Source organism: Lawsonibacter sp. OA9 (genome assembly GCF_022440585.1).
In genome coordinates, this window is record NZ_JAKNTI010000022.1 from 2452924 (window position 1) to 2509331 (window position 56408).

The 56408-nt window shown below is 59.3% G+C and carries 56 protein-coding genes and 1 pseudogene (2 of these 57 only partly in view); 32 read left to right on the forward strand and 25 right to left on the reverse strand.

Annotation, left to right across the window (positions count from 1 at the left end; translation table 11 throughout):
* From MCG44_RS13130 to ftsH, 6 genes are all read left to right on the forward strand, one after another.
* A protein-coding gene (locus MCG44_RS13130; RefSeq protein WP_186852298.1) for a DHH family phosphoesterase crosses the window boundary here: on the forward strand, positions 1-296 show its 3' end. It extends 1693 nt beyond the left edge of the window; 296 of the gene's 1989 nt are visible here — the last part of the coding sequence; its start codon lies beyond the left edge, outside the window; it ends in the stop codon at positions 294-296.
* 51 nt (positions 297-347) lie between these two features.
* Complete coding sequence (gene rplI / locus MCG44_RS13135) at positions 348-794, forward strand: 50S ribosomal protein L9 (RefSeq protein ID WP_147572704.1); 447 nt, start codon at positions 348-350, stop codon at positions 792-794.
* Positions 795-999: 205 nt separating this feature from the next.
* Positions 1000-2352, forward strand: coding sequence for a replicative DNA helicase (gene dnaB, locus MCG44_RS13140; protein ID WP_240288641.1), 1353 nt, complete (start codon positions 1000-1002; stop codon positions 2350-2352).
* A 25-nt stretch (positions 2353-2377) separates the two neighbouring features.
* Positions 2378-3778 carry a tRNA lysidine(34) synthetase TilS gene (gene tilS, locus MCG44_RS13145; RefSeq protein ID WP_240288643.1) on the forward strand — a complete coding sequence of 467 codons (1401 nt, stop codon included), beginning with the start codon at positions 2378-2380 and terminating at the stop codon, positions 3776-3778.
* Positions 3779-3800: 22 nt separating this feature from the next.
* Positions 3801-4343 carry a hypoxanthine phosphoribosyltransferase gene (hpt, locus tag MCG44_RS13150; protein ID WP_147572708.1) on the forward strand — a complete coding sequence of 181 codons (543 nt, stop codon included), beginning with the start codon at positions 3801-3803 and terminating at the stop codon, positions 4341-4343.
* A gap of 92 nt (positions 4344-4435) precedes the next feature.
* The gene (gene ftsH, locus MCG44_RS13155) at positions 4436-6289 is read left to right on the forward strand and encodes an ATP-dependent zinc metalloprotease FtsH (protein WP_240288645.1); all 1854 of its coding nucleotides are present in this window, start codon (positions 4436-4438) and stop codon (positions 6287-6289) included.
* Positions 6290-6390: 101 nt separating this feature from the next.
* On the opposite strand, the gene MCG44_RS13160 is transcribed toward ftsH, so the two are convergent.
* The 3 genes from MCG44_RS13160 to MCG44_RS13170 form a co-directional block, all read right to left on the reverse strand.
* Positions 6391-7068, reverse strand: a complete 678-nt coding sequence (locus tag MCG44_RS13160) for an RraA family protein (protein WP_147572710.1) — start codon at positions 7066-7068, stop codon at positions 6391-6393.
* Entirely contained in the window at positions 7065-8249 is a 1185-nt protein-coding gene (locus tag MCG44_RS13165) for a pyridoxal phosphate-dependent aminotransferase (RefSeq protein ID WP_147572712.1), read from the reverse strand. Before MCG44_RS13165 ends, MCG44_RS13160 begins: the two co-directional genes overlap by 4 nt.
* 109 nt (positions 8250-8358) lie before the next feature.
* Positions 8359-9573, reverse strand: coding sequence for a dicarboxylate/amino acid:cation symporter (locus tag MCG44_RS13170; protein ID WP_147572714.1), 1215 nt, complete (start codon positions 9571-9573; stop codon positions 8359-8361).
* A 247-nt stretch (positions 9574-9820) separates the two neighbouring features.
* Here MCG44_RS13170 and MCG44_RS13175 point away from each other — a divergent pair, with 247 nt between their 5' ends.
* Complete coding sequence (locus MCG44_RS13175) at positions 9821-10795, forward strand: LysR family transcriptional regulator (RefSeq protein WP_186852302.1); 975 nt, start codon at positions 9821-9823, stop codon at positions 10793-10795.
* 225 nt (positions 10796-11020) lie between these two features.
* Here the strand turns inward: MCG44_RS13175 and MCG44_RS13180 are convergent, their stop codons facing one another.
* From MCG44_RS13180 to MCG44_RS13205, 7 genes and pseudogenes are all read right to left on the reverse strand, one after another.
* Positions 11021-12013, reverse strand: coding sequence for a biotin--[acetyl-CoA-carboxylase] ligase (locus tag MCG44_RS13180; protein ID WP_240288647.1), 993 nt, complete (start codon positions 12011-12013; stop codon positions 11021-11023).
* Between the two features lie 132 nt (positions 12014-12145).
* Entirely contained in the window at positions 12146-12697 is a 552-nt protein-coding gene (gene hpf / locus MCG44_RS13185; RefSeq protein ID WP_147572720.1) for a ribosome hibernation-promoting factor, HPF/YfiA family, read from the reverse strand.
* A 157-nt stretch (positions 12698-12854) separates the two neighbouring features.
* Complete coding sequence (locus MCG44_RS13190) at positions 12855-14015, reverse strand: amidohydrolase (protein WP_186852304.1); 1161 nt, start codon at positions 14013-14015, stop codon at positions 12855-12857.
* A gap of 194 nt (positions 14016-14209) precedes the next feature.
* A complete protein-coding gene (locus tag MCG44_RS13195) occupies positions 14210-14653 on the reverse strand; it encodes a S1 RNA-binding domain-containing protein (RefSeq protein ID WP_186852305.1) in 444 nt (147 codons plus the stop codon).
* A gap of 85 nt (positions 14654-14738) precedes the next feature.
* Positions 14739-15014: an FtsB family cell division protein gene (locus tag MCG44_RS13200; protein ID WP_147572725.1), complete on the reverse strand. Its 276-nt coding sequence runs from the start codon at positions 15012-15014 to the stop codon at positions 14739-14741.
* Positions 15015-15249: 235 nt separating this feature from the next.
* Positions 15250-15507, reverse strand: a pseudogene (gene yabQ / locus MCG44_RS15185) (spore cortex biosynthesis protein YabQ); the annotation flags it as partial.
* Entirely contained in the window at positions 15504-15794 is a 291-nt protein-coding gene (locus MCG44_RS13205; RefSeq protein WP_147572728.1) for a YabP/YqfC family sporulation protein, read from the reverse strand. The gene MCG44_RS13205 and the pseudogene yabQ, both read right to left, overlap by 4 nt.
* A 165-nt stretch (positions 15795-15959) precedes the next feature.
* Here MCG44_RS13205 and MCG44_RS13210 point away from each other — a divergent pair, with 165 nt between their 5' ends.
* The 15 genes from MCG44_RS13210 (at position 15960) to gdhA (ending at position 30249) form a co-directional block, all read left to right on the forward strand.
* Positions 15960-16733, forward strand: coding sequence for a Cof-type HAD-IIB family hydrolase (locus MCG44_RS13210; protein WP_186852306.1), 774 nt, complete (start codon positions 15960-15962; stop codon positions 16731-16733).
* 99 nt (positions 16734-16832) lie between these two features.
* Positions 16833-18428: an MBL fold metallo-hydrolase RNA specificity domain-containing protein gene (locus MCG44_RS13215; protein WP_147572730.1), complete on the forward strand. Its 1596-nt coding sequence runs from the start codon at positions 16833-16835 to the stop codon at positions 18426-18428.
* 108 nt (positions 18429-18536) lie between these two features.
* A complete protein-coding gene (locus MCG44_RS13220; protein WP_240288649.1) occupies positions 18537-19421 on the forward strand; it encodes a DUF975 family protein in 885 nt (294 codons plus the stop codon).
* Between the two features lie 159 nt (positions 19422-19580).
* A complete protein-coding gene (gene lexA, locus MCG44_RS13225) occupies positions 19581-20198 on the forward strand; it encodes a transcriptional repressor LexA (RefSeq protein WP_147572734.1) in 618 nt (205 codons plus the stop codon).
* Positions 20199-20308: 110 nt separating this feature from the next.
* Complete coding sequence (locus MCG44_RS13230) at positions 20309-21109, forward strand: RNA-binding protein (protein WP_147572735.1); 801 nt, start codon at positions 20309-20311, stop codon at positions 21107-21109.
* Between the two features lie 24 nt (positions 21110-21133).
* Positions 21134-21355 carry a DUF4177 domain-containing protein gene (locus MCG44_RS13235; protein ID WP_147572737.1) on the forward strand — a complete coding sequence of 74 codons (222 nt, stop codon included), beginning with the start codon at positions 21134-21136 and terminating at the stop codon, positions 21353-21355.
* 13 nt (positions 21356-21368) lie between these two features.
* Positions 21369-21572, forward strand: a complete 204-nt coding sequence (locus MCG44_RS13240; RefSeq protein WP_147572738.1) for a DUF896 domain-containing protein — start codon at positions 21369-21371, stop codon at positions 21570-21572.
* Positions 21573-21686: 114 nt separating this feature from the next.
* The gene (locus MCG44_RS13245; protein ID WP_186852312.1) at positions 21687-22550 is read left to right on the forward strand and encodes a DegV family protein; all 864 of its coding nucleotides are present in this window, start codon (positions 21687-21689) and stop codon (positions 22548-22550) included.
* Between the two features lie 145 nt (positions 22551-22695).
* A complete protein-coding gene (ytvI, locus tag MCG44_RS13250) occupies positions 22696-23853 on the forward strand; it encodes a sporulation integral membrane protein YtvI (RefSeq protein WP_186852313.1) in 1158 nt (385 codons plus the stop codon).
* A 138-nt stretch (positions 23854-23991) separates the two neighbouring features.
* A complete protein-coding gene (locus MCG44_RS13255; RefSeq protein ID WP_240288651.1) occupies positions 23992-25365 on the forward strand; it encodes a S1C family serine protease in 1374 nt (457 codons plus the stop codon).
* Positions 25366-25609: 244 nt separating this feature from the next.
* Positions 25610-26791, forward strand: a complete 1182-nt coding sequence (locus tag MCG44_RS13260; protein ID WP_147572744.1) for a DEAD/DEAH box helicase — start codon at positions 25610-25612, stop codon at positions 26789-26791.
* The gene (locus tag MCG44_RS13265) at positions 26788-27366 is read left to right on the forward strand and encodes a hypothetical protein (RefSeq protein ID WP_147572745.1); all 579 of its coding nucleotides are present in this window, start codon (positions 26788-26790) and stop codon (positions 27364-27366) included. The genes MCG44_RS13260 and MCG44_RS13265 overlap by 4 nt, the downstream gene beginning before the upstream one ends.
* Before the next feature lie 126 nt (positions 27367-27492).
* On the forward strand, positions 27493-27702 hold the full coding sequence (locus tag MCG44_RS13270; RefSeq protein WP_147572747.1) for a PspC domain-containing protein: 210 nt from the start codon (positions 27493-27495) through the stop codon (positions 27700-27702).
* 58 nt (positions 27703-27760) lie between these two features.
* Positions 27761-28636, forward strand: coding sequence for a GNAT family N-acetyltransferase (locus MCG44_RS13275; RefSeq protein ID WP_147572748.1), 876 nt, complete (start codon positions 27761-27763; stop codon positions 28634-28636).
* 260 nt (positions 28637-28896) lie between these two features.
* On the forward strand, positions 28897-30249 hold the full coding sequence (gdhA, locus tag MCG44_RS13280) for an NADP-specific glutamate dehydrogenase (RefSeq protein ID WP_147572750.1): 1353 nt from the start codon (positions 28897-28899) through the stop codon (positions 30247-30249).
* 258 nt (positions 30250-30507) lie between these two features.
* Here the strand turns inward: gdhA and MCG44_RS13285 are convergent, their stop codons facing one another.
* The 5 genes from MCG44_RS13285 to MCG44_RS13305 all read right to left on the reverse strand — a co-directional run bounded on the left by MCG44_RS13285 (position 30508) and on the right by MCG44_RS13305 (position 32141).
* Positions 30508-30831 (reverse strand): helix-turn-helix domain-containing protein, encoded by a 324-nt coding sequence (locus MCG44_RS13285; protein ID WP_240288653.1) that lies wholly within the window; start codon positions 30829-30831, stop codon positions 30508-30510.
* Between the two features lie 36 nt (positions 30832-30867).
* Complete coding sequence (locus MCG44_RS13290; protein ID WP_240288655.1) at positions 30868-31197, reverse strand: helix-turn-helix domain-containing protein; 330 nt, start codon at positions 31195-31197, stop codon at positions 30868-30870.
* Entirely contained in the window at positions 31169-31384 is a 216-nt protein-coding gene (locus tag MCG44_RS15035; protein WP_318653907.1) for a helix-turn-helix domain-containing protein, read from the reverse strand. Before MCG44_RS15035 ends, MCG44_RS13290 begins: the two co-directional genes overlap by 29 nt.
* A gap of 32 nt (positions 31385-31416) precedes the next feature.
* The gene (locus MCG44_RS13300; protein ID WP_186852332.1) at positions 31417-31755 is read right to left on the reverse strand and encodes a helix-turn-helix domain-containing protein; all 339 of its coding nucleotides are present in this window, start codon (positions 31753-31755) and stop codon (positions 31417-31419) included.
* Positions 31756-31907: 152 nt separating this feature from the next.
* Positions 31908-32141, reverse strand: coding sequence for a helix-turn-helix domain-containing protein (locus MCG44_RS13305; RefSeq protein WP_207721903.1), 234 nt, complete (start codon positions 32139-32141; stop codon positions 31908-31910).
* A gap of 177 nt (positions 32142-32318) precedes the next feature.
* Here MCG44_RS13305 and MCG44_RS13310 point away from each other — a divergent pair, with 177 nt between their 5' ends.
* Complete coding sequence (locus tag MCG44_RS13310; RefSeq protein WP_240288660.1) at positions 32319-33122, forward strand: hypothetical protein; 804 nt, start codon at positions 32319-32321, stop codon at positions 33120-33122.
* Between the two features lie 120 nt (positions 33123-33242).
* Here MCG44_RS13310 and MCG44_RS13315 read toward each other — a convergent pair whose 3' ends face one another.
* The 4 genes from MCG44_RS13315 to MCG44_RS13330 form a co-directional block, all read right to left on the reverse strand.
* Complete coding sequence (locus MCG44_RS13315; protein ID WP_240288662.1) at positions 33243-34988, reverse strand: NADH-dependent [FeFe] hydrogenase, group A6; 1746 nt, start codon at positions 34986-34988, stop codon at positions 33243-33245.
* A complete protein-coding gene (locus MCG44_RS13320; RefSeq protein WP_240288664.1) occupies positions 34982-36817 on the reverse strand; it encodes an NAD(P)-binding protein in 1836 nt (611 codons plus the stop codon). Before MCG44_RS13320 ends, MCG44_RS13315 begins: the two co-directional genes overlap by 7 nt.
* Before the next feature lie 308 nt (positions 36818-37125).
* The gene (locus tag MCG44_RS13325; RefSeq protein ID WP_240288666.1) at positions 37126-38037 is read right to left on the reverse strand and encodes a phosphate acyltransferase; all 912 of its coding nucleotides are present in this window, start codon (positions 38035-38037) and stop codon (positions 37126-37128) included.
* 166 nt (positions 38038-38203) lie between these two features.
* Entirely contained in the window at positions 38204-39166 is a 963-nt protein-coding gene (locus MCG44_RS13330; protein ID WP_147572762.1) for a LysR family transcriptional regulator, read from the reverse strand.
* A 161-nt stretch (positions 39167-39327) separates the two neighbouring features.
* On the opposite strand from MCG44_RS13330, the gene MCG44_RS13335 reads away from it, so the two are divergent.
* From MCG44_RS13335 to MCG44_RS13370, 8 genes are all read left to right on the forward strand, one after another.
* Positions 39328-40506, forward strand: a complete 1179-nt coding sequence (locus MCG44_RS13335; RefSeq protein ID WP_147572764.1) for a pyridoxal phosphate-dependent aminotransferase — start codon at positions 39328-39330, stop codon at positions 40504-40506.
* Between the two features lie 180 nt (positions 40507-40686).
* Positions 40687-43089, forward strand: a complete 2403-nt coding sequence (gene feoB, locus MCG44_RS13340; protein ID WP_240288668.1) for a ferrous iron transport protein B — start codon at positions 40687-40689, stop codon at positions 43087-43089.
* A 54-nt stretch (positions 43090-43143) separates the two neighbouring features.
* Positions 43144-43962: a Cof-type HAD-IIB family hydrolase gene (locus tag MCG44_RS13345; protein WP_240288670.1), complete on the forward strand. Its 819-nt coding sequence runs from the start codon at positions 43144-43146 to the stop codon at positions 43960-43962.
* Positions 43963-44118: 156 nt separating this feature from the next.
* Complete coding sequence (locus MCG44_RS13350) at positions 44119-44289, forward strand: hypothetical protein (RefSeq protein WP_240288672.1); 171 nt, start codon at positions 44119-44121, stop codon at positions 44287-44289.
* Positions 44290-44535: 246 nt separating this feature from the next.
* Positions 44536-46167: an efflux RND transporter periplasmic adaptor subunit gene (locus MCG44_RS13355; RefSeq protein ID WP_186852340.1), complete on the forward strand. Its 1632-nt coding sequence runs from the start codon at positions 44536-44538 to the stop codon at positions 46165-46167.
* A 5-nt stretch (positions 46168-46172) separates the two neighbouring features.
* Positions 46173-46913: an ABC transporter ATP-binding protein gene (locus MCG44_RS13360; protein WP_147572772.1), complete on the forward strand. Its 741-nt coding sequence runs from the start codon at positions 46173-46175 to the stop codon at positions 46911-46913.
* Positions 46910-48151 carry an ABC transporter permease gene (locus tag MCG44_RS13365; RefSeq protein ID WP_240288674.1) on the forward strand — a complete coding sequence of 414 codons (1242 nt, stop codon included), beginning with the start codon at positions 46910-46912 and terminating at the stop codon, positions 48149-48151. The genes MCG44_RS13360 and MCG44_RS13365 overlap by 4 nt, the downstream gene beginning before the upstream one ends.
* A gap of 111 nt (positions 48152-48262) precedes the next feature.
* Positions 48263-50128 (forward strand): S-layer homology domain-containing protein, encoded by a 1866-nt coding sequence (locus MCG44_RS13370; protein WP_186852341.1) that lies wholly within the window; start codon positions 48263-48265, stop codon positions 50126-50128.
* 55 nt (positions 50129-50183) lie between these two features.
* Here MCG44_RS13370 and MCG44_RS13375 read toward each other — a convergent pair whose 3' ends face one another.
* The 3 genes from MCG44_RS13375 to MCG44_RS13385 form a co-directional block, all read right to left on the reverse strand.
* Positions 50184-51524, reverse strand: coding sequence for a D-alanyl-D-alanine carboxypeptidase family protein (locus MCG44_RS13375; RefSeq protein ID WP_240288676.1), 1341 nt, complete (start codon positions 51522-51524; stop codon positions 50184-50186).
* Positions 51525-51587: 63 nt separating this feature from the next.
* Positions 51588-52250, reverse strand: a complete 663-nt coding sequence (locus MCG44_RS13380; RefSeq protein ID WP_240288678.1) for a gamma-glutamyl-gamma-aminobutyrate hydrolase family protein — start codon at positions 52248-52250, stop codon at positions 51588-51590.
* Positions 52251-52276: 26 nt separating this feature from the next.
* Entirely contained in the window at positions 52277-52909 is a 633-nt protein-coding gene (locus MCG44_RS13385) for an AAA family ATPase (RefSeq protein ID WP_240288680.1), read from the reverse strand.
* 260 nt (positions 52910-53169) lie between these two features.
* On the opposite strand from MCG44_RS13385, the gene malQ reads away from it, so the two are divergent.
* A complete protein-coding gene (malQ, locus tag MCG44_RS13390; RefSeq protein ID WP_240288682.1) occupies positions 53170-54678 on the forward strand; it encodes a 4-alpha-glucanotransferase in 1509 nt (502 codons plus the stop codon).
* Between the two features lie 87 nt (positions 54679-54765).
* Here the strand turns inward: malQ and MCG44_RS13395 are convergent, their stop codons facing one another.
* From MCG44_RS13395 to MCG44_RS13405, 3 genes are all read right to left on the reverse strand, one after another.
* Positions 54766-55824: a flavodoxin family protein gene (locus MCG44_RS13395; protein ID WP_240288684.1), complete on the reverse strand. Its 1059-nt coding sequence runs from the start codon at positions 55822-55824 to the stop codon at positions 54766-54768.
* Positions 55825-55868: 44 nt separating this feature from the next.
* Positions 55869-56276, reverse strand: a complete 408-nt coding sequence (locus MCG44_RS13400; RefSeq protein ID WP_240288686.1) for a hypothetical protein — start codon at positions 56274-56276, stop codon at positions 55869-55871.
* 98 nt (positions 56277-56374) lie between these two features.
* Positions 56375-56408 carry the end of a hypothetical protein gene (locus tag MCG44_RS13405; protein WP_186852348.1) on the reverse strand. Its footprint extends 197 nt past the window's final position, so only the last 34 of its 231 coding nucleotides appear in the window; its start codon lies beyond the right edge, outside the window — the gene reads right to left on this strand; the stop codon is at positions 56375-56377.

A 56408-nucleotide genomic window follows, 5' to 3' on the forward strand; every position in this document is an offset into this window, starting at 1 on the left:
GGGACCATATCGCCGTCGCCGTCTCCTCCGCCCCTGTGAACCGGGTGGTGGCGGCCCAGGCGGCGGACGAGCTGCTGAATATCATCGGCATCGACACCTCCTTTGTGCTCTCCAAGGATGGGGAGCAGGTGAACATCTCGGGCCGCTCTATGGGAGAAACCAATGTCCAGGTCATTCTGGAACAACTGGGTGGGGGCGGAAACGCCGCCGCCGCGGGCGGCCAGGTCACCGGCAAATCCCTGGAGGAAGTGGCGGCCGAGCTGGCCCAGGCCATCGACCGGTATCTGGACTCGTAAACAACCACTCCCGCCCCACCGGGGCGGACTCACAGAAAGGATATGAACCGTATGAAAGTTATTCTTCAGCAGGACGTGAAGGGCCAGGGCAAGAAAGGCCAGCTAGTGGATGTGTCCGACGGCTACGCGCGCAATTTTCTGCTCCCCAAAAAGCTGGCGGTCATCGCCACCGCCGAAAATCTGAACACCATGAAGCAGCAGGAGAAGGCTAGGAAGGCCCAGGAGGCCGCTGAAAAGGCGGAGGCCGAGGCCACGGCTAAAAAGCTGGAGGGGCTGACTGTCAAAATCGCCGCCAAGGCCGGCGAGGGCGGACGGCTCTTCGGCGCCGTCACCGCCAAGGAGGTCTCCGAGGCCCTGGCAGACCAGCATGGCATCACCATTGCCAAGGCCAAGCTGGTTCTGGACGAGCCCATCAAGGCATGCGGCGGCTATCAGATTCGGGCCAAGCTGGGCTATGAGGTCAACGGCACGGTCAATGTGGCAGTCAGTGAGGCGTAACCCCCTTTTCCCCTCTCCTCTGCGGCTGTGGCCATAGCGCGACAGTGGTCGGAGGACAGGGTCAATCTAAAATTTTTCCTGCGCCGGTCGATGAAAGGGCCGGCCAGAGGTCTGTAAAAGGAGATTTTCAAGGGCCTTGGCTCTTACGCGGCGGGATGTCCAACTCCCGCCCATAGACTGTCCCAATGAAAGGTGGTGGAGTCCTTTGGCTCTGGATGACAACGAGCTTCTGATAAAGCAACTGCCCCACTCGGTGGAGGCGGAGCAGGCTGTGCTGGGCTCTATCCTGTTTGATCCCCAGTGCGTGCCTGAGGTCATCGACAAGCTGCGGCCCGACGACTTCTACCTCCGTCAGAACCGTGAAATTTACGAGACCATCTACTCCATGTTCAACTACTCCCTCACCATTGATCCGGTGACGGTGCTGGAGAACATGAAGCAGCACGGCTACTATACCGACCAGTCCCGGAGCTATCTGCTTCAGCTCATCGACATCACTCCCACGGCGGCCAATGTCAAAGAGTACATCGATATCATCAAGGATAAGACGCTGCTCCGCAGGGTGGCCGAAACCGCAGGCGACCTGACGGAGATGATCCACCAGGGCACTGACACCGGGCAGGATATCCTGGAGGCGGCGGAACAACGTATCTACGCCATCCGCCAGGGCCGCTCCTCCCGTGGGCTCACCCCCATCTCCGACGTGCTGTTCGATGTCTACGACCGGTTAAGCGAGTTAGCCGCCAGCGACAGCGCCGTTCCCGGCCTGTCCACCGGTTTGAAGGATTTGGACCGGGCCATCTCCGGACTGAACAAATCCGACCTCATCCTGTTGGCCGCCCGGCCCGGCATGGGCAAGACCTCCATGGCCCTGAATATTCTGCTGGACGCGGGCAAAAAATCGGGAAAAAAAGTGGCCTTCTTCTCCCTTGAAATGAGCCGGGAACAGCTGGCCCTCCGCCTCATCGCCAGCGAGTGCTTTATTGACAACAAGAAGCTGGTCACCGGGAAGCTGACAGAGGAGGACTGGGAGAGCGTGGCAGCCGCCGCTGACTCCCTCAGCCGGTCCACCATTCTGATTGACGACGACTCCACTGTCACCGTGGCCGATATCAATGCCAAGTGCCGTCGGGTGGAGGACCTGGGCCTGGTGGTCATCGACTACCTTCAATTGATGCAGTCCGCCGGAGGCAAGAGCCGTTCTGGGGACAACCGGCAGCAGATCGTGTCCGACATCTCCCGCTCCTTAAAGATCATGGCCAAGGAGCTGAATGTGCCCGTCCTGTGCCTGTCCCAGCTCTCCCGCGCCAACGAGGGCCGCACCGACAAGCGGCCCATGCTGTCCGACCTCCGGGAATCGGGCGCCATCGAGCAGGACGCTGACATCGTACTGTTCCTCTACCGGGACGGCTACTACAACAAGGACTCAGAAAATCCCAATGAGGCCGAGTGCATCATCGCCAAGAACCGCCACGGGGAGACGGGCACCGTCTATCTCCAGTGGCAGCCCCAGTTCACTACTTTCAGCGACATGGAGTGGCAGCACTCAGAATATTGAGCCGCCGCCAGGAGGATCAGCTTTGATGGAGTCCATGGAAAAATTCATTGCCCACCTGGGCCTGATCCCCCCCGGCAGCCATGTGCTGTGCGCGGTCTCCGGCGGGGCCGACTCCGTCTGCCTGCTCCACGCCCTGTATCATCTTCGGGCGGAGCTGGACTTCACCCTGTCCGCCGCCCACTTTGACCACCAGCTTCGGGGGGAGGAGTCCCGCCGGGACGCCGATTTCGTGGCCCAGTTCGTAGCCCTCTGCTGCGGTCCTCAGCGCCTGCCCGACGGCTCTCAGCTCCCCGCTGTCCCCCTGTTTTCCGGCTCCGGCGACGTGTCTGCCCAGGCCGCACAAATGGGAATTGGGACGGAGGAGGCCGCCCGTCAGATGCGTTACGCCTTTCTCCACCGGGCCGCTCAACAGGCAGGCGCCACCCTGATCGCTACCGCCCACACCGCCGACGACAACGGGGAGACCATCCTGTTTCACCTGGCCAGGGGCACCGGGCTTCGGGGACTGGGCGGCATCCCACCGGCACGGGACGGCGTGATCCGCCCCCTGCTCACCACCACCCGGCGGCAGGTGGAAAACTATCTGGCCTACTACGGCCTGCCCCATGTGGAGGACTCCTCCAACCAGGATGACAGTTATAGCCGCAACCGAATCCGGCACCAGATAATGCCTGTGCTGGAGGGGCTGTTCCCCAATTTTGCCGCTCGGCTGGCGGACAACGCCGCCCTTCTTCGGGCGGATGAGGACTATCTCACCTCCCTGGCCCGGGACCAGGCCGGTCAGGCCCAACAGAGTGGGGACTGCCTGTCCATCCCTGTACAGACACTGTTAGACCTGCCGGATCCCGTGGCCGCCCGGACTATTAGAGTCCTGTTGGGCCAGCTCAACGGGGGCGACCAGGACTGTGGGGCTGTCCATCTCCACGCCCTGTTGGACCTGTGCCGTTCGCCCCGCCCCTCCGCCCGGCTGGACCTGCCCTGGGGCCTTACCGCACGGAGGGAGTATGGATTGCTGGTCCTCGCCCGTCGGAGCAGCCCTCCGTCGATGGAGCCAATCCATCTGCCCCTTCCCGGCGAGATCCGGGTCGGGGACTGGCAGGTGGTCTGTGGGGCGGAGCGGTATATCGGCCAGCCCCAGGGTCCCCTGGAGTTCTATTTAAGCCAGGAGGCTGTGTCCTCCCTTACTGTCCGCCCCCGCCAGACAGGGGACCGGCTGACTCTCCTGGGGCGGCCGGGCAAATCCATCAAAAAATGGTTTGTGGACGAAAAGGTGCCCCGGCACCTTCGGAACCAGGTGCCGGTCTTTGCCCAGAACGGGGTTGTAGCCGCCGTGGCCGGGCTCGGTCCTGATGCCGCCTGCCTTCCCCAGCCGGGGGAGCAGGCGTGGCACATCTCCCTGACCCGGCTGCGCCGTCCGGAGGAATAAACTGGAAAGGAAGAATTACCTTATGCTAGAGAAAGATATCCAGGAAGTTTTGTTCAGCGAGGAGCAGCTGAAAACTCGGGTCAACGAGATCGCCCAGGAAATCGAGCGGGACTACGCTGGCAAGGAGATCATGCTCATCAGTGTGCTCCGAGGCTCCTTTATTTTTATGGCTGACCTATGCCGGGCCATCGATCTGGACTGCACCCTGGACTTCATGTCCGTTTCCTCCTACGGCAAGGGCACCTCCTCCAGCGGACAGGTGCAGATTACCAAGGACCTGTCTGAAGACATCTCCGGCCGCCACATCATTGTAGTGGAGGATATTCTGGACAGCGGCAACACCTTAAGCTACCTGCTAAAAATATTGGAACACCGGCATCCCGCCTCCATTCGTCTATGCACCCTGCTGGATAAACCAGATCGCCGGGTAAAGCCTGTGGAGGTCCACTACTCCGGTTTCACCATCCCAGATGCCTTTGTGGTGGGCTATGGGCTGGATTATGCGGAAAAATACCGCAATCTGCCTTATATCGGCATTCTGAAACCGGAGGTATATGGTGGATAGCCCCCTGTTCCCCCACCTCCGCGCAGCCAAGGGGAGTGTTTTGGCGGACCCTCCCTGTGGATCTCTGCCGCCGGAAAGGACATGATCCCATTATGAAACGAATGAGCTCCCGCGACCTGACCCTCTATCTGCTGGTCATCCTGTTGATGGTCTTCGCTGTCACCAGCCTTCAGCAGATGAACCGGACGGAGGCCCCTACCTACAGTCAGATCCGGTCCTACTTCCTCCAGGAGCAGGTCCAGTCCTTCACCCTGAAGGACAACACCCTGCGCCTGACGCTTCGAGGCGAGGGTGACCAGACCACCACGGTCACCTATGAGATGTCCGACCAGGCCCTCACCTACTTCTATATGGATATGCGTGAGCTCATTGACGACCAACTGGCCGCCGGCATCCTGGAGAGCTATGACTATCCCCCTGGACTGGCCAACTCCTGGTGGTACAACTGGCTGCCCTCCCTCATCGTCCTGCTCTCTGTGGGCTTTCTGCTGTTTGTCCTCTACCGCCAGCGGATGGCCAGCATGGGGGGCGGAGGAGGCGCACCTGGCGCCTCCCGCTTTGGCCATGCCCGGACCAAGACTTTGTCGGACCAGGGGAAGAAGGTCACCTTTGACGACGTGGCCGGGGCCGAGGAGGAGAAGGAGGAACTCCAGGAGATTGTGGAGTTCCTCCGTGACCCCCAGAAATTCACCGCTCTGGGGGCCCGCATCCCCAAGGGCGTACTGCTGGTGGGCCCTCCGGGCACCGGCAAGACTTTGATTGCCAAAGCTGTGGCCGGCGAGGCGGGAGTCCACTTCCTGTCCATCTCCGGCTCCGACTTTGTAGAGCTGTATGTGGGTGTGGGCGCCAGCCGGGTCCGGGACCTGTTCGATCAGGCAAAGAAAGACGCCCCCGCCATCGTCTTTATTGATGAGATCGACGCTGTGGGCCGCCAGCGCGGCGCCGGCCTGGGGGGCGGCCACGACGAACGGGAGCAGACCTTGAACCAGCTGCTTGTGGAAATGGACGGCTTTGGCTCTAACGAGGGGGTCATCGTCATGGCGGCCACCAACCGCCAGGATATCCTGGACCCCGCCCTCCTCCGCCCCGGCCGGTTCGACCGGCAGATCTATGTGGGTCTGCCTGATATCAAGGGCAGGGAGGAGATCCTGAAGGTCCACGCCAAGAAGAAACCCTTGGCAGAGGACGTATCTCTCAACCAGATTGCCCGGTCCACTGCCGGTTTTACTGGCGCCGACCTGGAAAACCTGCTCAACGAGGCGGCGCTGCTGGCCGCTCGGGAGGACAAGCGGTTCATCACCATGTCCGACCTCCATGAGGCCATGTTGAAGGTCATCGCCGGACCCGAAAAGAAGAGCCGGGTGGTCACGGAGCACGCCCGGAAGCTCACCGCCTATCACGAGGCGGGCCACGCGGTGGTCATTCATGACCTGGACAGCCAGGACCCAGTCCATCAAATCACCATCGTCCCCCGTGGTCCCGCCGGCGGCATGACCATCTCCCTGCCTAGCGAGGACAAGGCCTATCTGTCCCGCCGTGAGCTGGAGGAGCGCATCGCCGTCTGCCTGGGCGGCCGGGTGGCCGAGCAGTTGGTGCTGGGAGATATCTCCACCGGCGCCTCCAGCGACATCCAGAAAGCCTCCCAGACCGCCCGGGCCATGGTCACCAAGTACGGCATGAGCGACAAGCTGGGGACCATCGCCTATGGCAACGAGAGTGACGAGATCTTTATCGGCCGCTCTATGGCCCAGGCCCGCACCTACTCGGAGGAGGTGGCCGGTCAGATTGACCAGGAGGTCAAAGCCATTGTGGACCGGGCCTACACCCGGTGCGAGGATATCCTCACCCGGCGCCGGAAGGAACTGGACACGATTGCCCAGTACCTGCTGGAGCACGAGACCATGGACGGACAGGAGTTCGCTAAAGTCTTTGAAGCGCAGGCATGAAAAAGAAGGCCGCCCCGCGCTATGAACGGGGTGGCCTTTTCTCATCCAATATCGCTTGCGAAAAGGGAGCGGGTCCACATGGCCCGCTCCCTTTCTTATGCTCAAATCATGTCGCAGCCGATCTCGTTCAGCTTCTCATCCACCCATGGGCGGATGTAGGTGCCCTTGGTCAAAATATCCTCCATGATTTTGGCCTCCTTCTCCATGGTGGCGCGGGTCTTTTCCAGCACCTCCTGGGCCTGCTCAGGCGGAATGACGATCAGGCCGTCCTGGTCCCCCACTAGAATGTCGCCGGGGCGGACCACCCGGCCGCCGATGACCACTGGGACATTGATCTCACCAGGCCCATTTTTATAGGGGCCGTTGGGGGTAGTGCTTTTGGCGTAGATGGGCATATCCATTTCACACAGAGCCTCCTGGTCCCGGATGGCTCCATCCACCACCAGGCCGGCTACCCCCCGCACCTTGCAGTAGGTGGCCATCAGTTCGCCAAAGATAGACCGGTCATCAAAGCCGCCAGCGTCGATAACAATGACGTCGCCCGGCTTGGCCAGATCCATGGCCTTGTGGAACATCAGGTTATCCCCCTGGGGCACCTTGATGGTAAAGGCAACCCCTACCAGGGGAACCTTGTTCAGCGGCCGGATGCTCTGATGGACAGCGGCAGTGCGGCCCATGTTGTCGTCAATGTTGGCCACCGGCATTCCCCGGAAGGCCTCTACCAGCTTCGGATCAGGGCGGACAAAATCCGTCACTACTTTACAGCCAATGTTGCTCATACTTTCTCTCCTATCTGTGCCATCGCCGCGGCGATGTTTTTCACTGCCTGGGCCAGCTGGTCATCCGCCGCCGCGAAGGAGAAGCGGATGCGGCTGCCCGTCTTGTCCCCATAGGACACGCCGGGCACACCTACTACCTTGGCCTTTTCCATAATAAACTCGCACACCTGATTGGAGTCCATACCGGGAATCTCAAAATTAGTCCAGGCGTAGAAGGCCCCCTCTGGCATCTCACAGTGGACGCCAGGGATCTGGTTCAGCCCGTTGACGAAAAGGTCGCGGCGCTGCTGATAGCGGCGGCGCATTTCCTCAATCTCCTCGCCGCAGTCAAAGGCCACGGCGGCAGCCTTCTGGATAAACCCGCTGGTACAGCTGATGGTGTGGGAGAAGAGCATCGCCGCCATAGAGGCGATCTTGGGGTCAGCGGCCAGGTAGCCGATCCGCCAGCCTGTCATGGCCACGCTCTTGGAGAAGCCGTTGACTGTGATGACACGGTCGGCAATGTCGGGGAAGGAGGCGGGGCTCACGTTTTCCTGGCCGTCAAAGAGGATGCGCTCGTACATCTCGTCGGAGAGCAGCACCAGGTCGGGGTGATTGAGCATGAATTGGCGCAGCACCTGGGCCTCTTTCTGGGTAAGCACCCGGCCAGTGGGGTTGTTGGGGTAGTTGATAATGAGCATCCGGGTCTTGGCGCTCACCTTCTCCTCCAGCAGCTCCAGGGTAATGCGGTAGCGATCCTCATAGGCAAGGTCCACCTCCACCGGAACGCCGCCGGATGCCTGGATGATGGAGGGATAGGACACCCAGCCCGGAGTCAGGTACATCACCTCATCCCCGGCGTTTACCAGGGCCCGGACGGCGATATAGATGGCGTACTTTCCGCCGGGGGTGACTACCACGCCGCTGGGGTCGTAGTGGCAGCCGTTCTCCCGCTCCAGCTTGTCAGCGATGCGCTGGCGCAGCTCCGGCAGGCCGGGACCTACGGTATAGTGGGTAAAACCCGCATTGATCTGGCGGAACAGCTCGTCACAGATCTTCTTGGGGGTGTCAAAGTCAGGCTCCCCGCCGGCCAGGTCGATGATTTCCGGGTCCTGGGCCTTCAGCTTTTTAGCCTTTGCCATGGTTTCCATGGAGGCGGAGGGCTTCATCTGCAAAATATACTTGTTGAATTGCAGTGCCATAGCTCTATTTCTTTTCCTTTCTGCCCATTGGGGCGGTCAGTAGGCAACAAGGACCCCGGCTCTGGACAGCCGGAGCCCCTGTTCACTCATCTGGGTTGTTTACGGGAGCTCAGTCGGCGTCAAAAACCTTCTTGTCCAGCTCGCCCAGGGAGTTGGACACCACCACAGTGCCTACCAGGTCATCAATATTGTTGGCAGTGGTGTGGAAGGGATCAATCACAGGCCAGATGGCGGCCAGGATGGGGATCAGAGTCAAGGGCATCCCCAGGGTCTGGAGCAGCACAGTAGACATGACCACGCCAGCCCCCTTGACGCCGGCGGCGCCGATGGAGATAATCAGACCCAGGAATACAAACTGGATCAGGCTTCCCAAGGTAATCTCATAGCCGTACAGATTGGAAGCAAAGACGCTGATGACGCCCACAGCCACAGCCATTCCGTTCATATTACAGGTGTTGCCCAGAGGAAGGGTAAAACCGTAAATCTTCTCCGGTACGCCCAGCTTGCTGTCGGCAATCTTCATGGAAACGGGCAGGGTAGCGGCGCTGGAGGAGGTAGAGGCGGCTACGATGATGGCCGGCGCGATCTTCTTGAACAGGCGCATAGGATTGACCCGGCCCAGGACAGCGGCGATAATGGGCTCCATCAGGAACATGACCAGCAGGCAGCACACCCAGTCAGTAGTGATGAAAACGATGACCTGCTTCATCATGTTGGCGCTGATCGTAGTGACCATGTCGGCAATCAGGGCCATGATGCCGATGGGAGAGAAGGCCATGACATACTCGGTCATCTTCAGCATAGCCTCGGCCCCCTGGTCGACGAGATCCACCAGGCGCTTCACCCGGTCGCCCAGTACCAGTAAGACGCAGCCCATAAAGATGGCGAAGAAGATGATCTGAAGGGTATTGCCCTCGGATAGGGAAGTAAAGATATTTTCCGGGATCCACGACACCATGTTGTCGATGAAGTTGTACTCAACAGCCTCACCAGCCTCGGAGGTCAGCAGGTCGGTAACTCCCTTGCCGGGCTGGGTGATCACGCCTCCAATCACGCCCACAGCGGACGCCAGGGTAGAGGTAATCATGTAATAGATCACGATACGGACGCCCACCTTGCGGAGCATTCCCACATCGCCCATCTTACACACGCCATTGATCAGGGTAAGCAGAACCAGGGGCGCTATGAGCATCTTCAGCAGACGCAGGAAGATATCGCCGAGGAAGCTGATGTAGGGTACGATATCTGGCACTGCCACACCAATAATAGCGCCTATGGCAATGCCTATCAGGATCTGGACCCAAAGGGGTATTTTTTTTAGCATTTCTCTCTTCTCCTTTTTCATATGATGGGTACTCGCCCCTGACCAGCCGCCGCTCAATTTTCCGCTCTTTTGCCGGCCTGGGGTCCGGCTCTCTCTGACACCACCGTCCAGAGGCGGAGACGGAAAGAGCAGTTCCACTATGCACATAATAGATGAGAGTTTCGTTCTATTTCAAATATTTTTTGTATTATTGCTCTATAATTTTAAAGTTATATATGCTATAATATTTAGTGTGGAGGTGACCCCAATGGAAAAAAACATGGAGTATATCTACCAGATCTATTTGGACGGCAGCTTCAGCCAAGCCGCCAAGAATCTATATATTTCCCAGCCAGCTCTCAGCGCGATCGTAGCTCGGACCGAGCGCAGCCTGCACGCCACTCTGTTTGACCGCTCTCAGAAGCCCATCCGCCCCACTCAGGCTGGGGAATACTATATCAGCTGCATCAAGCGATTTCAGGCCATCGAGCAGGAGATGTCAGAGTATTTCGATAATTTAAGCCAGGGAGAGCACGGCTCCCTGGCGATTGGGAGCGGCACGTTTTACTGCACCTATGTACTGCCTGAACTAATCCAGCAGTTCCAATCCCTGCACCCTGCCGTCCAGGTCAATCCTGTGGAAACCAGCAGTAACCGGGGCCTGCAGATGTTGACCCGGGGCCAGTTGGACTTTAGTTTAGATGTAAATGAAATTCACGACTGTGCTTTGGAGAGCACAGTCGTGGCCCAGGAGCATATGGTCCTGGCTGTCCCGGCCCAGCTGCCCTGCAACGAAAAGCTTCGGCGCTACCGGCTCACCTTTGACGAGGTGCGCCGGCGGCTCCATTTAGATGATCATGTCCCCCCTGTGGATATGGCCGCCTTTCGGGACGAACCTTTTATCTCTCTCAAACCGGGCAATCACAGCCACGACCTGCTGCAAAAGCTGTGTGAGTCAGCCGGTTTTACTCCCAAAGTAATCCACTACATGGACCAGTTGCTCACAGCCTACTATCTGTCTAATGAGGGGTCTGGCATCACCGTTATTCGGGATTCTTCCCTCTACCGGGTCGCTCCCTCTTCTAACCACTTTTTTTACCGCCTCCCGCCGGAGCTGTCTACCAGAAACATCTATCTCACTTACCGCAAACAGGAAGGCAGCCGGGCTCTGATTCAGCTGTTTGTGGACTACATGATTACTCAGTCAGACCGCTTTTTCCCCTCAGAACGCGACAGCGGATGAATTTTCTTTTCCTTATAAATTTCATATTATAGGAATATAACATAATTAGTATTATTTTTGTGGGAATTATCCAGCTACTCCTTCTTCATTTTTGCAATTTCTTAACGATAAGGATTCACTTTTAACTTGACTCCGCTTTTCTTTGTATTGAACTCTTCGATTGGGCGGACACCGTCAAAATAAAGGGCGGGGGACTGTCAAAGTCCTCCGCCCTTTATTGCTTAATCACACATATCCATACATTCCCCGGACGGACACCTCCCCGGAGGAAAATGCCTCCTCTGTTCCGTCCGGAAACTGGACCAGAAGGTCAAAGCCGTCGTCCACCGCGACGGCGAATCCCTCTCGCCGGGAGATGGGCGTGATGACCTGGACCTGCCTGCCAATGGTGATGCAGTCGGCCCTGTACTTCTCCAAATATTCGCTCTGGTTTTGCGGAAAACCGGCATAGGCTCGGTCCAGGGCCCGGATAATCTGAACCGCCAGCTCCGACCGGCGTACCGGCCGCCCCAGAGCCAGGGCCAAAGAAGTGGCCATATCCCGGATCTCCGGGTCAAAGTCCCCGGCGCTCTGGTTCACATTGACCCCGATTCCGGTAACCAGATAGTCCAAATCGTTGCTCTCACTAACCAGCCCCAGCTCCGTGAGGATCCCCACCAGCTTTTTCCCGTTGAGGATGATGTCGTTGGTCCACTTGATCTGGGGACGGAGCCCGCAGGCAGCCTGGATGCCATCGCACACTGCCACCGCCACCCAGGCGGTAAAATTAGCCACCTGGGCGGGCTCCAGCCGGGGCCGCAGCAAGGCGGAGAGATACAGCCCCTTCCCCCGGGGCGACTGGAAAGAGCGGCCCCTGCGGCCCCGGCCTCCGGTCTGTTCCTCCGCCGTCACTACCAGTCCCTCGACCGCGCCGGCCATAGCCTGACGCTTGCACTCTGTGTTGGTGGAGTCGATGACATCCAGGCACAGCAGGCTGCCGCCCACCAGAGAGCCGGACAGGGGACCGGACAACTCCCCCGCCCGCAGGCGGTCAGGGCCCGCCTCCAGCCGATAGCCCCGGTTTGGGGCGGAGGAGATAGTGTACCCCTCCTGCCGCAAGCCCTCAATGGCCTTCCATACGCCCGCTCGGCTGATGCCCAGCTCCCGGCTCATCGCCTCCCCGGACAAATAGTCTCCCTGCCGCTCCCGCAGCAGGGATAGGACCTTTTCACGGCTCATGCCCCGCCCTCCAAACAAAGTTTTCTTTCATTATACGGCCCAGGACACCAGTCGTCAACCGGCCTCTCCTCTTGGAAACAGAATCAGCCATAAAAAACCGGGGAGCGGAATCCCGCTCCCCGGACAACTATCTTACTGCTCGTCTTCAATAATACCATAGTCCCCATCATACCGGCGGTAGACCACGGCGAAGGCCCCACCGGCCTCCTCGTCCTTAAAGGCGAAGAAGCTGTGCCCCAGCAGATTCATCTGCAAAATAGCCTCGTCCCGGCTCATAGGCTTGATAGGGAAGGTCTTGCTCCGGACGATGCGGTACTCGCCCTCCTCCGGCTCCTCTGGGGCGAAGGAGGAGACCTCCGCCGCATCCACCGCCCGCTCGAAGGCCCCTTGGCGCAGCCGCTTCTCCAGCCGGGTCTTGTTCTTCCGAATCTGACGCTCCAGGGTGGTTACCGCGGCGTCGATGGACGCCTGCATATCAGAGGTACTCTCAGATACCCGGAAAATAGTGCCGCTGGAGCGGATGGTGATCTCCACCCTGTTCAGCCGCTCCTTCTCCACACTGAACGTGATCGAGGCGGTGGCATCCTCCTTAAAAAAACGGTCCAGCTTTCCCACCTTTTTCTCCGCGTACTTGTGGATGAAGTTGGGCAGGGTCACCTTTTTGTCCGTGAACACAAATTTCATAACTTTCGCTCCTTTCGCCCTATCAGGCAAGGTATAGCGACGGGAGGGACTCACCTCTCCAGCGGAGAGGGAGTTCCCTCCCACCGTTAATCTATTATACCACAAGCACGAAAAATATCCATAGGCTTTTGTTAATTTTTTCTAAATTTTCCTGGACCTATCCCTTTATCCGCTGTCCGCCGATCAGCACCGTCTGGACCCGGCTGAACAGATTGATGGGGTGGCCGGAGGTGATGACGATATCCGCGTCCTTCCCCGGCGTCAGGGAGCCCACCCGGTTATCGATCCCGGCAATCTGAGCGGGGTTGATGGTGATGGCGGCCAGGGCGGCCTCCGGGTTCATGCCACCTTTCACCGCCATGGCGGCACACAGGGCCAGGTGCTGGACCGGCACCTCTGGGTGGTCGGTACAGATGGCCGTCTTGACTCCGTGGAGCGCGAGGACCGCCGGGGATTCGATGGTCATATTGGCCAGCTCCGGCTTGGACCGGTCCCCCAGGCAGGGCCCGGTAATGACAGGCACCCCCTCCTGGACCAGCAGTTCGGGGATCAGATGGGCTTCCGTGCCGTGGACGATGACGCACTTCAGTCCGAACTCCTTGGAGATGCGGATGGCGGTGGCAATGTCGTCCGCCCGGTGGGCGTGAATGTGGACGGGCAGCTCCCCTCGGACCACGGGCAGCAGGGCCTCCAGCTTGGCGTCATAGTCGGGCTTGTCCTCCTCCTCGTCCTCCGCGGCTCGTTCCAGCTTCTCTCCATACTCCAGGGCCTTGGCCAGGTTTTCCCGGATGATGGCGGCGGTAGCCATACGGGTGACCGGGGTTTCATGCCGCTCGTTGTAAACGCATTTTGGATTTTCTCCCAGAGCCAGCTTCATGGCCGCCGGTGCCTGGACCACCATGGCGTCCACCCACTTTCCGGTGGTCTTAATGGCGGCGAACTGACCGGAGATGGGGTTGGCGGAGCCCGGCCCGGTGAGTACGGTGGTGACACCGGCCTGACGGGCCTCCTCAAAACACCGGTCCAGCGGATTGACCGCGTCTATGGCCCGGAGGTGGGGGGTACAGGGGTCGGTAGCCTCGTTCCCGTCGTCGGCCTCAAAGCCCAGGGCATCACCGAACATCCCCAGATGACAATGGGCGTCAATAAAGCCGGGCAGGATATGGCCCTGGCGTGCGTCCAGGGTCTCTCCCTCCCAGTGGTCGGGGCACTCCTCCATAGGCCCCACCTTGGCAATCTTGTCCCCAGACACGGCCACATATCCGTTGGGGATGGTTAGGCCATCCATGGTGTGGACGGTCCCATTGATAATAAGCATATTTTCCTCCACTGACAGGAAGCGACAAAGGCTCCCATTGACTCTTTTGAGATATTTTGTTACAGTTAAAACGGCTCGACCAATATGCTTCCCCACGGTATCTTTCTTCCCGTGGGACTGAACGCCCCATACGGGGCGTTTTCTTTTGTGAAAATCAGGGCCGCCGCATATGCGGCGGCCCTGTCATATCCCGCTTACCGGCGGCCGCCTCCCCGGCGGTTCCCGCCCTTCTTTTCAATATAGCGCAACTCGGACAGCTTGCTGTCTGACGACTGCATGAACTGCTTGAGCCGGTCCTCAAAATCGCTGGGTTCCTTGGGGGCGGGCCGGGCAAAGCCCATGGGCCGTCCGCCGCCCTGACTGGGGCGGCCGCCTCCGTTGGGACGGGGGCCACGCTGGGGGGGCGGAGCCACCTGCTTGATGGACAGGTTGATCCGGTTGGCTTGGTCGATGCCGATGACCTTCACTTTGACCTCCTGCCCCTCCTGTAGGTGGTCGGACACCTCGTTGACATAGGAATAGGCGATCTCTGAAATATGGACCAAGCCGGATCTTCCCTCCGGCAGGGACACGAAGGCCCCAAACTTTGTAATTCCCGTTACCTTACCGTCCAAGATGGACCCAACACCAAACTCCATAACTGACCGAAATATCCTCCTTGTAAATTTCCCCGCGCCGCCACACACAGATTACGGCGCTGGAGAGCCCGTTTGACTGGATCGCTCAGTTGGCCACATCGATATAGACGATCTCATCCTGCTTCACATGGCCCTTTTCCCGGGCCACCTGCTCCAGCATCTCAGGATCGTCGCTGTTTTCGATGGCGGCCTCCAGCTCCTGGTTTTCCAGCCGCTGGTCGCTGACCTGCCGGGCCAGCGTATCCCGCTGGACTTGGGCTGTCTGTATCTGGCCCCTCAGGTCCAGAAGAGAGGTAGCCATATAGATCAGCAGGGCCAGCACCACGATTTTGGTCAAAAACCCAGCTCGCTTCAGCTTCATAGACATCCTCTCCTCTCTCCCTGGCGGCTCGTCGGCGGACCGCGCGCTCCATCTCCTCGGTTTTCTGTCCTATTCTATACCATTTCACGCCGGAAAGAAAGGTATTTTTCGCAAGTTTTCCGAATTTTTTTAAAACAGCCCTCCCTAGGGCCAGCGGGAAGGTCAAAATTCCCAAAAGGAAGGTGACGATATCCGCCATAAAGTAGCCCAGCTTCAAAAACCAGGGGCTGATCACCCAGAAGTATACCCCTCCCCCCGCCATGCAGAACAAGGCGCCGTAGAAACGGATCTGTCCCCCCCAGGCCCCCTGGGACCAGAGAAACAGAGTCCCCGTGGCCACCAGCCAGAACACCAGATCCAGCAGGGGACCCACCACGGGCAGCTTCACCCGGACTCTCAGAATACGGAACAGGTCGTACAGCAGCCCAAACAGCGCCCCCAGCGCCAGAGCCTGGCACAGAGCCTGACCCTGCTGAACGGTATCGATGGTCATCTGCCGAATAGGCGGCCCAGCAGACCGCCCTGCTCCCGCCCGCCGCTCTCGTAGATCAGGGCGTTCACCGTCCCCTCGACCTTCAGATCTCCTCCGTCCAAGGACAGCTTTTCGATGTGGAGCCCCTCCCCCTGGATCTCCAGCCCCCCCTGGGCAGTTGTCAGGAAGATGGCGCTCTCGTCAAAGCTTTCCACCTCCTCCACCCCCGATATCATTAGCTGCTCCCGGTCCTCTAGGATCACATGGTGGCCTGTGTCCGGCCGAAGCTTCTCATTTTCATAGGCCATGTTTTCACCCCCTTTTGCTCCATCCTATGGGACAAGTGGGGGCTTTTATGCCTGTTTTTCGCCGCTGCTCTCCCTTCCAGAAAAGATCGTCTGGAAATCTGCCCGTTCTTAGTGTACAATAGGTTTTGTTCATGCGAATCCTATTGGAAAAGGTTTGATTGTATCATGGTAAAAGCCATTTTTTTTGATATCGACGGCACTCTGGTTAGCTTCCAGACCCACACAATTTCTCCCGCTGTCTTGGAGGGCCTCCACCGCCTGCGGGAGAAGGGAATCCGGTTATTCCTGTCCACAGGCCGCCACAAAGTCATGAGTCAGTCGGTCCGGGATCTCTTTCCCTTCGATGGCTGCATCACCCTCAGCGGCCAATACTGCTTTGCTCAGGACCGGGTGCTTCGAAGCGTCCCCTTCGCTCCGGAGCGGGTGAAAGCTCTGGTGGAGCTGATGGAGCATTCCACTATCCCCTGTATCTTTTTGGAGGAGGAGGACTGCTACCTTGTAAACCCGGGGCCGCGGGCTCAGGTGTTCCCCAAGCAGCTAGCTGTCCCCCTCCCCCCCTCCGCTCCCGCCCGGCGGGCGGAAGGGCGACAGGTGTTTCAGGCCACCGCCTTCCTCACCCGGGAGGAGCAGCAGGCTTTAGGAGACCCCTTCCCAGGACTGGAGGTCATGCGCTGGCACCCAGATTTCGTGGATATTATTTCCCCAGGCGGCGGCAAGGACCAGGGTATGGACGCCATTTTGGACTTCTTCGGCATCTCCCTGGAGGACACCATGGCCTTCGGCGATGGGGAAAACGACATTCCTATGCTCCGCCACGCCCATGTGGGAGTAGCCATGGGCAACGCCGACGCTCTCGTACGCTCTCACGCCGACTTTGTGACCGGGACAGTGGATGAGGACGGTATTTTGTCCGCTCTGGAACATTTCGGTCTGCTGTAGCCCCCGTCTTTTACACATAATTTACAATTTCCTGTGGATTTTCTTCCCTGGTCCGTGTACAATAAAGACAAGAATCGGCACCAAAGGAGGAACTGTTACATGAAGCTTACGTTTTTTGGCGCGGCCCACGCGGTCACCGGCAGCTGCCACTGTCTGGAAGTCAACGGCAGGAAGATCCTAATCGACTGCGGTCTCCAGCAGGGCCGGGACGAGCACGATGACAACGCCCTGGATTTTTCCCCCAGCTACATCGACTATGTTTTGGTCACCCACGCCCATATCGACCACTCCGGCCGCATTCCGCTGCTGGTCAAGGAGGGCTTTTCCGGGCCCATCTATACCACCCGGCTCACCGCCCAGCTGCTGTCCATCATGCTCCGAGACTCCGCTCATATTCAGGAGAGCGATGCCCAGTGGCAGAACCAGAAGGGAAAGCGGGCCGGCCGGGAGGAGGTAGAGCCCCTCTACACCCTGACAGACGCGGAGGAGGCCCTCCAGCTCCTCAATACCCAGGAGTACGGACAAATCTTCGAGCTGTGCGAGGGTGTAGAGGTCCGCTTCTGCGACGCCGGCCATCTGCTGGGCTCCTCCTGTGTGGAGATCTGGGCCACTGAGAACGGTGTCACCAAGAAGCTGGTCTTCTCCGGAGATCTGGGCAACGTAGACCAGCCTGTCATCCGGGACCCCTCCTTTGTGACAGAGGCGGATTATGTCATCATGGAGTCCACCTACGGCGACCGGAACCACCAGCCCCCAGAGAGCTATACCGAGGCCCTGGCCGCCCTCATTGACGACGTGTTTTCCAAAGGTGGCAACATTGTTATCCCCTCCTTTGCCGTAGGCCGTACCCAGGAGCTGCTCTACTTCCTCCGAGAGATCAAAAATGAGGGGATGGTCAAATCGGTCCCCAACTTTACCGTCTGCGTGGACTCTCCCCTGGCCGCTGAGGCCACCAAGATCTACGCTGGCGATCTTCACGGCTACCTGGACGAGGAGGCAATTGCCGTCCTGCAGGGTGGCGACAACCTGTTCACTTTCCCCGGCCTGACCCTGACCCAGTCTACCGAGGAATCCAAGGCTCTCAATATGGACAAGAGCTCTAAAATCATCATCTCCGCCTCCGGTATGTGCGATGCCGGCCGCATCCGCCACCACCTGAAGCACAACCTATGGCGCCCCGAATGCGCTGTGGTCTTTGTGGGCTATCAGGGGGAGGGCACTCTGGGCCGCCGTCTGCTGGAGGGGGCCAAAAGTGTAAAGCTTTTTGGTGAGGAGATCGCCGTCCGGGCCCGGATCCTGAATTTCCCCGGCCTGTCCTCTCACGCCGACCGGGATCACCTGCTGGACTGGATCGGCCATTTCTCCCCCAAGCCGGACCAAGTGTTCGTGGTACACGGGGATAGTGAGATCACAGACCTCTTTGCAAATGATTTGAATGAGCGGGGCATCCCCGCCCACGCGCCTCTCTATGAGGAGGTCTATGATCTGCTGGGAAATCGTATGCTGGCAAAGGGCGTTGTTCTGGAGAGCAAGCGGACCACAGGCGGCGCCTCCGCTCCCTCCGCCGCCTTCCTGCGGCTACAAGATGTGTCCAAGGACTTGGCCGACCTTATCAGCCGCAGCCGGGGCCGTTCCAACAAGGATCTGTCCAAGCTGGCCGATCAGCTTCGGCAAATCATGGACAAGTGGGAATAGAGAGGCGTTTGAGCCGCCGCGAGCAGCGCGGATGGACCGGAGCGAAGGTTCGCTCCTGCTGGCAGCGGCGCCCTTCCCCAACTATGACAGTAAGAACGGAGAGTTTTTATGGAGATCGACCGCAGAGAACTGAAAAGGCAGGCTAGGGAGGCCATTCGGGTCTCCCGTCCTTCCTTCTGGGTGGTCACCTTGGTATATCTGCTGATGACCACTGGTGTTTCCACACTGGCCGGCCTGCTTGTTCCGGCCCCGGACACAGGAAACATCAGTCTGCCGGCTTTGTTCCTTTCCATCCTCCTCTCCCTGTACTCCACGGTAGTTGGCTTTGGCTTTACGCTATGGTCCATGTGGACCTCCCGGAAGCTGTCTCCCGGACTGGGCGCCCTAGCCGATGGCTTCTCCGTGGCCCTGCTGGTTATCATGACCTCCATTCTGATCTTTCTCCACACGCTGGCCTGGTCCCTGCTGTGCATCCCCGTCGTCTGGCTGGTCCTAATTCCGGTTCTTCTCTCCCCAGGCCTCTCCTTCCTTGTGATTCCCGTTCTAATTGCCGGCATCATGATTTTCTCTTATTGGGTCTCTCTGCGCTACGCCCTGGCCTACTATTTGCTGGCCGACCACCCTGACCATGGGGCCTTCGCCGCGGTCCGCCGCAGTGTGGAGCTGACGCGGGGATGGAAGTGGGAGATGTTCAAGTTGTTTTTCTCCTTTCTCGGCTGGGAACTGCTGGATCTACTTCTGTACACGCTGGTCCTGGTCCAAGTGCTGGTCCAAGGAGGTTTTTTCCAGTCTCTTTCCCTGGAGCACTACGGAGCGGCCTATGTGCTCTATCAGATTATCCTCTCCTATCCCAGCTCCGCCCTTCTTCTCCTGCTGGCCTCCATCCCGGTAAAGCTGTGGCTCTATCCCTACCGCTCCGTGACCATGGCCGGCTTCTACGACGCCCGGCTGCGCCTCCAGCGGGAGGGTTCTGTGGAGATGCCCCCTCTCTGAACATCCAAAGCTACCCGCCAGGACCTCTAGGTCCTGGCGTTTTTTTAGAGGCTTCCTTATTTTTGGAACATTCGTTTGACATTCGTACAAATGTATGATAAAATACATCTAAATTTTAGTATGTAATTTTCTGTCCGTCTGCCGAAAGGAGCCCTTGCCATGGCCAAACTGACCGCCAAGCAGCAGCAGATCTATGACTATATCCTCTCCTTTACCAATCAGCACGGCTATCCCCCTTCGGTCCGGGAGATTGGCGCGGCTGTGGGACTGAAATCCCCCTCCACCGTCCACTTCCACATGAAGGGGCTGGAGGAGGCCGGTGTCATCGTCAAGGCAGAGGGCAAGACCCGCGCCATCTCCCTGCCGGGGGCATCCATGGGCCCGGTGGCAGAGGAGGAGGACCCCCACGCCAACCAAATACCCATCCTTGGCAATGTAGCCGCCGGCACCCCTATCCTGGCCCAAGAGTGTATTGAGGACTACCTCACCTTCGACACTGCCGGTCTGTCCGGGGAGCACTTCGCCCTCACGGTCCGGGGCGAGTCCATGCTGAACGCCGGGATTCTGCCCGGTGACCTGGTGGTGGTCCACCGCCAGCAGGAGGCCCGGAATGGTGAGATCGTAGTGGCCCTTTTTGAGGATGAGGCCACCGTCAAAACCCTTCATAGAAAAGACGGCCGCACCTGGCTTCTTCCCCAAAACCCTGATTACCCGCCTATCGACGGCACCAAAGCCGAGATAGTTGGCAAGGTGGTGGCGGTAGTCCGTCGGTACTAATTTTGTCCCCCTGCGGCCGGTCATGCTCCCCATGGCCGGCTTTTTTCGTTGACAATCCCAGGTCCTGTCCAGTATACTGAACAGGCAAACAGAGGGAGGCGAGAAGGGTCGTGACCAAGAAGGAGCTTCTGGACCGCTGCGCCCGTGACGGGGCGGAGCGGGTGCTGCTGGCCCGTGTGCTGGACAAGCTGGAACTGGCTCAGGACCGGGGCATCCCAGCCCATACCCCCTTTCTCTCGCCGGGTGAACAGGCCTCTGTCACCGATTTACTCAACGCCTGGGGGCAGCCCCGCCATATCTTTTGGGGTGGCTTTCCCGGCGCAGAGCGGGCCCTGTGCGCCTTCCTCCCCGACTGGCAGGATGAGAACGACCTCCTGTTGGACCCAGAGGGACCGCTGGCCGCATTGGAGGCCGCCTTCCCTCCCGGTTCCGAGTTAAGCCACCGGGATATTCTGGGCTCCCTTATGGGCCTGGGGTTGACGAGGGAAAAGCTGGGGGACATCTTGCTCCCTGGCGACAGGACCTGTCAGGTGATCCTGCTCCGGGAGGTACTGCCCATTCTCCTCTCCCAGTGGGAGTCCGCCGGGCGTTGGCGGTTAAAGCTCCGGGAAATTCCTCTGGCTTCCCTTTCCCCTGGAGAGGCGAAGGTAAGGCTCATCCGGGACACAGTCGCCACCCCTCGCCTGGACGCGGTGCTTGCCGCCGGTTTTTCCCTGTCCCGCTCCAAAGCCATGGCCTATATCTCCGCCGGCAAGGCGGCCGTCAACCACCGGGAGTGTCTCAAAGGGGACAAGCTGGTGGATGTGGGAGACATTCTCACCTGCCGCGGACTGGGCAAGTGCGTGGTCCGGGAGATCCCCGGCCAGTCCAAAAAGGGACGGACCATGCTGGTATTGGAGAGATATATTTAAGCCGCCGGATAGGAGGGCACAGCTATGGCACACTATGAATATGAATTTGAGGTTCTGGCCCTCTCCGCCGGAGGGTACAGCCTGTTCGGCGGCGTCGGCATCCGGACTGAGGGCCACCAGGAAGTCATTCGAAGCCGGGCCGCCGCCGGCTGGCGTTATGTGGGCTATCTGCCCAGCGTTCAGCGGGCCTCTGGACATATTGAGACCATCGAGCTGGTATTTGAACGCGAGATAGAACAGGAATAAGGGAGGGAAAGGCATGGAGCAGAAGAAGATCGACCGCATCAATGAGCTGGCCCGGAAGGCCAAGTCTCCCGCCGGCCTCACCCCAGAGGAGGAGGCTGAACGGGCCCTGCTGCGACAGGAGTATATCGCCGCCTGTAAGTCCAATCTGATGGCCCATCTGGACAATACCCTCATTCAACATCCTGACGGCACCCGGACCCGGCTGCGGAAGAAGTGATCCGCTCTAGCCGGAGCAGGGGTTCATTGACAATCTCCCCGGCATCTGGGATAATACTCTCGATCCTTTTATGTCCCGCCAGGCGCTTATCCTATCTTTTTAAGGAGGCCCCCCATGGCTCATATTAAATTTTCTACCGACTCTGCTTCCGATATTCCCGCCGCTCTGCGGGAGGAGTGGAACATCCAGGTCCTCCCTTTTCCCATCGCGATGGGCGACAGGGAGTATATGGACGGCTTTGACTTCACTCCCGACGAGTTCTTTCAGATGCTGCTGGACAGCCCTCAGATCCCGACCCACGCCCAGTTGAACCCCTATCTTTTCACTGAATGCTTTGAGAAGGCGTGGAAAGAGGGCTATACCGATCTGATCCACACCTCTATCAACTCCAAGGGTTCAGCCACCTATGGCAACGCCATACAGGCCCGGGACGAGTTCTATGAGGACCACCCCGATGCCCAGGACACCTTCCATATCCATATCATCGACTCCAAAAACTACACCATGGGCTACGGCTGGGCGGTGGTGCAGGGGGCCAAGATGGCTGCTGCCGGTGCCCAGGCGGGAGAGATCGTGGATTTTATCCAGGATTGGGTGGATCATGTCCGGGTGATCTTCGCCCCTCTTGACCTGCGGTTTGCCAAAAAATCCGGCCGGATCTCCGCCGCGGCAGCCTTCATGGGCGAAGCCCTGGGGTTAAAGCCCATTATGACCTTCGCCAACGGCGAGTCCAAGATACTGTCCAAGGCGCGGGGGGAGAAAAACGCGATTTCCGCTGTTGTGGAGCTGTGCAAACAGGAGCGGAGCGCTAACAGCCCCTATCTGGTCGTCCATGGCAATAACCTGGAGCAGGCTGGCAAACTGCTAGAAGCCTGCCGCCAGGAGCTAGGCTGTGAGCCTGCCCTGGAGTATCTCATCGGTGGTGTGGTGTCCATCAACGCCGGCCCCAATGTAATTGGTCTGGTATATCGCACATAAAACTCTTTTTGGGTCCGGCTGTGGCGAGCAGTCGGACCTTTTTCTTTCTCTGGGACAGGCAGGCATCCCGAAATTTACATTTTATTCATGCTTTTTCTGGTAAGGTAGAGTAGGATACTGAAAAACAGGGAGGGATATGATACCAATGAAGCCTGGGCAACTGACCTGGCCCCAGCGGGGCGCCCTGTGGCTGCGGCTGGCCATCCGGCTGGTGCTGTCTCTGGCCGCCGTCCTTCTGGTGTCCTTTTTTGGACGGCCCCTACTGACACTTTTTGCCCCCTTTGTCTGCGCCCTCATCGCTGCCGCCCTGCTCAACCCCCTGGTCAAGTGGTTCCAGCGCAAGCTGGGATGGTCCCGAAGCGTGCTGACCTTGCTCCTTCTGCTCCTCCTCTTCGGTCTGGTAGGGAGCGCCCTGGGATGGCTGGGCTACGCGGTTGTCCGTCAGGTCATCAGTCTGGCGGAGAACTGGGACGGGGTAGTGGCTGCCGGCATCAGTGTACTGGACCAGCTGGACCAGATGTTTCAACAGGTGGTGGCCCAGTTCCCGATCCAGATCGCCGGCCCGGATCAGGGCTTTCTCGACTGGCTGGTGGACACCTTATCCTCGGCGGCCCCTGACCTGGGGAACCTGGCCACCTATGCTGGAGAGAAGGCAGTCTCCTTCTCCTCCTTTCTGTTGGCTCTGGTCTTTTTTGTCATGGCAACCTTTATGCTGACGGCGGACTACCCCTATCTCCGCTCACGGGCCGCTCAACATCTGGACGAGGGGACGCTCCACTTTCTGGGGCAGGTCCGGGCCACCGCCCTGGGGGCCTTCGGAGGCTATTTGAAGGCGGAGCTGCTGCTCTCCATCGGGGTATTCTTCATCCTGCTCATCGGCTTCTTTGTCATCCGTCAGCCCTACGGCCTTCTGCTGGCTCTGGGACTGGCCATTATGGACTTTATCCCCATCATCGGCGCCGGCACGGTCATGGTCCCCTGGGCCGTCATCGCGCTGTTTACCCACAACTACCTCGACGCCATCGAGATCATGGTCATCTGGGGCATTATTGCTATGTTCCGCCGGGTAATGGAGCCCAAATTCGTAGGGGACCAGACTGGTCTATCCCCTATCGCCTCTCTGGTCAGTATCTATGTAGGGATGCAGGTAGCTGGAGTTCTGGGTATGATTCTAGGGCCTATCCTGCTGCTGGTTCTGCTGAATCTGGCCGGAATGGGGATGTTCCGCGGGCTCCGGCTGGACATCGCCGCCGCTGTGCGGGACATCGCCGCCCTTCTCTCCCAGCGGCCAGAGCAGATGTGACCTGGTTTCAAACTTTGTTTTGGGAAAGTTCAAAAAATTTATCCTTTTTCTTCATGCTTTTTTCATATTTCGGCGGTATGATATCCACAGTTCAAAGAGGGGCGGCCCCAAGGCCCTTCTTGAAAGGAGTGCATTTACATGGAGTATCCCGACTTCAGCTTTTATAACAGTGAAAACGACGGCTACCGGGGTGGCTTCGGCGACTATACCGACCCCATTCCCACCTCTGGTGGTCCTGCTCATTCCAGCGAGCCCCCGAAGAAAAAGGGGCGCGGCAAGCGCATTGCCGCTCTTTTGCTGGCCTGCGCTGTTGTGGGCGGCGGAGCGGGCGTTGGCGGCGCGGCCGTGTACCAAAGTCTGACCGCCCCCGATACCGTAATCTATGAGGGGGAGCGCCCCCAGGTGGATACGATGGTCAACACCAACAGCGGCCAGCCCATGACGCCCGAACAGCTATATGCCGCCAACCTGCCCTCCTGCGTCGGCATCACAGTAAACACCACGGTGAACATCTTTGGTCAGACCACCACCTCCGCCGCCAGCGGTTCCGGCTTTGTACTGACCCAGGACGGCTACATTGTCACCAACTACCACGTCATTGAGGAGGCGGTCAATGATTCCTCTGTCACCATTGAGGTCTCCTTCTCCAACGGAGACAAATATACCGCCAAACTGGTGGGCGGTGAGAAGGACAACGACGTGGCCGTACTGAAGATCGAAGCTACCGGCTTACAGCCTGTGACTTTGGGCGACAGCGACCAGTTGGTGGTAGGCGAAAGCGTGTACGCCATAGGTAACCCCCTGGGTGAGCTGACCTATACCCTCACTGACGGCATCGTATCCGCCCTAGACCGGCTGATCACCACCTCCAGCAAAAATGCCAACGGTCAGACCGAAACCACTACCCTCAATGTACTTCAGACCAACTGCGCCATTAACCCCGGCAACTCTGGCGGCCCTCTGTTCGACAGCTATGGCAACGTGGTAGGTATCGTGTCTGCCAAGTATACAGAGTCCACCTCCGGTGTGTCCGCCGAGGGGCTGGGCTTCGCGCTCCCTATCAACGACGTGAAGGAAATTATCTCTGACCTCATCGAGCACGGCTATGTTACCGGCAAGCCCTATCTGGGCGTCCAGGTCAACGTGGTGGACGAGAGCGTTCAGCGTTATGGCATCCCCGCCGGCGCGGTAGTGGAGTATGTGGCCGAGGGCTCCTGCGCCCAGAAGGCCGGCCTGCAGGTCAATGACATCATTACCGCCATCGACGACACCGCAGTGGACTCCCCCTCCGCTCTGACAGCGGCCCTGTCCTCCGACTACAAGGCCGGGGACACCGCCACCCTCACCGTGGTGCGCCAGCAGCAGGAGGTCAAGCTGACCGTCACCTTCGACGAGAAAAATGCCGAGACCGAGGCTGCTAACCAGAACCAGCAGAACACACAGCAGGGACAGCAGCAGAACCCGAATGGCGGTTATTACTACCAGTGGCCCTTTGGAAGCTTCGGCTGGTGATCCTTCTCTCATTCTCGATTCCTTCTTGAAAGAACCGGCTCTGTCCTTGGGATGGGGCCGGTTCTCTCTTTTTGGAAAAAGATGGACAAACCGCAGAGAAAACGTTATAATTTATTATGGAATAATATTGGGGGCGATGTATTTCGTCCTTTTTGATTCGGGGCCGCGCCGGGAAGGGCGTTTTTTCTGTGTCTGTTTGGAAGGCCTTGGATCACATCCACGAACACAGAAAGGAACAACAAACATGGAGATCAACGGAACATCTGTCAACGAATCGGTCCGGTATGCCCAGCTGGACCTCTCTCCCGCACTGATGCGGGCCATCGAGAAGAAGGGGTATGTTCAGGCCACCCCTGTCCAGGCCGGCGCCATCCCCTATTTCATGGAGTGGAAGGACGTCATCGCCAAAGCTCCCACGGGCACCGGAAAGACCTTCGCCTTTGGCATCCCCATGGTGGAGCACATTGATCCGGAGAGCAGCGCGGTCCAGGCTCTGGTACTGGCCCCCACCCGTGAGCTGGCCATCCAGATCCAGGACGAGCTAAGGGACCTGTGCGCCTTTAAAGAGGGCGTGCGGGTAGTCTGCCTCTATGGCGGGCAGCCCATTGAAAAGCAGATCACCCAGCTGAAAAAGTCCCCCCAGATCGTGGTGGCCACTCCCGGCCGCCTGATGGACCACATGAAGCGGCACACAGTCCGGCTGGACCAGGTTCAAACTGTTGTGCTGGACGAGGCCGACCGGATGCTGGACATGGGCTTTGTCCGGGATGTGACCCACATTCTGGACAAAATGCCTCAGCGCCGGAACCTGGGGATGTTCTCCGCCACCATTTCCCGGGAAGTAATGGACATCTCCTGGGTCTATCAGCGGGACCCGGTGGAAATCACCGTCCACGCTGATCAGGACAACAAGCCCGATATCGCCCAGTACCGCCTGGATGTAGACCGGGGGGAGAAGGCGGACACTATGGCCCGGCTGCTGGACATGGGCGACTATGAGCGTGTCATCGCCTTCTGCAACACCAAAAACATGACAGACCGCCTGGCCGGTCTGCTGTCCATGCGGCGCATCTCCTGCGAGGCCATCCACGGCGATATCCAGCAGCGCCAGCGGGAAAAGACGCTCCAGAAATTCCGAGACGGCCAGCTCCGGGTACTGGTAGCCACCGATGTGGCTGCCCGTGGGCTGGATATCGACGATGTGGACGCCGTCTTTAACTATGATGTCCCGGACGAGAACGAATACTATATCCACCGCATCGGCCGCACCGGCCGGGCCAAGCGCCACGGGGTCGCCTTCTCCCTGGTATCTACTATTACCGAGGGGCTTCGGCTGGACGACATCCAGAAGGTCACCGGCAGCGATATCCGCAAGGTATATTTTAATGAGCGGGGCGATCTGGTGGCCGCCGTGGAGCGCCCATGAGAGGCGGTCCACGGCGGAGCGGCCTCCTGTTGGATCTGTTCGCCTGCTTTCTAATCCCGGCCTATACCTTGCTCTTTGCGGGCAGTCGGGCCTGGTTCTCCACCAATTTTTCCGTCATCGCGGTGACCGGGCCGGACCACTACCGGGGCTTTCTCTACTGGGGCGTGCTGGCGGGAGGCTATTTCTTCCTGATGCTGATGAAGCTGGCCTCCATTCTGCGCAGCCGTGTGGCTCAAACCGCCGCCATTCTGCTCACCCTGGCCGCCTGCCTGTCCCTTTGCTATGCTCTAGCCATCCCCTATCTCCCGGAGCAGTTTCCCCGATACGCCGACTTGCATGTGATCCTGGCCGCTCTGGCCTGTGTCCTCTTGATGCTGGCCCTGCTGGTCGCCCTGCTCGCCCTATACCGGCGTCAGCCGGACCGGTATGTCCCCCTGCTCCGGGCCTGGTTTATTATCGTAGGCATTTGCGGGGTCCTGTTTCTCATCCCCCAGATGGTCTCCTCGGCGCTGGAGGTGTTTTTCACCATCTCCGCCGCCCTGCTCGTCCGCAAGGCCTGGCTGTACCGCCGATAGTGATTGGCATTTCCATCCGCTTTTTATCTTCTTTTAATCTTTTTCCCATGGATTTTTCACCGGCTTTGGCGTATGCTGGTATCAGAAAGAGGAAGTCATCTCATATCACATTGGAGGGAATACTTGATGGGATCTAAACGATTGTATCGGACCGAGGGCAGTTATAAAATGCTGTGCGGCGTGTGCGGTGGTCTGGCGGAATACTTTGACCTCGACCCCACTCTGGTCCGGGTGGGCTGGGTCATCGCCTTTTTTGCCTTCTCAGTGGGTCTCTGGGCCTATCTGATCTGTGCCATCATCATGCCAAAAAAGAGCGACGTGTACCCTGGGTACTGATTCATACCCCAAGGCCTCCCTCCGGAGGCCTTTTTATCTTTACAATGGAGGAACCGACATGGACACACGACTTTCCTTTCCCGCAGACATCCCCGCCCTGCGGGCGCTCTGGTCCCTGGCGTTTGGCGACGACGGGGCCTATGTGGACAATTTTTTTCACACCTATTACCGCCCGGACCGGGTGCTGGTACTGGAGGAGGAGGGGCAGGTCCGCTCTATGACCGCCTGGTTCGACACCGTCTTTGTGGTGCCGGGCCGGGGAAAATTCCGGGCAGCCTACCTCTACGCCGTGGCCACCCATCCGGACTGCCGGGGAAAGGGGCTGGCCGCCCGGCTACTGAAGGGGGCGGACGAGTATTTCCGCACCTTGTCTATCCCCGCGGTCACCACCGTCCCGGCCGAACCCAGCCTCCACAGCTTTTTTGGGGCCAACGGCTTTCGGGAGTGCTTTGTTCACCAGAGCCAGGTCAGCCAACTAAATGCGGAGCGCCCCGGCTCCCCTGTCCCGCCGTCCCTCTCCCTGGAGGCGCTGTCCCCAGCCGGCTACGGCGCTCTGCGGGAGGAGCTGCTGGAGGATATTCCCCATATTTTTTATCCCGAGGACGCTCTCACCTATCAGGCCGGCTGCTGTGCCCTGGGCGGCGGCGGGCTCTACCGGGCTGATACCCCCTATGGTCCCGCCCTGCTGTGTGTGGAGTGGGCCAGCCAGGAGAAGGCCGTGGTAAAAGAGTTGCTGGCCGGCCCCCAGGCCGCCGGCTTTGTCCAGGAGAAGGGGCGCCTGCTCTCCCTGCTGGGGGCCTCCATTTTGGAGGTCCGCTCCCCAGTCCGGGAGGGCTCTCCGGTCCCCTTCGGGATGCTGAAATGGCTGGATTCGGAAGGGGCGGAAGGCTGGGACTGGTCGTCCACGGGCTACCTGGGACTAGCCTTTGACTGAAAACTTGCATATTCACCAAAAACGGCCGTTTCTTTTTGTTGAAACGGCCGTTTTTTGGTGCTGCTTTCTTCTTCCACAGTCATTTAGCTGTGGTAACCTCCACAAAAATCTTGCTTTACTCTTCCATTTTTTATGATATGCTATACATATAAAGGACCTTGATTCAGGATTTTCCTAGCGAAAATCTCTGTATCTCGGCAAAATGCAAGTAATCTGTCAATTCATCCCGTACAACATATTATAACAGGAGGAATGTCACAATGAACAAGTACATTGAGCGCGTGCTGGCCGATACCAAGGCCAAAAATGCCAACGAGCCCGAATTCCTGCAGACCGTGGAGGAGGTTCTGTCTTCTCTGGAGCCCGTCATCAACGCCCATCCCGAGTATGAGAAGGCCGCTCTGTTGGAGCGTATGGTGGAGCCTGAGCGCGCCATCGAGTTCCGTGTCACCTGGGAGGATGACAACCACGTTTGGCACGTCAACCGCGGCTACCGTGTGCAGTACAACGCGGCCCTCGGCCCCTATAAGGGCGGCATCCGCTTTGACCCCTCTGTAAACCTGTCTATCATCAAATTCCTGGGCTTTGAGCAGGTCTTCAAGGACGCCATGACCGGCCTGCCCATCGGCGGCGCCAAGGGCGGCTCCGACTTTGATCCCCGGGGCAAGAGCGACGCCGAGGTTATGCGCTTCTGCCAGGCCTTCATCACCGAGCTGTACCGCCACATCGGCCAGGACATCGACTGCCCCGCCGGCGACCTGGGCTGCGGCGGCCGTGAGATCGGCTATATGTACGGTCAGTACCGCCGCATCGTGGGCGCCGCCGAGTTCGGCGCTCTGTCCGGCAAGGCTGTCTGCACCGGCGGTTCCATCATGCGTCCCGAGGCCACTGGTTTCGGCGCTGTCTATTATCTGTGCGAGGCCCTGAAGCACGACGGCGAGTCCATCGAGGGCAAGCGCATCGCCATGTCCGGCTACGGCAACGTGGGCTGGGGCATCATGAAGAAGGCCGCTGAACTGGGCGCCAAGGTTACCTATTTTGCCGGTCCTGACGGCTACATCCACGATCCTGATGGCGTGGACACCGAGGAAAAGCTGAACTACATCCTGGAGATGCGCGCCAAGGATCCTATGCACTGCGCTCCCTATGCCGAGCGGTTCGGCTGCGAGTTCGTTCCCAACGCCAAGTGCTGGGGCGTCAAGGACGTGGACATCTATATGCCCGCCGCTACCCAGAACGATGTCAACCTCGACTGGGCCAAGAAGATCGCTGAGTCCGGCGTGAAATACTACATCGAGGTGGCTAATATGCCCACCACCAACGAGGCTCTGGAGTTCCTGAAGAGCCAGAAGCACATGGTGGTCGCTCCTTCCAAGGCCGTCAACGCCGGCGGCGTGTCCGTGTCTGAGCTGGAGATGGCCCAGAACGCCGAGCGCCTCTACTGGACCGCTGAGGAAGTGGACACCAAGCTGAAGGGCATCATGAAGAACATCTACCACTCCTCCGTGGAAGTTGCCGAGCGTTATGGCCTGGGCTATGACCTGGTAGCCGGCGCAAACATCGTGGGCTTCCAGAAGGTCGCTGACGCCATGATGGCACAGGGCATCTTCTAAGCCTTATCTCAAACTGATACGCCTGCCCCTCCATTTGAGAGGGGCAGGCGTTTTTATTAAAAATACGATGTGGGGGATGCGCTGGGCATAGAGAGACAGCGGCGGGTTCCTTTGCCCATGGCGGAAAAGGAACCAAACCGCCACTAGGGGCCGCTTCTGTTGAAATATGACGGTCACGCAATATGCGCCCCTATAAGAAGGACGGTATTTCGCCTAAACAGCAAAACACCCGCAGGCTATTCGGCCTGCGGGTGTTCTTTATTCAAATGCGGAAAGAAAATCCTCAATTATTTTTGATAGAGCTTCCCGCTGTTTTGGCGACAGCTTCTTGATTTCATCATAGTCTATCAACGTACTTAGCCTAGCGGGTTCTCCACACAATAAATAATCCGTAGAAATGGAAAGACATTCACATATTTTGATAATATTCTCTGGCCGCATGGCCTTATGTCCATTCTCCGCCGCAGAAATCATCTTAATGGAGAGACCAGTTAAATTCGCTACTTGCTCTTGTGTATAGTCTTTTGCCTTTCGTGCGGACAAAAGTCTTTTTCCAATTTCTTTTAGGGTTTCATTCTCCATTTCGGCTATTCCCCCAATCCTCATTTCAGTCAAACTTCACAGTTGATAAGGGGCAACACCCAGTGCGTCAGCGATCCGATAAAGAGCCACGATCGACATGGGATAAGCAGCAGACGATTGGATATGACTGCTTGTAGAATAACTTAGACTACTTTTTTCCGCAAGTTCCTCTTGGCTCATGCCACTTTTTTTGCGGAAGAATTGAACGCAGTATCCAATGTTTTTCAAAAAAAGGGGCTCGTCGTCAGTATACCGGGATACCATTTCCATCTGTACACATCCATTCAATAAATAAATCCATATAAACCGCATCAGCTCTCCTGTCTGCAGATGTTCTTTATTGTTCTGTTTTGTTCCCCGGTACATACTGTACAACGTCTGAAATCTCACAATCTAATATCTCACAGAGCCTATTGAGCGTAAATGTGGATACGTGCATATTCCTTTGTAACCTCTGCACCGTGGCATGGCTCATACCATGCTTTTCCCGCAAAGTATATGTTGTCACCCGTTTATCTGACATAGTTTTCCATAGAGGACTGTATTGAATCATAGCAAAAAGGCCCCTTTTATTGTATTACCTCTTTACTCTTGTGTGTTCGCACATTGAATGGCGGCTTCAATAATCTCAATAACATATTTCCGTTTTGCCTGTGGTATAGCATCTAACTTGGATAAAAGATATCCATAGCCCTCCGACATATCGCCAAACAGCAGATAGTCACATGATATTTTAAGCGCAATAGAAAACGCTCTTATAGATTCGGATGATAATCCGGAACGGCCACGCTCTACTTCCTGAATAAAATTGGCACTGTAACCAGATAGACTCGCCAGTTGTTCTCGTGTCAGTTTTTGTGCAAGTCTTTGTCGTTTGATTCTGGCACCAACTTCAAGATTTATATTTTTCAATGCTCTCGGCACAGTGTTACACCGCCTTTTAATAAGAGTGTAGCCCCTAATTGCCTTAACAAAAATATATACAAGTTTGTAATTTAATTACTAGCAATACACCGATTTTTATGGTATGATATATACAAATAAAAAAGACAGGTACAACAATCAGTAACCTGTCTTTACTCATCAGCCGAATCTTCATCGGTTGAATCTTCAAACGAATAGTCATTTAGCGCTTGAAAATCTAAAAATTCAGCTACTGTCATACCGAACGCCAATGCGATTTGATGAAGTGTTCGGATACGGGGATTAAACGTCCTTTTATTTACAAAATTGTCAAGTGTTGACTGACTAACCCCGCTCATCTCTGATAGACCGTTAATAGATATGCCTTTTGATCGACAAAGTGTCAAAATCCTATCTACAAGAATTTGCGCATACTCATAGTCTATTTTTGCTATCTGAAGCCCCTCCTCACCCTGAGTAGTGTCTTCATGATAGCAATAATAATACTTTGAACTACCCGTATTCGAGTAATCAAAGAAAAAACTCCCTAATCAAATTACATTTCAGTTAAAGGATAAAATACCATGTCAGAAAGTTCAATTAAACTTGAGGAACTCCCGTTCAGCTTTCAGGGGGTGGAGGAGAAATATGGCTCTCTCATCGACGCTGAGGAACTGTGCCCTGGGGTATACTACGCCTCCGCCAGATTGTTGGAGCGTTATACCTTTCTCGTGGCCCAGTACATGGTCGTGACGGCCAGCTCCCCAGCTATCTCGCCGGAGGCCAGGGCCTACGGCGCCCTGATCTTCGAGGCCAACGACTATTACGACAAGGGCCAGCACGTCGTCCGGTATGAGGCCCACAAATATCTCGCTGACCACGGCCTTCCTCTACCGGAAGCGGAATCTCTGCTGGGGGACCGGGTCTTTGGGATGGAGGTCTGCCCTGAATATTTCGGCCAGCTCCCGGTCCCCACGGACACACCCTGGGGACCGCCTCTCCGCCACGACCGCTTGGGGAACGGGCTCTACTGGCTGGAGACTGAGTACGCCGGCTGGGTGCTGGCCCTGGCCTACCCCATCCGTGAAGATCTGATGTTCCACACCAGGGTCTTTGCCGCCCTCATGCCAACCGACCGGGAACGGGGGCTGGACAATACCTTCGGCTACTGCTTCTATCCCTTTGAGGTGAGCTGCATCCCCCTCTTTGAGCTGCTGGAGTACGGGGAGCGGGACTGGGCGGACAAAATCGACATCGCCGCCCTGAAAAACGCCATCCTGAAATTCTACCCCGACTATCTCAAGCCCGACCTGTATGAGCGCCAGAATCCGCCGAGCATAGCGGCCACTCCCGGCGCCGGGACGGACTTTTACCGCTTCCCGGCCTGAACCCAGCACGAAAAAGGCGGCCTCCCATGGGAGGCCGCCTTGAACCCAATTTCCTCTATATCCCAACTGCCCGGGGCGCCCCAACGGGGCGCTCCGGGCAGTTTTCCGCTCTATTTCTCTCTATTGGCGCTGGCCGGGCATCTCCCAGGCCTTGTGGTCGGTGTGAAGCAGCTCCTCCGCCTTCTGACTCAACGGGGCGCCCAGAAAGTCCCGGTACAGGGCTTGGACCTGGGGGTTCTCGTGGGAAAAGCGGATGGGCTCCGCCCGGTCCAGGTCGTACAACCGCTGGCCCCGGACGCCATACAGCTCTTCGTCCTCTACGGAGATGGGCTGACCGCCGCCACCCACACAGCCGCCGGGGCAGGCCATGACCTCCACAAAGTCGTAATGGACCTTGCCCGCCTTCAGCCGCTCGATGAGCTTCCGGGCGCTGCCCAGGCCGCTGACCACGGCGCAGCGCACAGGGATGCCGGCCAGCTCAAAGGCGGCCTCCCGCAGTCCGGGCCCGGTACGGACCGCCGCGAAGGCGTCCGGGTCCGGGTTTTTCCCTGTGAGCACATAGGCCGCTGTCCGCAGGGCCGCCTCCATCACGCCGCCGGTGGCCCCGAAGATAACTCCGGCCCCGGTGTGGACGCCCAAGGGGCTGTCTGGCTCCTCTTCCGGCAGGAGGGCGGGGTCCAGCTTGTCGGCCCGGAGCATACGGACCAGCTCCCGGGTCGTGAGAACCAGGTCCACATCCGGGTGGCCGTCCACCGCCATGGTAGGCAGCTCACTCTCCGCCTTTTTGGCCACACAGGGCATGATGGACACGCAGAAGATTTTTTCCGGCGCTACCCCCAGCGTTTGAGCAAACCAGCTCTTAGCCACGCTGCCAAACATCTGCTGGGGCGATTTGGCGGAGGAAAGCTGATGGGTCAGCTCCGGGTATTGGCTCTTCAGGAACCGGACCCAGCCGGGGCAGCAGCTTGTGAACATGGGCCAGCGGGTCAGCCCCCCGGCCTGGAGGCGGTGGAGGAACTCGCTGCCCTCCTCCATAATGGTCAGGTCGGCGGCGAAGTTGGTGTCAAACACATATTGGAAGCCCAGCCGCCGCAGGGCGGCGGCCATGCGGCCCATGGTGGCCTCCTCCCGCTTCAGCCCAAATGCCTCGCCCCAGGCGGCACGGACGGCGGGGGCCACCTGGACCACGGTAATCTTGTCCGGGTCGGCCAGGGCGGCAAAGGCCCGCTGGGTGTCGTCCCGCTCCCGCAGGCCGCCCACGGGACAGTGGGTGATGCACTGGCCGCACAGGGCACAGTCCGAGTCCTTAATGACCCGGTTGTCCGACACGTCGATGGTGGTGCGGCCGCCGGTGCCCGCCAGGTCCCAGATGGACAGGGACTGGACCTTGTCACAAATCTGGATGCAGCGCATGCATTTGATGCACTTATTATAATCATGGTACAGGGGGAAGGTGGTGGTCCAGGCCCCCCGCAGTCCCCGTGGCAGCTGGCTCTCATAGGGCAGGGACAGGATGCCCAGGTCATTGGCAATCGCCTGAAGCTGGCAGTTCCCGCTGCGGACGCAGGTGGCGCACTTGCAGTCGTGCTGGGACAGAATCAGCTCCACATTGGTCCGCCGGGTGGTCCTGGCACGGGGGGAATTGGTGTGGACCACCATTCCCTCCTTCACCGGGTTGTTGCAGGCGGTGACCATGGCCCGCTCCCCCTCCACCTCCACGCAGCAGACCCGGCAGGCAGCGATCTCATTGATCCCCTTCAGGTAGCACAGGTGGGGAATACGGATGTGGGCCGTTTTGGCGGCCTCCAGGATGGTGGTGCCCTCCGGCACCTGGACAGTCAGTCCGTCAATGGTCATCGTCACCATTCCGTGTTCCTCCCTCCCTTGAAGATACCGTAGCCGAAGTGGTCACAGCGCAGACAGCGGCTGGCCTCCTGCTGGGCCTCCTCCAGTGTCATGCCCTCCTTGAGCAGAGAGAAGTCCCCGCTGTAACAGGAGAGATGGCGGTTTTTCAGATTCACCCGGCCGCAGGGCGGGGTGTTGGTCATATGGGCCGGCGGGATCTCCACATCACAGCGGATCTTGTGGTCAAAGCCCAGATAGTTGTCAATGTTGGCGGCGGCCACCTTTCCGGCGGCCACGGCCCGAATCACGGTGGCTGGGCCGGACACGGCGTCGCCGCCGGCAAAGACGTTGTCCACGCCTGGGACCGAGCTGGTCAGGTCGGTCTGGATGGCCCCCCGGCGTGTGGCAATGCCCACCGCCTCGAAGGGCTGGGCCTCGATGGCCTGGCCGATGGCCACGACGACGTAGTCGCAGGGGATGCGGAATTCCTTTGTCTGGGCGCCGGCCGGAGCGGGCCGGCCATCCCGGCCATAGCGGCTGATGATCTGGGGCTGTGTCCACAGGGCGGCCACCTTTCCCTCCTCGTCCGCCTCAATGCGGGCGGGGGCCTGGAGGGGCAGAATTTGGCAGCCCTCGGCCATGGCCTCCTCGATCTCTTCAGACAGGGCGGTCATGTCCTCCACCCGGCGGCGGTAGACACAGGTGACGCTGTCCGCCCCCAGGCGCAGGGCGGTGCGGGTGGCGTCCATGGACACGTTGCCGCCGCCGATGACGCACACCTTCTTTCCCGTGAAGTCCGGGACCTGGCCCTCGCCAATGCCCCGGAGCAGCTCCACAGCGCTGATGACGTTTTGGGAGTCCTCCCCTTCCAGCCCCAGCTTTTTGTCGTTGTGGGCGCCGATGGCGATGTACACCGCGTCAAAACTCTTCTGGATGTCCTCCATGGTCAGATCTCTGCCAATGGACACCCCAGTATGGACTCGGACTCCGGCGGACAGGATGTGGTCGATATCCCGGTCCAGGATCTCCTGAGGCAGACGGTAGTCCGGGATGCCGTACCGCAGCATACCGCCCAGTTTGGGGCGCTGCTCATACACCGTCACCTGGTGCCCCATAAGGGACAGATAATAGGCGGCGGTCATGCCGCCTGGGCCGCCGCCTATGACGGCCACTGTCTTTCCAGTGTCCGCCGCCCGCTCCGGCGGGGCGGCAGGGGCGGCGTGATCCACCGCAAACCGCTTCAGCCCGCAGATGTTGACCGCGTCATCCACCATCCGGCGGCGGCACTGGGCCTCGCAGGGATGCTCGCACACATAGGCGCAGGCGGAGGGAAAGGGATTGTCCTTCCGGATCAGGCGGACCGCGTCGTCGTACCGCTCCTCCCGGACCAGGGCCACATAGCCAGGGACATCCACATGGGCCGGACAGACGGACACGCAGGGCACCGGGTGGCTCAGGCCGCAGATACAGCGGCCGTGGACCACATGCTCCTCATAGTCCTCCCGAAAGCCCCGCACTCCCCTGAGCACCATGTGGGCAGCCTCATAGCCGATGGCGCAGTCGGCGGAATCGGCTATGACCTGGGCAGTGCTCTCGATCAGGTCGATGGTCTCCAGCGTAGCGGTGCGGTCCAGCACCTGCTCGATCAGGATGGCCAGCTGGTTCAGCCCCACCCGGCAGGGAACACACTTGCCGCAGGTCTGGGCGTGGCACAGCCGCAAAAAATTCAGGGACATGTCCACAGGACACAGGCCAGAGGAGCTGGCACTGATCCTGCGCTCCATGTCCCGACTGAGCCACGAAAGGACGGTCTGGGCCCGCCCCGGCGTTTCGATGGACAATCGGCTCAAAGGGATCTCCTCCTTCACATCTTCTCGCTGTTCTGCAAAGCATTCCTTCCTTGTCTTTCATAGTTCGGCAAAAAGTTTCTGCTTTCCAGCGTTTTTCCTGCCTCGATTGCAAAAATCTTGACAGCTTCACTTTTCCTATATTCAAAAAAGTATCACAAGGCCCCGCCGTTGTCAATGGCAACCGGGCATTCTCTTATTTCATATGATATCATTTTTATCCGGGGGATATTTTTGTTCCAGCCTACCAAAATGAAAACCGGCCGGCGGCCGCTGGAGCGCGGACGCCGGCCGGGAACTCTCGGTCCAGTTCAGCCCTTCTGAGACAGGGCAGTACAGAAGGCCAGGGAGTGGAAGGCCACCTCTTTGTCATCACTTCTGGAGGTGAGGGCCACAGGGATTTTGGCCCCGATGACCACGCCGCAGGTCTGGGCGTGGGCGTGCATCTGCCAGCACTTGACAATCAGGTTGCCCGCCAGCAGACTGGGAACGACGATCCCGTCGAACTCCCCACACAAGGGACAGTCGTAGCCCTTCAACCGGGCGGCCTCCTTGGACAGGATCAGGTCATAGGCGATAGGGCCCACCAATTGGCAGTCCGCGATGGGGTGCCGGCAGTGCTCTCGGACCAGCTCCTGGGCCTCGATGGTGTCCTTCATATGGAAGGCGACCTTCTCCACCATGGATAGCAGGGCAATATTGGGCCTCTCATAACCCACAGTCTTCAGCATATCCACCATGTCAGCGATGATGGTCTTTTTCTGTTGAAGATTGGGCTCAATGGTGACGGTGACATCTCCGATGGCTATGACCTTAGGATACTCGGGCATACAGACCAAGTCAATGTGGGCCAGCAGCTTGTCGGTGCGCAGCCCATTCTCCGGCACCAGGAGGGGCAGCAGGAACTCCCGGGTCTGGGTGTTGCCCCGCATGAGCATATCCCCCTCGCCCCGGTTGACCACATCCACCGCCGTCTGGGCCACATTCTCCCCAGGCTGGGTGGGTACCAGGCGGTAGGGCCTGTCTTTCATCCCCAGCTGCTCCAGCATGGGGACCACCTTCTCCTCCTCGCCCACTAGGACGGGAAATACAAAGCCGGCCTCCTGAGCCATAAAGGCCCCCAGCAGGATATTCTCCGCGTCCGCACCGGCGATAACGACAGTCTTAGGCTTCTGAACGCTCTTAGCCTGCTCCACGATCTGATCAAAATTTTTCAGCGCCATGGTACACAACATCTCCTTTTTCACATCGATCCTTCGTCACAGTTCAAAAGCGGGAAACAGGGACTCTGTCTGGTCTTTTTCCCCATCTTAGCATCTTTCTTCCGCTAAAACAAGGCTTTCCAGGGATAATTGTGGGAAAAAGTTGTGATTACAAGTCCGGCGGCACTCACCGGCGGGACCAGTTCTTCCCTGGGCTTTCGCCGCGCATAAATTCGATGAGCTGCCGATGAATTGGGCTGGTCTTGTTCCTAGAGTAGGATAAATAGATGTTTCGGAATGCCTGGGGGTCGTCCAGCAGATAGAACACCACGCCACTGGTGGGAGTGACAAACTCTGGGATAGTGGTTCGCAGAAATGTGATTCCCTTTCCCTCGCACACCAGGTAATAGGCGGTCATCATCTGGCTGAGGTACAGGGATACGTTGGGGGTGAATCCGGCATTCCGGCACAGGGTCAGGCTCCGGTCGTGGACGTCGTTGTCCGGCTTGAGCAAAAGGAAAGGCTCGTCCTTGAAATGGTGCAGTGGGACTGGCGGACGCCTGTGCTCCAGCTCGTCCCGTCGGAGCAGCCCCTCAAAGGTGTATCGGTAGGGCTCCAGCCGCTGGTTGATCTCATAGTGGGCCGGAACCGCCAGGATAATCTGCTCTGACGCCCAGGGAAAGGTCTGTATATCGCTACCAGAGGGGCACTCCGCTTCCAGCAAAAAGTCCAGCTGGCCCGCCCTCAGCTTCTCAGTCAGGCCAGAGGTAGTCCCCTCGGTGAAGGTTAGGGTGACCTGGGGGTACAGAGCGCAGAAGTCGGTAAGCAGCTTAGGCAGCACATAGGTACAGAAAAACATAGAACTGCCAATGTGCAGCTCCACATTGTTGACGCTGCGCATCTCGTTGAAATGCCGCTGCATCTCCTCCTCGATGGCCATAATGCGCTCGATCTGCTCAATATAGTACCGCCCCGCATCGGTAAGACTGATAGGGTTGGTGCTCCGGTCAAAGAGGGGGATCTGGAGCTGCTGCTCCACCTTTTTCACTGTGGCACTCAGCCAGGGCTGGGACACATATAGTTTTTTTGCCGCCTTGGAAAAGCTCTTCTCCTGATATATGGCGTAAATGTACTCTTTATAATCCGTCATAGCAGCCCTCTATAAGGAAAATCATATAGTGCCTTCAACGATTTGCTATTTTACATCGCGGCCGGCACCTGCTAGAATTATATCAGAATGTCCCCCCGTCCAGCAAGAGGATTCCTCTCCGCGGCGGGTACAATTTAACATTTTAAGGGAGAATCATCGCTATGGAACTGAAAACTTCAGCCAGAATGGACCAACTGGCCCCCTCCGGCATCCGAAAAGTCAATGAGAAGGCTCTGGCTATGGAGCGGGCCGGGGAGCATGTCATTCATTTTGAAATTGGTCGTCCCGATTTTGACACCCCTGAATATATCAAGAAGGCGGCTGAGGCGGCTCTGGACAAGGGGGACGTGTTTTACACCTCCAACTTCGGCACTCTGGAGCTGCGGCAGGAGATTGCCAACAAGCTGAAGCGGCAGAACAATGTGGACTATAAGGCCAGCGAGGTGCTGGTCACCGTAGGCCTGTCCGAGGCTGTCTTTGCTGTTCTGGCCGCTATTCTGGACGAGGGGGACGAGATCCTGGTCCCCGACCCTGCTTGGCTCAACTACCACAATGTGCCCCGTATGTTGGGCGCCGTCCCCGTCACCTACTCTCTGAAGGAGGAGAATGGCTACCAAATGGACCTGGCCGAGCTGCGCTCCAAGGTGACGGACAAGACCAAGGCCGTGGTCATCATCACCCCTAACAATCCCACTGGCGGCGTTCTGTCCCAGGATACCCTCCAGGGCCTAGCCGACCTGGCCATCGAGAAGGACCTGTTAGTCATCTCCGACGAGGTGTATGAGCGGCTCATCTACGATGGGGAGAAGCACATTAGCATCGCCTCCCTGCCGGGCATGAAGGAGCGGACCTTCACCATGAACGGCATGTCCAAGGCCTACTCCATGACCGGCTGGCGCCTGGGCTATGTGGCCGCCCCCGAGGCCTATATCGCGGTCCTCAACAAGTTCCACCAGCATAACACCACCTGCGCCCCCTCCTTCGTCCAGACGGCCTCTGTGGCAGCTCTCCGTGACGAGAAGAACGAGGTCAACGACATGGTTAAGGAGTATCAGCGCCGCCGGGATTATGCCGTCAAGGCCATCAACGACATTCCCGGTTTGAGCTGTCTGTGCCCCAAGGGCGCCTTCTACATCTTCATCAACTGCAAATCCCTGGGAAAACCCTCCGCCGAGCTGGCCTCCTATCTGCTGGATGAGGCCAAGATCGCCCTGGTTCCCGGCGATGTCTTTGGTCCCGGCGGAGAGGGATATCTCCGCCTCTCCTTCGCCAACAGCTATGACAATATCGTGGAGGGCTGCAAGCGGCTGGCCCAGGCTGTGGCTAAACTGCGGCAGTAAGTCTTCCCGATGGAACAAACTGCACAAGAGAGCGCCCAAAAGGGCGCTCTCTTTTTCCGTTCAGAGGAGGGAAAGGGAGAGGCACGGCCTTGCAAAAAGCCCTCCTTTCCATTACAATGACGTTAGGAGAAGATTAACCGATTCGTGATAGCAGACCGTTTCAAAAGAGGGGAAACTTGGATGGAAACGACAGTGCAGCGGAAGACTCTCAATGACCTGGCTCCGGGCCAGAGCGGCACGATCCTGTCTGTGGGCAATCAGTCCGGGGCAGTGAAGCGCCGGCTAGTGGATATGGGGCTGACCCCCGGCACCCAGGTGAAGGTAAATAAAATTGCCCCTCTGGGCGACCCCCTGGAGGTGTCCCTCCGGGGCTATGAGCTGTCCCTGCGCCGGGCGGACGCCGAGCAGATCGTCATAGGGCAGCCCCGCCCCCGGCGTGCCGGAGGGGCAGCCCTTCAGGCCGGTCCAGATCCCGAAGCCGCCCGCCGGCAGCTGCGGGACCATGAGCATGAGCTGGAGGCCCACGGCGGGCGCTATGACGCCGCCGCCCACGACAGTCGGTCTATGCGTGTGGCTCTGGCTGGCAATCCCAACTGCGGCAAGACTACTCTGTTCAACGCCCTCACCGGCTCCAACCAGTATGTAGGAAACTGGCCCGGTGTCACCGTGGAAAAGAAGGAGGGCACCGCCCGTTTGGGCGATAAGTCCATGACGGTGGTGGACCTGCCTGGCATCTATTCCCTGTCCCCCTATTCCATGGAGGAGATCGTAGCCAGGGATTTTATTATCGGCGAGGCGCCGGACTGTATCATCGACATCGTAGACGCCACCAATCTGGAGCGCAATCTGTACCTCACAGTCCAGCTTCTGGAGCTGGAGCGGCCCATGGTGGTGGCGCTGAACTTTATGGACGAGGTTGCTAAACGGGGCGACCAGATCGACGTGGCCCGGCTGTCCAAGGAGCTGGGTATTCCCGTAGTCCCTATCACCGCCCGAACCGGCGAGGGGCTGGACACCCTGCTCCACACCGCCCACCGTCAGATGCACTTGGGCTTTACAATCGAACCTGACGATTTGTACGACAGCTTCACCCATGACATCCACCACCGGATGGGCGAGCTGATCCACGACTACGCCTACGCCGCCGGGCTGCCCGCCCACTGGGCCGCCATCAAGCTGCTGGAGGGAGACGACATCGTAGCCAAGGCCCTGAAGTTGCCCGCACGGGTGTCCGGCCTGCTGGATGCGGTAGTGGCCGAGTACGAGGGATCCAGTGACCTGGGCGACCGGGAGACCCTGATTGCCGACAGCCGTTACCAGTACATCGAAAAGGTGGTAGCCGCCTCTGTGGTCAAGGGCGGCCGTCCCGGCGAGCTGACCTTCAGCGAGAAGGTGGATAAGGTGGTCACCCACCGCCTGTTCGCCATTCCCCTGTTTCTGTTGACTATGCTGCTTATGTTTGTCGTCACCTTTGGTCCCTTTGGCTCCTGGCTGTCCAACGGGGTGGGGGCCGCCGTGGACAGTCTATCCGGCTGGCTCTCCAGGGCGCTGTCCGGGGCGGGAGTGTCCCCGGTCCTGGTGTCCCTGGTGTGCGACGGCATCATTGCCGGGGTGGGGGGCGTGCTCACCTTTCTGCCCCAAATCGCCCTGCTCTTTTTCTTCCTGTCCTTCCTGGAGGACTCGGGCTATATGTCTCGGGCCGCCTTTATCATGGACCGCCTGCTCCGCCGGTTCGGACTGTCTGGAAAGGCGTTCATCCCCATGCTCATGGGCTTTGGCTGCTCGGTGCCCGCCATCATGGGGGCCCGGACCATGGAAAACGAGAAGGACCGGAGGATGACCATTCTACTGGTTCCCTTCATGTCCTGCTCGGCCAAGCTGCCCGTCTACGGGCTGCTATCCGCCGCCTTCTTCGGCCCCTACGCCGGGCTGGTGGTCTTTGGGCTGTATCTCATCGGCATGGCGGCGGGCATCCTGTCCGGCCTGTTCTTTAAAAAGACCCTGTTCGCCGGGGAGCCCGCCCCCTTTGTACTGGAGCTGCCCCCCTATCGCCTCCCCTCCCTGTCCAATATGCTCACCCATGTGTGGCAGAAGGTACGGGGCTTCCTCATCAAGGCAGGCACCCTCATCCTTCTCATGTCCATGGTGCTGTGGCTGCTCCAGTCCTTCGACTTCTCTCTGCGCATGGTGGAGGACGCCGGCCAGAGTATGCTGGGTACTCTGGGCTCCCTCATCGCCCCCATCTTTGCCCCCTGCGGCTTCGGCCACTGGCAGGCCGCTGTTGCCCTGCTCACCGGGCTTGTCGCTAAGGAGATGGTGGTGTCCTCCCTGTCCATGTTCTACGGCTTCTCCCTCACCGCCTCCAGCGGAGCGGTGGCAGCGGCCATGGCTGGCTTCACCCCCCTGTCCGCCTTCTCCATGCTGGTGTTCATTCTGCTGTACGTCCCCTGTGTGGCCGCCGTATCCACCCTGTTCAAGGAGATGAACAGCCCCAAGTGGGCCTGGTTCTCCATCGCCTGGCAGGTAGGCTGCGCCTATGTGGTATCTCTGCTGGTGTATCAGGCGGGCAGTCTGTTTTTCTAAATGGTGGGAGCGGCCGAAGGCCTCTCTGACCTTTCGATCTAGGAGGAATCTGTTATGGTAAAACTCATCTCGCTGGACCTGGACGGCACGCTGCTGGATCCACAGGGCCAGATCACCCCGGCCTCTAAGGCGGCCATCGCCCTGGCCCGGGCCGCTGAGATTCGGGTAGTGCTGAATACTGGCCGTCCCATCCCTGAGGCCTGCTTTTTCGCCAAGCAGGCCGGGTGTGATGATCTGGTATCTGCTTTGGGAGGGGCGGCGCTGGCGGACAGCTCCACTGGCCAGGTCCTCCAGCGCCAGGACCTGCCCCAAAACACGGGGCGGAGGGTGCTGGAGCTGTGTCTGGGCCGGCGGATCGAGCTGATGATCTTCGCCGGGGAGGAGATCGTCCTGGACCCCTTCTCCAAGGAGTCCCTGCTGCGGACCTATCCCTATCCAGTCTTTCATGACAACGCCGTGGTGGTGGAGGACCCCCTGGCCTATCTGGAGGAGCACCGCCTGCCCTTGACCAAGGTACACGGGGACTGGAATCAGCCGGCTTATCCCTTGGAGGAGCTGCGGGCCCTGGAGGGGTTGGAGCTGACCTCCTCCAACGACCATGATTTCGAGGTGGTGCCCGCCGGGGTGGATAAGGGGGTTGCTCTGGCCCAGCTGGCCCAGCGGTACGGCGTGCCCCTGGACCAGTGCGCCGCCGTGGGGGACAGCGACAACGACCTGGCCATGCTCCAGGCGGCTGGCGTTCCTATCGCCATGGGCAACGCCTCCCAGGCCGTCAAGGACCTGGCCCTCCGGGTCGTTGCGGACAATGGACAGGACGGTGTGGCTGCGGCTATTCTGAACTGCCTGGACCCGAAACTTTCTCCATCCCTTTAATCGTCGCATCGTGCCGCCGGAGCTCCGGCGGCACTTTTATATTTTCCTCTTTTCTTTGCAGGGATTAAGGACGCGGCAGCTTTTTTAAGGAAAATACCCTTAAATCCCGCCCTTTCCCTTACCATCTGGTATCATGTTCTACCAGGAGGTGATTTTATGTACAGAGGTCCCCATGTAGACGATCCGAAAAAGTCGGTGACCGTCGTTCTCCCACTGGACCGCTACCAGGCGCTGGCCCGTCTGGCGGAGCAGAACTCATACAGCCTTCCCGCCTATATCCGCCAGGTGCTGCGGAACCATATCCAGTCCCTGGAGAGGGAGCCATAAGGCCGAAATTCCCGCCCGGTTTCACCGGGCAGGAATTTTTATGCCCTCTCCCCCACTGGAATACAAATTTCCCCTTGACCTTCCACCTGCTGGACGGTATAAACTGTCACGGCAGCGGTGGGAGAAATTTTAATGAAATTTTCATCTATTCTTTCAATGGATATAAACTTTGTCCCGTACAATGGAAGCACACAGAGACACCCCGGCGAAACCGGCCCTCGGGCCATGAAGATAAGGAGTTTTTTTATGGACGCGACACAGGTCAGCACACAGGAGGAGATACAGCTCCCACAGGAGCCGGGGAAGAAGGGACCTCTTTTTCCAGTCCCCCGGAAAAAGAAGAAGTGGATCAAGCGGGGGGCCATCCTCCTTGTGGTCCTTCTAGCCATATGGTGGTTTTTCCTCCGCCCGTCGGGCGGAGGGGGCGGCGTCAGCGCCGCCGGGCAGTACATTCCTGTTCCCGCCTCTCTCCAGGATCTGACGGTGGCGGTGGACGGCTCCGGGGCGGTGACGCCCATCGAGTCCTATCAGGTGGGCGCCCTGGTCAGCGGCGAGGTGCTTGCCGCCCCCTTCGAGGTGGGCGACTGGATTGAGAAGGGAGATCTGCTCTATCAACTGGATGCCGGGGACGCGGAAATCGGTCTTCAGCAGGCCCAGTTATCCCTGCGTCAGGCCCAGCTCAACTATGATGAGCTGCTCTCCGGCATGAGCCCAAGCGCCTCCGCCGCCGGGGTGGTCCAACAGGTCCACGTCCAAAAGGGGGACTTGGTCTCTCCCGGCACCCCTATTGCCGACGTGGCGGACAACTCCACCATGACCTTGACCCTCCCCTTCCAGTCGGCGGATGCCTCCAGCCTGTCCCCCGGTCAGGGGGCCCAGGTGACCATCGCCGGCACCATGGAGGTGCTGTCCGGCACAGTGGAGTCCATCTCCTCCGCCGAGCTGGTGGGAAATGGCGGTGCTCTGGTCCGGCAGGTGAAGATACGGGTGGATAACCCAGGCGCTCTGACCTCCGCCAATTCGGCCACCGCCACTGTGGGGGACATCGCCTGTGCCGGAAGCGGCTCCTTTGAGGAAAATACGCGCCAGACCGTGGTGGCCCAGACCTCCGGCGAGGTGACTGCCGTCCACGTCACCGCTGGCAGCAGGGTGTCCGCCGGTACCGCCCTGGTCACCCTGGGGGGCGATGGGGCCCAGAGCGCCCTGGAAAACAGCGCCATCTCCGTGGAAAATGCCCAGCTGGCCCTCCAAAGGGCCCAGGACGCCCTGGAGAGCTACACCATCACCGCCCCTATCTCCGGCACGATCATTGAGAAGAACTATAAGGTTGGTGACAAGGTAGACGGCATGGACGCCGGCTCCCTGGCCATTCTCTATGACATGAGCAGTCTGAAGCTGACCATGAACATCAGTGAGTTGGACCTGAACCAGGTCCAGGAGGGTCAGGAGGTAGACATCACCGCCGAGGCGCTGCCCGGACAGGTCTTTCAAGGCGTAGTGGACCGGGTGTCCATCAACGGCACCACCACCAACGGCTTTACCACCTATCCCGTCACCATTCTGCTGCGGGAGTTCGGCGACCTGAATCCAGGCATGAACGTGTCCGCCGATATCGTTGTCGAGCGGACCACGGGCGTCCTCTGTGTCCCGGTGTCCGCCGTCAACAGCGACGGCACTGTGCTGGTAGCCGGACCGGGCACACTTTCTGAGGATGGCCTCACCATAGCCGATCTTTCCAAGGCGGAGCGCCGCCCTGTGGAGCTGGGACGGAGCAACGAGGAGTACATCGAGATCACTTCCGGACTGTCTCAGGACGAGGTGGTGCTGGTTCCTGACCAGGCCACCGGCTCCATGGGCGCCGTTGCGATGGGAGGCTGACCGGCTTGGAACATCTCATCGAACTGAAGGACATATATAAGATCTATCCGATGGGGGAGGAGACAGTCCATGCCCTGGATGGGGTGAACATCACCATCGACCAGGGGGAATTCGTGGCCATTGTAGGCTCCTCCGGTTCAGGCAAGTCCACAGCTATGAACATTATCGGCTGCCTGGACGTGCCCACCTCCGGCACCTACCATCTGGGGGGTGTGGATGTGTCCACCATGGAGGACGACCAGCAGGCGGACATTCGCAACAAGATGCTGGGTTTTATCTTCCAGCAGTACAACCTGATCCCCAAGCTGTCTGTGCTGGAAAATGTAGAGCTTCCCCTGCTCTACGCCGGCGTGCCCGCCGACCAGCGTCGGGAGCGGGCCATCCGCTCTCTGGAGCGGGTGGGACTGGCGGACAAGAAAAAGAATCTGCCCAGCCAGCTCTCCGGCGGCCAGCAGCAGCGGGTGTCCATCGCCCGTGCCCTGGCCGGGGACCCCTCGGTCATCCTGGCTGACGAGCCCACTGGAGCCCTGGACTCCAAAACAGGCCGGGAGGTACTGGGCTTTTTGAAAAAGCTCAATCGGGAGGGGGACACGGTGGTCCTCATCACCCACGACAACTCCATCGCCGTCAAGGCGGACCGCATCATCCGCCTTCAGGACGGCAAGGTCATCTATGACGGGGACGCCCACGATCCACGGGCGGTGGTCCAGCCCGACGCGGCGGACGAGGAGGTGGAGGCGGTATGAACTATGGACAGTCCTTCCGCCTGGCCATCAAGGCCCTGGCCACCAGCAAGATGCGCTCCCTGCTCACCATGCTGGGCATCATCATCGGCGTGGCCGCCGTCATCATTATCCTGGCCCTGGGCAACGGCCTGACCGGCATGGTGCAGCAGCAGGTGGATAAGCTGGGGGTCAACATGATGATGACCTATGTCTGGGGACGAGGGGATGGGTCCACCTCTACCCTGGATCCCCAGGATATGTATGATCTGGTGGAGGAAAACCCGGACGTGCTCTCCGGTGTTTCCCCCTATGTGGACGCCCAGGCCACCGTCCGCAAGGGGGACGAAAAATTTGACAAGACCTCTCTCTACGGAGTCAGCGAGGTCATGTTCAACAACAGTACCAAGGGCACCATCGACGGCGGGGAGAAGCTGGGCCAGGGACGGTTCCTCTCCTGGCTGGACGTGGAGCGGCGAAGCCAGGTGTGTGTCATTGGAAGCTATCTGGCGGAAAACGCCTTTGGGGGCGACGCCCTGGGCCAGACTCTGACCATCAACGGTCAGGCTTACACTGTCATCGGCGTGCTGGAGCAAATCCGGGAGAACATGGAGGAGGGCGGCCCTGACGACCAGGTGTACATCCCCTATGAGAACGCCCTGGAGATGCTGGGCACCCGGAACGTGACCTTGTATATGTTCACCAGCACTTCCGGCGAAACAGCGGCCGCCGCGCGAATGGTCATCGACAGTATGCTGCTGGAGTATTTTGACGGGGATTATGACGCCTTCTACACCCAGACCATGGCGGAGCAGGCCGAAATGATCAACCTGATGATGGGGGTGGCCATGGGGGTACTGGTGGCCATCGCCGCCATCTCCCTGTTAGTAGGGGGCATCGGCATCATGAACATCATGCTGGTATCCGTCACCGAGCGCACCCGTGAAATCGGCATTCGGAAATCTCTGGGCGCCAAACGGCGGGACATCCGCCGCCAGTTCGTCATCGAGGCCGGGACCACCTCCGCCATTGGCGGGCTGCTGGGCATCGGCCTGGGCTGTCTGCTGGCGATGGGACTGGGGGCATTGTTCGGTGGGATGCTGTCCGCCCAGATGGGCGGCGCCGTCTTTAACGCCACTCCTACTCTGGGCGCTATTGCCATCAGCTTCGGGGTGTCTGTGGGCATCGGTGTCCTGTTCGGCTATCTGCCCGCCAACAAGGCGGCCAAGCTGAATCCTATTGACGCGCTGCGATATGACTGATAAATTAGAGACAGAAGAAGCGCGGCGGTCCCTTTCTAACGGTCGTTTTTTCCTTAGGGCCCCGTTGGACGCTCAATCTTCTGACCTCTGATGAAAAAAGGAGCCATTAAAATGAGAAAAAAATTCACATCCGCCCTGTTGACCGCCTGTCTGGTGCTGGGCTTGGCTCTCCCCGCTCGCGCGGCAAGCCAGCCCCAGCAGGAGGAGGCCATCCAGGTGGTCAACGCCCTAGGCATCATGGTGGGGGACACCAATGGCAACATGAATTTGTCCAGCCGGGTCACCCGTGCGGAGTTTATCACCATGGCTGTCAAAGCCACGCCCGGCGGGGAGCAAATTGGTCAGGCCGCCACCTCCCCCTACCCCGATGTCCCACGGAGCCACTGGGCCTCCGGCTATGTGGAGGCGGGAGTGGCCGCTGGACTGGTATCCGGCTACACAGACGGTACTTTCCGCCCCAACCGGGAGATCAGTCTGGCCGAGGGCGTGACCATTGCCCTGCAGCTTCTGGGTTATGGCCCCAGTGATTTCTCAGGCGCCTACCCCACCGGACAGCTTGCCATGTATCACAGTCTAAAGCTGGACCAGGGTGTGACCGCTGCCGGGCCCTCTACCCTTCTGACCCGGCAGGATGCCATGTACCTGTTCTATAACCTGATGACCGCCAACACCAAGGAGGGGCGTCCCTACCTGGAGAGTCTCGGCTATTCCCTCAACGCCGCTGGTGAAATCGACCTGGTGGCCTTGATCAGCGGACAGATGGAGGGCCCGGTGGTCGCACAGGGGAACTGGCAGTCCTCCCTCTCCTTTGACCCGGCCCAGGCCAAGGTTTACCGCAACGGCGGCGTGTCCACGCTGTCTGCCATTCAGAACTACGACGTGGTCTATTGGAACCGGGCCATGCGCACCCTGTGGGCTTACTCCGACAAGGTAACAGGCACGATCCAGGCCCTGGAGCCCAGCGCCTCTAACCCTACCTCTGTCACGGTATCTGGAAGGACCTGCACCATTGAAACCTCCTCTGCCGCCTATTCCCTTTCCACACTGGGAGAATATGCTCTGGGCGACACAGTGACCCTGCTGTTGGGACGCGAGGGGGGTGTGGCCGCTGTGATAGGGGCCCTATCCGCCGATGAGAGCCAGCAGGTGGGCGTGGTCACCTCAGTGTCCAATTCCTCTTACCCCGATGGCAAGGGCGGCACCTATCAGGCCAAAACTGTGACGCTGTTGTCCACGGATGGCCAGACCTACCGCTATCAGACCACCAGCTCTGTCAAAGAGGGAGCCCTGGTCCGAGCCGCGGTGGATGACCAGGGGAAGGTGACCCTGAAGGGCCTGACCAGCGCCTCTCTCACCGGCAAGGTGAACGCCGCCGGCACCAAGCTGGGCAGCCACCCCTTTGCGGAGGGTGCAGAGATTCTGGATGTCAGCGATGGGCAGGGCGCGCGGATCTATCCCAGCCGTCTGGCCGGACTGGAACTGACCGACAGCATGGTCAAGTACCACTCCCTAAACGGCTCCGGTGAAATCGAGACACTGGTACTCAACGATGTGACCGGCGACGCTTACCGGTACGGCATCCTCACCCGCATGGAGAGTACGTCTGCCGGGGAATTTTCCTCCTATTACAGCTACGAGCTGGATGTAGGAGGACAGCAGATCTCCCTTCCCCAGAGCACGACCCGCTACCCTGTGGAGCGGGGGCCGATCCGCATTAAGGGCGACCCTGCCCATCCTGACGGGCTCTACTCCCTGACACTCGCCGGCAAGGGCGAGGCCAGCGGGGGCCAGTTCCTGTCCGGTTCCAAGGGATATACCCTCTCCGACAATCTGATGGTCTACGAGTACCAGGACGGGGCGTACTATTTGTCCACCCTGGCCAGAGTCCAGGGCGGCCGCTTTGAGCTAAGTGGCTGGTATGACAAGTCTGAATCCTTGGGAGGCCGTATCCGGGTCATCGTAGCCCGAAGCATCTAACTAAAACAGAAAGACCGCCCCGGCGCCTGAAAAGGCGCCGGGGCGGTCTTATTTGTCACATGGCAGGAGTGGTATCGGAAACATAGGTCTGTTCCAAGCCGAGATCCAGCTCCAACAGGAAATTCAAGTCATCCAGGGCCAGGTACAGCTCCCCCTCCAGCATCAGCGCCGGGGCGGACAGTTCTACCCTTTGGCCGTCCCGCTGACTGTTCTGGCCGGTCGTCAGCGTATACCAGTGCTCCCCGCCGTACAGGACGACTTCCTCCCCGCCGAATGTGGTTCCGACCCGCCACCCCAGCGCCTGGGCCAGACGGCCGGCAGAGAGGTAAACTCTGCCCTCCAGCATCAGAGCGCCGGAGCCCAGCTCCAGCTCCCGTCCCTGTATGTACAAAGCCGGCACGCCATTTGTGCCCTGGACAGGGAGGCGGGCCACATATTCCTCATAGGTCAAGTCCCGCTCCATACAGAGCTTGGCAATGTCCTTGCCCACATAGCGGTAATGCCAGGGCTCAAACCGGTAGCCGGTGATCCGCTCCTTCCCCTCTGGATAGCGGAGGATAAATCCGTACTCCGCACAGTGCTCTACCAGCCAGGCGTAGGTGGGCGTGTTCTCAAAGTGGGCCTGGACGCTGGCGGTATTGATGTCCAGTGCCAGTCCGGTCTGATGCTCCGAGGAGCCTGGACGGGCGGAATAGGTGTCCGCCAGGCTCTGACCATCCTGGGACACATATCGGTCATATACCCGCTTCTGTGTCCCATAGGAGCGGTAGGAGGATACGTTCCACAGCCGAATCCCCTCCGTCCGGGCCTGGTCCGCCATGGCCTTGAACTGCTCCCAGGCCTCCCGCTGGAGATAAGCTGTCCCATAAGTATAGGCTGTCCCCATCCGGACCAGATCAGGTTTATAGTCCGGGCTGAGTTGGTGGTACTTATTGACCAGGACGGTCTGGCTGTCCGGGTCCTCCACCATCTGGATTCCCTGATAGAATGGGCGGTCCAGGCCGATATTCACCTCGGTCGCCACCTGTTCTGTGGTCAGCTCCGGGTGCCGCTCCCCGTAGTCCAGATAGCGGCCCATATTTTCCACATGGCAGTAGGGCAGGACCAGCAATTCCAATTCCCGCTGGGACAGCGCTCCCTCCATCAGCCGGTGATAGAGCTCTCGGTCCAGGCGGCTCCAAACCTGGGCGATTTGGTCCCGCTCCAGCCCCCTCCGGGCCAGCAGAGCGGACACATCCCGGTAGGCTGCCGCCGGGTCGCCGTTGTCCAGCACCAGGGGCGAGGGATCCCCAGGCTCCTCTGGCGGTATGGCAAAGACCACCGCCGGGAGCAAAAATACCAAAAGTCCAGCCGCCAACATCCTGGACAGGCGGCCCTTCGGGAAAAAGCTGCGCATGGTGATATAATATCCTCCTCAGGCGGAACAGCTCCGCCGTTCTCTGTCAGTATACGGCCGGGCCTAGCCCCGGCACAGGTCCATAAAATATTGGAAGATCGGCGCTCCATCCACCGCATCCCCCCGTCTTTGGTCAAAGGACATCCGCTCCGGATGGAACTGGACCCCCAGCACCGGCCGCTGTGTGTGAATCAAAGCCTCCGGAAAGCCGCTCTCCGCCCAAGCGATGGTCTCCAGTCCCTCACCCAGTCGGTCCACCGCCTGGTGGTGGGCACTGTTCACCGGGAATATGGGGCCGTACAGCCGGTGGAGCAGAGTGCCCTCCCGGCTGCGTACAGGGTGGACCCGGTCCTCCTCCCCGCCGCCATGGAAAGGTCTGATTTCTCCCGGCAGGTCTTGGAGCAGGGTGCCCCCCAGCGCCACATTGACCACCTGCATCCCCCGGCAGATTGCCAGGATTGGCTTGCCCGCCTGAAAAAAGGCCCAGAACAGCTCCAGCTCCGCTTGGTCTCTCTGCCGGTCCGGGGGCTGGGAGCCCCGGTTTTCCTGCCCAAAGAGGGCAGGGTCCATATCCCCGCCTCCGCACAGGATGAGCCCAGCGCAGGACAGGTCAGGGGATGGGCAGCAGCCGGGGACAGGCCTCGCCCCTGTTTCACAGGCCGCCCGACAGTAGTTATCCATACGTCCGGCCTGACCAGAAATCTGGATGGAAGGGAGATGGTCCATAAAAGCTCCTCTCTGATGGGGCCCGGTCAGCTCTGCTGGGCGTCTACCGCCGCTCTGGACCGGACCAGCGCGCAAATCAGCTCCACCGCTCCGGCAATACCAGAAGTGCTGGAATTAAGGGTCAGGTCATAGCGGCGCATATCGCCCCAGGTGTGGCCGGTGTAATAATTGTAGTAGTTAGCGCGCCCCCGGTCCATCTGGATGATGCGCCGTTCCATGTCGTCTGACGGGATGTGGTACTCCTCCACACACCGGGTCACCCGGCTGGGCAGATCGGCGTGGACAAAGACCTTCAGACATTCTGGCCGATCCCCCAGCACATAGTCGCTGCACCGCCCCACAATAACACACGGGCCTTCGTCGGCCAGCTCCCGAATCACGTCGGCCTGGGCGAAAAAGGCCTGGTGGCTGACGGGCACACCTTGGTGGGCAAAGGCGGGGGTCCCGATCCCGATGGGGGTGATGGACAAATGGAAGCGGCTGCGGGCCCGCTCCTCCGCACGGGCAATAAAGTCCGGGGACAGGCCGCTCTTCTCCGCTGTCTTTTGGATGATGGTCCGGTCATAGCATGGGATGCCCAGCTGGGCAGCCAGGCGCTTGCCAATCAGTCTGCCTCCACTGCCAAATTCGCGGCTGATGGAAATGACGTAATTACTCATAGTGCGCCTCCTGATCCTAAAGATATGATACCAAACCGTCAGGTATCCAACAAATTTTCTTTTGTTGTTAAATATATTATAGCGGATAAACCGAAAAATGACAATGGAAAACTGGGCCGGACCCTAAAACAGCTCTGAGAAGGCCATTCCTCCGGTTTTCCCTGATAAAACGGTTGCGGACCGCCCCCCCAGGGGGTAAAATAAGATACCGCCCCCTCTGATCCGGGGCGGCAAGAACAGACAGAAAGGCGGACTCCAACGTGAGAAAAGCCGGGGTGCTACTGCCCATCTCCTCCCTCCCCTCCCCTTGGGGCATCGGCGCCCTGGGGGCAGCGGCCAGGGAGTTCATCGACTTTTTGGCCGCTGCCGGACAGTCCTTCTGGCAGATCCTGCCCTTGGGCCCTACCAGCTATGGCGACTCCCCCTACCAGTCCTTCTCCTCCTGGGCCGGTAATCCCTATTTCATCGATCTGGATGATCTGGCGGCGGAGGGACTGCTGGAGCGGCAGGAATATCAGCGTCTGAACTGGGGGGAGGACCCGGCCCGTGTGGACTATGGGCTGCTATACAAAACGCGCTATCCCGTTCTGCGGAAGGCCTGCGCCCGGCTGCTGGAGCGGGGGGATGCCCGCTTCCATTCCTTTTGTTTGGGCGAGGCTGACTGGCTGGAGGACTACGCCCTGTTTATGGCCCTGAAAGAGCGGTTTGACGGCCGCTCCTGGCAGGAGTGGCCCCGGCCGATCCGGCTGCGGGAGCCCGCCGCCCTGGAGGCGGCCCGGACTCAGCTAGCTGGCGAGGTGAACTTCTGGAAGGGTGTTCAGTATTTGTTCTGCCAGCAGTGGAAAAAGCTGAAGTCCTATGCCAACGAGAAGGGCGTCTCCATCCTGGGGGATCTGCCCATCTACACCGCCCTGGACAGCGCCGACGTGTGGGCCAGTCCGAAGCAGTTTCAGTTGGATGACCGGGGCTGTCCCACCGAAGTGGCCGGGTGTCCCCCGGACGCCTTTTCTGAGGACGGCCAGCTCTGGGGCAACCCCCTGTTTGACTGGGAACGGATGAAGCGGGACGGCTACCAGTGGTGGCTGCACCGCGTAGGCTATCAGTTATGCCTCTATGACGCGCTGCGCATCGACCACTTCCGGGGTTTCGAGTCCTATTACGCCATCCCTTACGGGGACACCACCGCCCGCAACGGCCGCTGGCGGCCCGGCCCCGGCCTGGATTTTTTCCAGGCGGTGAACAGCGCCCTGGGGAAACAGAACATCGTCGCCGAGGACCTTGGCTTTCTCACTCCGGAGGTCCACCGCCTGCTGGAAGAAACCGGCTATCCTGGAATGAAGGTATTGGAGTTCGCCTTTGGCAGCCGGGAGCTGGGCAGCGCCTATCTGCCCCACTGCTACCCCACCAACTGCGTGGTCTACACCGGCACCCACGACAATGACACCATCCGCGGCTGGATGGCCTCCGCCCCCCGGAAAGAGGCCGCCTTTGCCAAGGAGTATCTGCGCCTGAGCCGCGGGGAGGGATACCACTGGGGGATGATGCGGGCGGCCTGGGCCTCCCCCGCCGGTCTGGCCATGGTCCAGATGCAGGACCTGCTGGGCCTGGGCTCCGAGGCCCGAATGAACATTCCCTCCACCCTGGGCGGTAACTGGCAGTGGCGCGCCCTTCCCGGCAGCTACGGCCCTAAGCTGGCCCGGCGGCTTCACCGGGAGATGAAGGTATATCAGCGCCTTCCCAGTCAGAATGAAAATGGCGGGCCCCGCTGAATGGAAATCCCAGCTTCTGTTACCGCAGGCGTTCCTAGCTCTGTAACAAAACGCCGGAGCCGCCCCTTTTGGGGCGGCTCCGGCACTTCATTTCAGCAGGGTCCGCTTGATATCGCCGGCAAAGCGGTCCAGCCTCTCCCCCACGCCTGGAGCGGCCAGGGCCTCCCCTGGGTCGTTGGCCCGCTCCAGCATGACAAACTTCCCCGGCAGGAAAAAGGACTTGTTCATGTTCATGGCGGCAATGAGCTGGCGGGCCAGAATATCCCCGCCGGAATAGCCAGAAACCACGATGGCGAACAGGGCCTTGTCATAAAAGCGGGTCTGGCGGAACAGGGCGGTAAGCCGGTTCACAAAGGCGGTGAGGTTGGCGGACAGAGCGTCGTTGTAATTGGGGCACAGCATAACCACCCCCTGGCACCGGCGGACAGCGGGATAGACCTCCTGCTGCATCAGCCCGCCGTAGAAGCACCCCCCCTTTTCTCCGAAGTGGAGGCACATGGTGTAGGGGCAGCCGGAGCAGTCGGACAGGGTGCCATTGCGCAAACCGATTTCCGTATAAATAAACCGGCCCCCCAGCCGCTTTTTGGTCTGCTCCCACAGGGCCATGGTGTTGGAGGTATGGTGGCTGGAGGCGTGGAGCACCAGCAGCTCCGGGCTGTCCTGGGTCAAATCAGCGGGCTGCTCCAGCCGTTCTGTCAGCTCTTGGGCGGCAGCCCGGTAGGCTCCCGCCAGGTCCGTCCCCAGATTATTGGCCTGGACCTTGAAGTTGGACAGGTCTCCCGTCCCCTCCACCAGGGGGCGGCCCACAAAGGAACAGCCCGCCAGGTTGGCGGCCAGTGTCAGCTCGGCGGCGGCGGACTTGGTGTACAGGTGAGAGGTCCCGTCCACGATCAGCCCGGCAGTACAGCCCGCCAGTAGCTCCGGCTCCCGGCGCATCCGGGCCAGCACCCTGACATACTCCAGGTTCACTCCCTCCGCCCCCAGAGGCAGGGCGAAGAGGAGCCTCTGGCCCTCTAGCCTCTCCAGCTCCTCCGCGGTGCGGATGGTCCTCCCCGCCCGGCCCGCCAGGGCGTGGGCGAGAATGCCGGACAGGCGGGTGTCCGCCTCCGGTCGGTCAGGGTATGGATGAATCAAAACGAGGGACATGAGATCGCCTTCTTCAAAAGTTGATGTGCTGGGAATCGGAAAACTCAGCCCTTTCTCAGGGGCGGCCGCTGGTTGTCCACGACAGGGGACAGGGACCCCAGGGTGGTAAGCGCCACGACAACAAAGAGGTGGAGCGCCACATTGGGGATCGTAAAGTCTTCGGTATTGGACACCTCGCCAAACTCCATCAAGAACCGGCAGGCCAGCCCCAGCAGCGTCATACCGAGGGCCAGGGCGGCTGATCTCCGCACCTTGCACCGGCTATGCAGCACACCCAGAATCTGTCCGATTTCATAGTAAAAGAAGCAGAGCGCTAACAGCAAATACCAGCTGCCAAACCGCCGCCCTGTGGTGAAATTGTGGATAGGGAAGCCGAAGCAACCGAAAAACACCAGACAAGCACACAGACCGATAAGCCAGCGGATAGGGTGGGCCAAAATTTTTTCTCTCATGGAGTACCTCCTTTATAATCCAGGGCAAAGTAAGGGACATAAAATCGCCTTCTTTCAAGGTAGGATGTCCGCATGGTAAAACAAAGCAGCTGACCAAGTTATTTTTTCCTGATCTTGGTATATACCCAGAAC

Coding starts and splice junctions, on each gene's coding strand:
- MCG44_RS13350 (WP_240288672.1), top strand. CDS start 44,119: ATGTACAGAGGTCCCCATGTAGACGATCCGAAAAAGTCGGTGACCGTC.
- MCG44_RS13180 (WP_240288647.1), bottom strand. CDS start 12,013: ATGAGCCGTGAAAAGGTCCTATCCCTGCTGCGGGAGCGGCAGGGAGAC.
- MCG44_RS13355 (WP_186852340.1), top strand. CDS start 44,536: ATGGACGCGACACAGGTCAGCACACAGGAGGAGATACAGCTCCCACAG.
- MCG44_RS13220 (WP_240288649.1), top strand. CDS start 18,537: ATGGAGATCGACCGCAGAGAACTGAAAAGGCAGGCTAGGGAGGCCATT.
- MCG44_RS13400 (WP_240288686.1), bottom strand. CDS start 56,276: ATGAGAGAAAAAATTTTGGCCCACCCTATCCGCTGGCTTATCGGTCTG.
- MCG44_RS13380 (WP_240288678.1), bottom strand. CDS start 52,250: ATGGACCATCTCCCTTCCATCCAGATTTCTGGTCAGGCCGGACGTATG.
- MCG44_RS13325 (WP_240288666.1), bottom strand. CDS start 38,037: ATGGCGCTGAAAAATTTTGATCAGATCGTGGAGCAGGCTAAGAGCGTT.
- MCG44_RS13275 (WP_147572748.1), top strand. CDS start 27,761: ATGGACACACGACTTTCCTTTCCCGCAGACATCCCCGCCCTGCGGGCG.
- MCG44_RS13285 (WP_240288653.1), bottom strand. CDS start 30,831: ATGGAGAATGAAACCCTAAAAGAAATTGGAAAAAGACTTTTGTCCGCA.
- MCG44_RS13200 (WP_147572725.1), bottom strand. CDS start 15,014: ATGAAGCTGAAGCGAGCTGGGTTTTTGACCAAAATCGTGGTGCTGGCC.
- MCG44_RS15035 (WP_318653907.1), bottom strand. CDS start 31,384: ATGATTCAATACAGTCCTCTATGGAAAACTATGTCAGATAAACGGGTG.
- hpt (WP_147572708.1), top strand. CDS start 3,801: ATGCTAGAGAAAGATATCCAGGAAGTTTTGTTCAGCGAGGAGCAGCTG.
- MCG44_RS13175 (WP_186852302.1), top strand. CDS start 9,821: ATGGAAAAAAACATGGAGTATATCTACCAGATCTATTTGGACGGCAGC.
- MCG44_RS13315 (WP_240288662.1), bottom strand. CDS start 34,988: ATGGTGACGATGACCATTGACGGACTGACTGTCCAGGTGCCGGAGGGC.
- MCG44_RS13365 (WP_240288674.1), top strand. CDS start 46,910: ATGAACTATGGACAGTCCTTCCGCCTGGCCATCAAGGCCCTGGCCACC.
- hpf (WP_147572720.1), bottom strand. CDS start 12,697: ATGAAATTTGTGTTCACGGACAAAAAGGTGACCCTGCCCAACTTCATC.
- ftsH (WP_240288645.1), top strand. CDS start 4,436: ATGAAACGAATGAGCTCCCGCGACCTGACCCTCTATCTGCTGGTCATC.
- gdhA (WP_147572750.1), top strand. CDS start 28,897: ATGAACAAGTACATTGAGCGCGTGCTGGCCGATACCAAGGCCAAAAAT.
- MCG44_RS13290 (WP_240288655.1), bottom strand. CDS start 31,197: ATGTACCGGGGAACAAAACAGAACAATAAAGAACATCTGCAGACAGGA.
- MCG44_RS13205 (WP_147572728.1), bottom strand. CDS start 15,794: ATGGCCTATGAAAATGAGAAGCTTCGGCCGGACACAGGCCACCATGTG.
- MCG44_RS13265 (WP_147572745.1), top strand. CDS start 26,788: ATGAGAGGCGGTCCACGGCGGAGCGGCCTCCTGTTGGATCTGTTCGCC.
- MCG44_RS13170 (WP_147572714.1), bottom strand. CDS start 9,573: ATGCTAAAAAAAATACCCCTTTGGGTCCAGATCCTGATAGGCATTGCC.
- MCG44_RS13385 (WP_240288680.1), bottom strand. CDS start 52,909: ATGAGTAATTACGTCATTTCCATCAGCCGCGAATTTGGCAGTGGAGGC.
- MCG44_RS13370 (WP_186852341.1), top strand. CDS start 48,263: ATGAGAAAAAAATTCACATCCGCCCTGTTGACCGCCTGTCTGGTGCTG.
- MCG44_RS13330 (WP_147572762.1), bottom strand. CDS start 39,166: ATGACGGATTATAAAGAGTACATTTACGCCATATATCAGGAGAAGAGC.
- MCG44_RS13395 (WP_240288684.1), bottom strand. CDS start 55,824: ATGTCCCTCGTTTTGATTCATCCATACCCTGACCGACCGGAGGCGGAC.
- MCG44_RS13270 (WP_147572747.1), top strand. CDS start 27,493: ATGGGATCTAAACGATTGTATCGGACCGAGGGCAGTTATAAAATGCTG.
- MCG44_RS13255 (WP_240288651.1), top strand. CDS start 23,992: ATGGAGTATCCCGACTTCAGCTTTTATAACAGTGAAAACGACGGCTAC.
- MCG44_RS13240 (WP_147572738.1), top strand. CDS start 21,369: ATGGAGCAGAAGAAGATCGACCGCATCAATGAGCTGGCCCGGAAGGCC.
- tilS (WP_240288643.1), top strand. CDS start 2,378: ATGGAGTCCATGGAAAAATTCATTGCCCACCTGGGCCTGATCCCCCCC.
- ytvI (WP_186852313.1), top strand. CDS start 22,696: ATGAAGCCTGGGCAACTGACCTGGCCCCAGCGGGGCGCCCTGTGGCTG.
- feoB (WP_240288668.1), top strand. CDS start 40,687: ATGGAAACGACAGTGCAGCGGAAGACTCTCAATGACCTGGCTCCGGGC.
- MCG44_RS13235 (WP_147572737.1), top strand. CDS start 21,134: ATGGCACACTATGAATATGAATTTGAGGTTCTGGCCCTCTCCGCCGGA.
- MCG44_RS13215 (WP_147572730.1), top strand. CDS start 16,833: ATGAAGCTTACGTTTTTTGGCGCGGCCCACGCGGTCACCGGCAGCTGC.
- MCG44_RS13195 (WP_186852305.1), bottom strand. CDS start 14,653: ATGGAGTTTGGTGTTGGGTCCATCTTGGACGGTAAGGTAACGGGAATT.
- MCG44_RS13245 (WP_186852312.1), top strand. CDS start 21,687: ATGGCTCATATTAAATTTTCTACCGACTCTGCTTCCGATATTCCCGCC.
- MCG44_RS13160 (WP_147572710.1), bottom strand. CDS start 7,068: ATGAGCAACATTGGCTGTAAAGTAGTGACGGATTTTGTCCGCCCTGAT.
- MCG44_RS13310 (WP_240288660.1), top strand. CDS start 32,319: ATGTCAGAAAGTTCAATTAAACTTGAGGAACTCCCGTTCAGCTTTCAG.
- MCG44_RS13260 (WP_147572744.1), top strand. CDS start 25,610: ATGGAGATCAACGGAACATCTGTCAACGAATCGGTCCGGTATGCCCAG.
- MCG44_RS13190 (WP_186852304.1), bottom strand. CDS start 14,015: ATGCTTATTATCAATGGGACCGTCCACACCATGGATGGCCTAACCATC.
- MCG44_RS13345 (WP_240288670.1), top strand. CDS start 43,144: ATGGTAAAACTCATCTCGCTGGACCTGGACGGCACGCTGCTGGATCCA.
- MCG44_RS13210 (WP_186852306.1), top strand. CDS start 15,960: ATGGTAAAAGCCATTTTTTTTGATATCGACGGCACTCTGGTTAGCTTC.
- MCG44_RS13375 (WP_240288676.1), bottom strand. CDS start 51,524: ATGCGCAGCTTTTTCCCGAAGGGCCGCCTGTCCAGGATGTTGGCGGCT.
- MCG44_RS13335 (WP_147572764.1), top strand. CDS start 39,328: ATGGAACTGAAAACTTCAGCCAGAATGGACCAACTGGCCCCCTCCGGC.
- MCG44_RS13165 (WP_147572712.1), bottom strand. CDS start 8,249: ATGGCACTGCAATTCAACAAGTATATTTTGCAGATGAAGCCCTCCGCC.
- rplI (WP_147572704.1), top strand. CDS start 348: ATGAAAGTTATTCTTCAGCAGGACGTGAAGGGCCAGGGCAAGAAAGGC.
- lexA (WP_147572734.1), top strand. CDS start 19,581: ATGGCCAAACTGACCGCCAAGCAGCAGCAGATCTATGACTATATCCTC.